Annotated in this window: 52 protein-coding genes and 1 pseudogene (2 of these 53 cut by a window edge); 26 read left to right on the top strand and 27 right to left on the bottom strand. The window is 60.4% G+C overall.

Going from position 1 to position 57,140, the window contains the following annotated elements; translation table 11 throughout:
* Both bcsA and bcsN read right to left on the bottom strand, forming a co-directional pair.
* A protein-coding gene (gene bcsA / locus NXC14_RS08080) for a UDP-forming cellulose synthase catalytic subunit (RefSeq protein ID WP_085780036.1) crosses the window boundary here: on the bottom strand, window positions 1-1,136 show its 5' portion. It extends 1,057 nt beyond the left edge of the window; only the first 1,136 of its 2,193 coding nucleotides appear in the window; its start codon is at window positions 1,134-1,136; the stop codon falls past the left edge of the window.
* 55 nt (window positions 1,137-1,191) lie between these two features.
* Window positions 1,192-2,172: a cellulose biosynthesis protein BcsN gene (gene bcsN / locus NXC14_RS08075; protein ID WP_085777725.1), complete on the bottom strand. Its 981-nt coding sequence runs from the start codon at window positions 2,170-2,172 to the stop codon at window positions 1,192-1,194.
* Between the two features lie 318 nt (window positions 2,173-2,490).
* Between bcsN and NXC14_RS08070 the strand changes: the two genes are divergently transcribed.
* Complete coding sequence (locus NXC14_RS08070) at window positions 2,491-2,805, top strand: DUF1236 domain-containing protein (protein ID WP_085777724.1); 315 nt, start codon at window positions 2,491-2,493, stop codon at window positions 2,803-2,805.
* Window positions 2,806-2,841: 36 nt separating this feature from the next.
* Here the strand turns inward: NXC14_RS08070 and NXC14_RS08065 are convergent, their stop codons facing one another.
* The gene (locus NXC14_RS08065; protein WP_085777723.1) at window positions 2,842-4,488 is read right to left on the bottom strand and encodes an ATP-binding protein; all 1,647 of its coding nucleotides are present in this window, start codon (window positions 4,486-4,488) and stop codon (window positions 2,842-2,844) included.
* 271 nt (window positions 4,489-4,759) lie between these two features.
* Here NXC14_RS08065 and NXC14_RS08060 point away from each other — a divergent pair, with 271 nt between their 5' ends.
* Window positions 4,760-5,107, top strand: coding sequence for a response regulator (locus tag NXC14_RS08060; protein ID WP_085777722.1), 348 nt, complete (start codon window positions 4,760-4,762; stop codon window positions 5,105-5,107).
* Here the strand turns inward: NXC14_RS08060 and NXC14_RS08055 are convergent, their stop codons facing one another.
* From NXC14_RS08055 to NXC14_RS08030, 6 genes are all read right to left on the bottom strand, one after another.
* Window positions 5,108-5,650: a MerR family transcriptional regulator gene (locus NXC14_RS08055; protein ID WP_011424865.1), complete on the bottom strand. Its 543-nt coding sequence runs from the start codon at window positions 5,648-5,650 to the stop codon at window positions 5,108-5,110.
* 149 nt (window positions 5,651-5,799) lie between these two features.
* The gene (locus NXC14_RS08050; RefSeq protein ID WP_085780035.1) at window positions 5,800-6,138 is read right to left on the bottom strand and encodes an integration host factor subunit alpha; all 339 of its coding nucleotides are present in this window, start codon (window positions 6,136-6,138) and stop codon (window positions 5,800-5,802) included.
* A gap of 106 nt (window positions 6,139-6,244) precedes the next feature.
* Window positions 6,245-7,216, bottom strand: a complete 972-nt coding sequence (locus NXC14_RS08045) for a beta-ketoacyl-ACP synthase III (RefSeq protein ID WP_085780034.1) — start codon at window positions 7,214-7,216, stop codon at window positions 6,245-6,247.
* A gap of 20 nt (window positions 7,217-7,236) precedes the next feature.
* Complete coding sequence (gene plsX / locus NXC14_RS08040) at window positions 7,237-8,283, bottom strand: phosphate acyltransferase PlsX (RefSeq protein WP_020920961.1); 1,047 nt, start codon at window positions 8,281-8,283, stop codon at window positions 7,237-7,239.
* 99 nt (window positions 8,284-8,382) lie between these two features.
* The gene (locus NXC14_RS08035; protein ID WP_085777721.1) at window positions 8,383-8,937 is read right to left on the bottom strand and encodes a DUF177 domain-containing protein; all 555 of its coding nucleotides are present in this window, start codon (window positions 8,935-8,937) and stop codon (window positions 8,383-8,385) included.
* A gap of 11 nt (window positions 8,938-8,948) precedes the next feature.
* Window positions 8,949-9,539: a ubiquinol-cytochrome C chaperone family protein gene (locus tag NXC14_RS08030; protein WP_085780033.1), complete on the bottom strand. Its 591-nt coding sequence runs from the start codon at window positions 9,537-9,539 to the stop codon at window positions 8,949-8,951.
* Window positions 9,540-9,726: 187 nt separating this feature from the next.
* Between NXC14_RS08030 and NXC14_RS08025 the strand changes: the two genes are divergently transcribed.
* Complete coding sequence (locus NXC14_RS08025; RefSeq protein ID WP_085777720.1) at window positions 9,727-10,260, top strand: outer membrane protein assembly factor BamE; 534 nt, start codon at window positions 9,727-9,729, stop codon at window positions 10,258-10,260.
* Between the two features lie 102 nt (window positions 10,261-10,362).
* Here NXC14_RS08025 and NXC14_RS08020 read toward each other — a convergent pair whose 3' ends face one another.
* The 3 genes from NXC14_RS08020 to NXC14_RS08010 form a co-directional block, all read right to left on the bottom strand.
* Window positions 10,363-12,501, bottom strand: a complete 2,139-nt coding sequence (locus NXC14_RS08020; protein WP_085777719.1) for a sodium-translocating pyrophosphatase — start codon at window positions 12,499-12,501, stop codon at window positions 10,363-10,365.
* Between the two features lie 196 nt (window positions 12,502-12,697).
* Window positions 12,698-13,180, bottom strand: coding sequence for a transcription antitermination factor NusB (nusB, locus tag NXC14_RS08015; RefSeq protein WP_064706868.1), 483 nt, complete (start codon window positions 13,178-13,180; stop codon window positions 12,698-12,700).
* A gap of 3 nt (window positions 13,181-13,183) precedes the next feature.
* A complete protein-coding gene (locus NXC14_RS08010; RefSeq protein ID WP_011424856.1) occupies window positions 13,184-13,639 on the bottom strand; it encodes a 6,7-dimethyl-8-ribityllumazine synthase in 456 nt (151 codons plus the stop codon).
* A 345-nt stretch (window positions 13,640-13,984) separates the two neighbouring features.
* On the opposite strand from NXC14_RS08010, the gene NXC14_RS08005 reads away from it, so the two are divergent.
* The 7 genes from NXC14_RS08005 to NXC14_RS07970 all read left to right on the top strand — a co-directional run bounded on the left by NXC14_RS08005 (window position 13,985) and on the right by NXC14_RS07970 (window position 21,825).
* Window positions 13,985-14,344, top strand: a complete 360-nt coding sequence (locus tag NXC14_RS08005; protein WP_085777718.1) for a hypothetical protein — start codon at window positions 13,985-13,987, stop codon at window positions 14,342-14,344.
* A 169-nt stretch (window positions 14,345-14,513) separates the two neighbouring features.
* Entirely contained in the window at window positions 14,514-15,017 is a 504-nt protein-coding gene (locus tag NXC14_RS08000) for a cupin domain-containing protein (RefSeq protein ID WP_085777717.1), read from the top strand.
* Between the two features lie 24 nt (window positions 15,018-15,041).
* On the top strand, window positions 15,042-15,557 hold the full coding sequence (locus NXC14_RS07995) for a GNAT family N-acetyltransferase (RefSeq protein WP_085777716.1): 516 nt from the start codon (window positions 15,042-15,044) through the stop codon (window positions 15,555-15,557).
* Window positions 15,558-15,844: 287 nt separating this feature from the next.
* Complete coding sequence (locus tag NXC14_RS07985; RefSeq protein WP_085777714.1) at window positions 15,845-16,741, top strand: glycosyltransferase; 897 nt, start codon at window positions 15,845-15,847, stop codon at window positions 16,739-16,741.
* Between the two features lie 123 nt (window positions 16,742-16,864).
* Window positions 16,865-19,225, top strand: a complete 2,361-nt coding sequence (locus NXC14_RS07980; RefSeq protein WP_245362139.1) for a glycosyltransferase — start codon at window positions 16,865-16,867, stop codon at window positions 19,223-19,225.
* Window positions 19,226-19,432: 207 nt separating this feature from the next.
* A complete protein-coding gene (locus tag NXC14_RS07975; RefSeq protein WP_085777712.1) occupies window positions 19,433-20,614 on the top strand; it encodes an ATP-grasp domain-containing protein in 1,182 nt (393 codons plus the stop codon).
* Window positions 20,611-21,825 (top strand): Gfo/Idh/MocA family oxidoreductase, encoded by a 1,215-nt coding sequence (locus tag NXC14_RS07970; protein ID WP_085777711.1) that lies wholly within the window; start codon window positions 20,611-20,613, stop codon window positions 21,823-21,825. Before NXC14_RS07975 ends, NXC14_RS07970 begins: the two co-directional genes overlap by 4 nt.
* A 219-nt stretch (window positions 21,826-22,044) precedes the next feature.
* On the opposite strand, the gene NXC14_RS07965 is transcribed toward NXC14_RS07970, so the two are convergent.
* Entirely contained in the window at window positions 22,045-23,154 is a 1,110-nt protein-coding gene (locus NXC14_RS07965; protein ID WP_085777710.1) for a DegT/DnrJ/EryC1/StrS family aminotransferase, read from the bottom strand.
* A gap of 191 nt (window positions 23,155-23,345) precedes the next feature.
* On the opposite strand from NXC14_RS07965, the gene NXC14_RS07960 reads away from it, so the two are divergent.
* From NXC14_RS07960 to rfbA, 5 genes are read left to right on the top strand one after another with little or no spacing between them, the layout of a single operon-like run.
* A complete protein-coding gene (locus NXC14_RS07960; protein ID WP_085780032.1) occupies window positions 23,346-25,340 on the top strand; it encodes a hypothetical protein in 1,995 nt (664 codons plus the stop codon).
* Complete coding sequence (gene rfbC / locus NXC14_RS07955; RefSeq protein WP_085777709.1) at window positions 25,330-25,908, top strand: dTDP-4-dehydrorhamnose 3,5-epimerase; 579 nt, start codon at window positions 25,330-25,332, stop codon at window positions 25,906-25,908. The genes NXC14_RS07960 and rfbC overlap by 11 nt, the downstream gene beginning before the upstream one ends.
* A gap of 6 nt (window positions 25,909-25,914) precedes the next feature.
* Window positions 25,915-26,970, top strand: a complete 1,056-nt coding sequence (gene rfbB / locus NXC14_RS07950) for a dTDP-glucose 4,6-dehydratase (RefSeq protein WP_085777708.1) — start codon at window positions 25,915-25,917, stop codon at window positions 26,968-26,970.
* Between the two features lie 3 nt (window positions 26,971-26,973).
* Window positions 26,974-27,861, top strand: a complete 888-nt coding sequence (rfbD, locus tag NXC14_RS07945; RefSeq protein WP_085777707.1) for a dTDP-4-dehydrorhamnose reductase — start codon at window positions 26,974-26,976, stop codon at window positions 27,859-27,861.
* Window positions 27,862-27,871: 10 nt separating this feature from the next.
* On the top strand, window positions 27,872-28,741 hold the full coding sequence (gene rfbA / locus NXC14_RS07940) for a glucose-1-phosphate thymidylyltransferase RfbA (protein WP_085777706.1): 870 nt from the start codon (window positions 27,872-27,874) through the stop codon (window positions 28,739-28,741).
* 116 nt (window positions 28,742-28,857) lie between these two features.
* Here rfbA and NXC14_RS07935 read toward each other — a convergent pair whose 3' ends face one another.
* The 7 genes from NXC14_RS07935 to NXC14_RS07905 all read right to left on the bottom strand — a co-directional run bounded on the left by NXC14_RS07935 (window position 28,858) and on the right by NXC14_RS07905 (window position 35,592).
* The gene (locus NXC14_RS07935; protein WP_085777705.1) at window positions 28,858-29,469 is read right to left on the bottom strand and encodes a riboflavin synthase; all 612 of its coding nucleotides are present in this window, start codon (window positions 29,467-29,469) and stop codon (window positions 28,858-28,860) included.
* Window positions 29,469-30,779, bottom strand: coding sequence for a bifunctional diaminohydroxyphosphoribosylaminopyrimidine deaminase/5-amino-6-(5-phosphoribosylamino)uracil reductase RibD (gene ribD / locus NXC14_RS07930; RefSeq protein WP_085777704.1), 1,311 nt, complete (start codon window positions 30,777-30,779; stop codon window positions 29,469-29,471). Before ribD ends, NXC14_RS07935 begins: the two co-directional genes overlap by 1 nt.
* Before the next feature lie 3 nt (window positions 30,780-30,782).
* Window positions 30,783-31,259, bottom strand: coding sequence for a transcriptional regulator NrdR (nrdR, locus tag NXC14_RS07925; protein WP_003547190.1), 477 nt, complete (start codon window positions 31,257-31,259; stop codon window positions 30,783-30,785).
* Window positions 31,260-31,268: 9 nt separating this feature from the next.
* Window positions 31,269-32,567, bottom strand: a complete 1,299-nt coding sequence (gene glyA, locus NXC14_RS07920) for a serine hydroxymethyltransferase (RefSeq protein ID WP_085777703.1) — start codon at window positions 32,565-32,567, stop codon at window positions 31,269-31,271.
* 206 nt (window positions 32,568-32,773) lie between these two features.
* Window positions 32,774-34,075, bottom strand: a complete 1,302-nt coding sequence (locus NXC14_RS07915; RefSeq protein WP_085777702.1) for a L,D-transpeptidase family protein — start codon at window positions 34,073-34,075, stop codon at window positions 32,774-32,776.
* A 433-nt stretch (window positions 34,076-34,508) separates the two neighbouring features.
* Window positions 34,509-35,024 carry a MarR family winged helix-turn-helix transcriptional regulator gene (locus NXC14_RS07910; protein WP_004673822.1) on the bottom strand — a complete coding sequence of 172 codons (516 nt, stop codon included), beginning with the start codon at window positions 35,022-35,024 and terminating at the stop codon, window positions 34,509-34,511.
* A gap of 130 nt (window positions 35,025-35,154) precedes the next feature.
* Window positions 35,155-35,592 (bottom strand): DUF6163 family protein, encoded by a 438-nt coding sequence (locus tag NXC14_RS07905; protein ID WP_064811669.1) that lies wholly within the window; start codon window positions 35,590-35,592, stop codon window positions 35,155-35,157.
* Window positions 35,593-35,723: 131 nt separating this feature from the next.
* Between NXC14_RS07905 and hemB the strand changes: the two genes are divergently transcribed.
* The 6 genes and pseudogenes from hemB (at window position 35,724) to NXC14_RS07875 (ending at window position 39,792) form a co-directional block, all read left to right on the top strand.
* Window positions 35,724-36,737 (top strand): porphobilinogen synthase, encoded by a 1,014-nt coding sequence (hemB, locus tag NXC14_RS07900; RefSeq protein WP_085777701.1) that lies wholly within the window; start codon window positions 35,724-35,726, stop codon window positions 36,735-36,737.
* Between the two features lie 74 nt (window positions 36,738-36,811).
* Window positions 36,812-37,270 (top strand): RDD family protein, encoded by a 459-nt coding sequence (locus tag NXC14_RS07895; protein ID WP_064801688.1) that lies wholly within the window; start codon window positions 36,812-36,814, stop codon window positions 37,268-37,270.
* Between the two features lie 195 nt (window positions 37,271-37,465).
* Complete coding sequence (locus NXC14_RS07890; protein ID WP_085777700.1) at window positions 37,466-38,242, top strand: arginyltransferase; 777 nt, start codon at window positions 37,466-37,468, stop codon at window positions 38,240-38,242.
* Entirely contained in the window at window positions 38,243-39,124 is an 882-nt protein-coding gene (locus tag NXC14_RS07885; RefSeq protein WP_085777699.1) for a DMT family transporter, read from the top strand.
* A gap of 59 nt (window positions 39,125-39,183) precedes the next feature.
* Window positions 39,184-39,405 carry an AbrB/MazE/SpoVT family DNA-binding domain-containing protein gene (locus NXC14_RS07880; protein WP_085777698.1) on the top strand — a complete coding sequence of 74 codons (222 nt, stop codon included), beginning with the start codon at window positions 39,184-39,186 and terminating at the stop codon, window positions 39,403-39,405.
* Window positions 39,405-39,792: pseudogene (locus NXC14_RS07875) on the top strand (type II toxin-antitoxin system death-on-curing family toxin). The gene NXC14_RS07880 and the pseudogene NXC14_RS07875 overlap by 1 nt, the downstream one beginning before the upstream one ends.
* On the opposite strand, the gene NXC14_RS07870 reads toward NXC14_RS07875, so the two are convergent.
* Together NXC14_RS07870 and parC are read right to left on the bottom strand one after the other, a co-directional pair.
* The gene (locus NXC14_RS07870; RefSeq protein WP_085777697.1) at window positions 39,782-40,240 is read right to left on the bottom strand and encodes an SRPBCC domain-containing protein; all 459 of its coding nucleotides are present in this window, start codon (window positions 40,238-40,240) and stop codon (window positions 39,782-39,784) included. The pseudogene NXC14_RS07875 and the gene NXC14_RS07870 sit on opposite strands and share 11 nt — an antisense overlap.
* 221 nt (window positions 40,241-40,461) lie before the next feature.
* The gene (gene parC / locus NXC14_RS07865; protein ID WP_085777696.1) at window positions 40,462-42,717 is read right to left on the bottom strand and encodes a DNA topoisomerase IV subunit A; all 2,256 of its coding nucleotides are present in this window, start codon (window positions 42,715-42,717) and stop codon (window positions 40,462-40,464) included.
* Between the two features lie 233 nt (window positions 42,718-42,950).
* Between parC and NXC14_RS07860 the strand changes: the two genes are divergently transcribed.
* On the top strand, window positions 42,951-44,138 hold the full coding sequence (locus NXC14_RS07860; RefSeq protein ID WP_085777695.1) for a hypothetical protein: 1,188 nt from the start codon (window positions 42,951-42,953) through the stop codon (window positions 44,136-44,138).
* Window positions 44,139-44,271: 133 nt separating this feature from the next.
* On the opposite strand, the gene aspS is transcribed toward NXC14_RS07860, so the two are convergent.
* On the bottom strand, window positions 44,272-46,062 hold the full coding sequence (aspS, locus tag NXC14_RS07855) for an aspartate--tRNA ligase (protein ID WP_085780031.1): 1,791 nt from the start codon (window positions 46,060-46,062) through the stop codon (window positions 44,272-44,274).
* Window positions 46,063-46,317: 255 nt separating this feature from the next.
* Here aspS and NXC14_RS07845 point away from each other — a divergent pair, with 255 nt between their 5' ends.
* The 4 genes from NXC14_RS07845 to NXC14_RS07830 all read left to right on the top strand — a co-directional run bounded on the left by NXC14_RS07845 (window position 46,318) and on the right by NXC14_RS07830 (window position 51,589).
* Window positions 46,318-47,709, top strand: a complete 1,392-nt coding sequence (locus NXC14_RS07845) for a multicopper oxidase family protein (protein WP_085777694.1) — start codon at window positions 46,318-46,320, stop codon at window positions 47,707-47,709.
* Window positions 47,710-47,840: 131 nt separating this feature from the next.
* Window positions 47,841-48,986 carry a ribonuclease D gene (gene rnd, locus NXC14_RS07840; protein WP_085777693.1) on the top strand — a complete coding sequence of 382 codons (1,146 nt, stop codon included), beginning with the start codon at window positions 47,841-47,843 and terminating at the stop codon, window positions 48,984-48,986.
* A 76-nt stretch (window positions 48,987-49,062) separates the two neighbouring features.
* Entirely contained in the window at window positions 49,063-50,124 is a 1,062-nt protein-coding gene (locus NXC14_RS07835) for an adenylate/guanylate cyclase domain-containing protein (protein WP_085777692.1), read from the top strand.
* 106 nt (window positions 50,125-50,230) lie between these two features.
* Window positions 50,231-51,589, top strand: a complete 1,359-nt coding sequence (locus tag NXC14_RS07830; RefSeq protein WP_085777691.1) for an esterase-like activity of phytase family protein — start codon at window positions 50,231-50,233, stop codon at window positions 51,587-51,589.
* Between the two features lie 92 nt (window positions 51,590-51,681).
* Here the strand turns inward: NXC14_RS07830 and ppx are convergent, their stop codons facing one another.
* The 4 genes from ppx to NXC14_RS07810 all read right to left on the bottom strand — a co-directional run.
* Window positions 51,682-53,202 carry an exopolyphosphatase gene (ppx, locus tag NXC14_RS07825; RefSeq protein WP_085777690.1) on the bottom strand — a complete coding sequence of 507 codons (1,521 nt, stop codon included), beginning with the start codon at window positions 53,200-53,202 and terminating at the stop codon, window positions 51,682-51,684.
* A gap of 11 nt (window positions 53,203-53,213) precedes the next feature.
* The gene (locus NXC14_RS07820; RefSeq protein WP_085777689.1) at window positions 53,214-55,418 is read right to left on the bottom strand and encodes an RNA degradosome polyphosphate kinase; all 2,205 of its coding nucleotides are present in this window, start codon (window positions 55,416-55,418) and stop codon (window positions 53,214-53,216) included.
* A 65-nt stretch (window positions 55,419-55,483) separates the two neighbouring features.
* Window positions 55,484-56,197, bottom strand: a complete 714-nt coding sequence (hdaA, locus tag NXC14_RS07815) for a DnaA regulatory inactivator HdaA (RefSeq protein WP_085777688.1) — start codon at window positions 56,195-56,197, stop codon at window positions 55,484-55,486.
* A protein-coding gene (locus tag NXC14_RS07810; protein ID WP_085780030.1) for an AI-2E family transporter crosses the window boundary here: on the bottom strand, window positions 56,190-57,140 show its 3' portion. Its footprint extends 174 nt past the window's final position; 951 of the gene's 1,125 nt are visible here — the last part of the coding sequence; its start codon lies off the right edge, out of view; its stop codon occupies window positions 56,190-56,192. Before NXC14_RS07810 ends, hdaA begins: the two co-directional genes overlap by 8 nt.

Here is a 57,140-nt window from a genome sequence, read left to right as displayed (position 1 = left end):
AGGATCTGCATCATACCCTGCGCCCAGCGGCTGCGCTGGCCGATGAAGCTCGCGAAGGTGGCCGGTTGCAGCCCGGCGATCAGCGGCTTGTCGACATAGATGCTGTTCCAGCCGCTGCCATGGAGAGCCAGCGCCGTCTCGCAATCCTCGGTAATGCTGATGCCCGAAAACCCGTTCTGGGATTCGAGCGCCTTGCGGCTCAAGACTGCAGCCGAGCCGCAGAAAAAGGCGGCATTCCATTTGTCGAGGCCGCGCTGGATGATGCCGTAGAACATCTCATTCTCGCTCGGCATTTTTTCGAAAGTGCGCAGATTGCGTTCGAGCGGGTCAGGATTGATGAAGAAATGCGGGGTTTGGACGAGAAAGAGCTTCGGGTCGTCTTCGAAGTAGCCGACCGTCTCGAGCAGGAAATCGCGAGCCGGCGCGTGGTCCGCGTCGAAAACGGCGATGAGTTCGCCGGTCGAATGTTTCATGCCGTTGTTGAGATTGCCGGCCTTGGCATGCTCGTTGCGGTCGCGCGTGAGATAGGTGACGTCAAGATCCTGGCAGAGCTGCTTCAGCTCGACATGGCGGGCCGCCGCCGCCTGGGCCTCGAGCAACTTGCCGGAATTGCGCTTCTGCATGGTGCCGCCGTCGTCGAGCAGCCAGACATGCAGCTTGTCGGCCGGATAGTCCATCGCCTTGGCGGCAGCCAGCGTGTTTCCGAGAAGGCCGGCATCCTCGTTATAAGAAGGCACGAACACATCGACATGGGGCAAGCGCCCGGGATTGGCGGCTCGCGATGGGCGCGACGGAAGCGGTGTGGCGACGATGAAAAGGCTGAGCGCCAGCATCGCGACGCTGTACATTTCGGCAAGGTAGAGCAGCAAGCCGGGAATGAAATTCTCAGGCTGGTTCAGCGGCGGCAGGGTGTTGGTGGTGCGCCAATAGACGTAGCGCAGCACGATCGACGTTCCGAAGGCAAGCGCCACCAAGCGCCATGTCCCCTCGCCCTTCAGAATCTTAATGAGCGCCATCACCGAGACGACCGTAATGCTGGTGATGAGCTGGGTCTGCAGATTAACCGGCAGAGTGATCAGCACGATCATGCAGAGCGAAACAACGGCCCATATGAAGACACTGCGGGCTTTGCGCATCGACGTTCCTTCGAAATTGCTCAACTGGGGCGCCACCCGGCGCTCCGGGCACTCATTATCTCCGGCAGGCGGTCGTCATGGCCGCGTCGCCTATGCAATCCGGCGAGGGCACCGTGACGCCGATCGCTCTTGCCGATTGTTCCAGTGGCGCGGCGGCCGGATCCGGCGCGGCACTCGTCTGAGGCGCCTCGCTCGGCAGCGGCACGCGCGGACCGATCGGCGTGGGCAAGGGCGCGGCGTCCTGCACCGGTTGGTGGCTTGGCGCGCTGCGAACCGGAGCTGTCCGCGGCAGGCGGACTACGGCAGGGGCCGGCTCATAGCCGAGCGGCATCGGGCTGGCGCGATATCCGCCCTCATCGGGATAGATCGGTTCACCGGTACGACCGAGCGCCGCGCTGGCGGGGGGCGGGTTACCATACGAATTCCAGGTCGGGCCGTCGAAGGTGCCGGTGATGGTATAGCCGTAGACGATGCCGAGCAGTTGGCGCTCGGTTGCGCGAGCATCGCACAGGCGCAGGCGCAGCTGGATCATGCCGAAATTGCGCGCCTGGGTATTGGCGGCCGCGCTCGAGCGGATCTGCTGCCAGGCATAGATGCAGGTATCGCCGGCGCGGCTTCGGCCGGAAGCATAGCCGAAGGGGCCATAGGCGTTCTGCAGGAAGGTCGCCGATGTCGCCATCGGCACGCCGGGAGCCGAACGGGCCACCTCGCGGGCAATGCCGCTCTCGTTGATCATCCTGAAGCTGGCATTGCCCATCCCGGGATTGGCCCCGGAAGCGCCGAAGAACTCGGCTTTCAGAAAATTCTGGCCGGGTACGGAAGACGAGGTGAACAGCGAGATCGTCTGCTCGACGCCATTGCCGCGCTTGCGCTCGACGACGTTGACAATCGACGGCCCGCCCGGCGGCGGCAGGACCAGCGCCTTTTCAGGCGCCACCGTCTCCGGCCCGGAAGGCTGTCGCACACCGCCTGTCGACGTGCAGCCGGCCATCAGACCCGCCACGGCCAACAGCGATATCGTCTTCCCCAAGCGCATGTCTCGAGCCGCCGTAATCGTCTTTCCAGATATCCATTCGCAGACCGAAACGCGACGGACCGTCGAATCAGCGGCCAGCCGGCCGTTCACCTTACATAAATCGCCGACATGGTTAACGAAGGGTAAAGAGCCCGACCCTGATGCCACCAGACGACTCGCATTGAACGTGATTCGGACAGCTCAACCCTATGGTGCATAAACCGGTTTAGCAACAAACAATCGGCGCGCCGGCCTTCCCACGACGCCAAGGCGGTAGCGGAACTATGCGGTTTGGCCGGCGTTGCCTCGATGTCCAGAGTTCAAAAAGGAGATTATCCCATGCGCAAGATCATGCTGGCTACGGCCGCCATGCTGACCATCTGCTCGGCCGCCTTCGCACAGAGCACGGTGGTTGTCACCGATCCCGCACCAACCGGTTCCGTCGTCCTGCCCGGCGAGGTGCGCACCTATGTCATGGAGCAAAACACGCCATCCGTCGTCTATGACGGCGAAATCACGGTTGGCGCGACGCTGCCGGATACTATTGAAGTCCATACCGTGCCCAATGTCGACGGCTATGCCTACACCGTTGTCAACGAGCGGCGCGTGATCGTTGAGCCGAAGACACACCGCGTGATCCAGGTTCTCGAATAAGGGATTGAGGCTGGAGACGCATAGTCCTGCACGACTTCACGTCCCCTCATCTCCCGTGCTCACCGGCACGTTCAAGAGTTCACGGATCTTATGAGCGAGTTGCTCCAGGCTGAATGGCTTGGCGAGCAGCGAGACGCCGTGGTCGAGCACGCCGTTGTGGACGATGGCATTGCGCGTGTAACCCGTGGTGTAAAGAATCCGGATCGCCGGCCATCTTTCTTGAACGGCATCAGCAAGCTGACGTCCGCTCATCTGCGGCATAACGATATCGGTGAAGATCAGATCGACGTCGGGGTTCTCCTCCAAAAGGAGAAGCGCCTCGACGCCGCTCGCCGCCTGCAACACGCTGTAACCGAGTTCATGGAGGCTTTCGGCGGTCATGGTGCGGACATGTTCATCGTCCTCCACCACCAGGATAGTATCGTTAACGCTCCCCTGAGGAATCGGCTGGGCGCCGGCGGCGGCCAGGCGGGCATCCGCCTTGCCGACATGACGCGGCAGATAGATCTTCACCGTCGTCCCCCGATCGATCTCCGAATAGATCTTGATGTGGCCGCCGCTCTGTTTGATGTAGCCGTAGACTTGGCTTAGCCCGAGACCGGTTCCCTTGCCGGGTCCTTTGGTGGTGTAAAACGGTTCGAAGGCGCGGTCGATTACATCGGCCGACATGCCGATTCCCGAGTCGGTGATGCTGATCATTACATACTGGCCCGCCTCGACCTCCGAATGCATGCGCGAATATCGCTCGTCAAGTTCGGTGTTGGCGGTCTCGATCGTCAGATGGCCGCCGCCGGGCATGGCGTCGCGCGCATTAACGGCAAGGTTCAGCATGGCGTTTTCGAGTTGGCTGAGATCGGCGAAAGTCGGCCAGAGGCCACCGGCAAGCACGGTCTCGATTCGGATATGTTCGCCGAGCGTGCGCCGCAGCAACTCCGACATGCCGCCGACCAGCTTGTTGACGTCGATCACCTCCGGGGCCAGCGGCTGCTGACGAGAGAAGGCCAGAAGACGTGCGGTCAATACCGCGGCTCGCTGGGCGCCGTCTCTGGCGTTCTGAAGGGAGTTCAGCAGACGCGGATCCTCGTGTCCGGTCATCCGCCGCTGAGCGAGATCGAGATTGCCGATGATGATCGCCAGCATATTGTTGAAATCATGGGCGACCCCGCCCGTGAGCTGACCGATCGTCTCCATCTTCTGCAACTGGCGCACCTGCGCCTGGGCGGCGGCATTCTCTTCCATCTCATGCCTGAGTTCGGCAGTGCGCTGCACCACCGTTTCCTCAAGGCGCGCATTGAAGCTGTTGAGCTCGCTGCGGAGGCGGCTCTGCCTGCCATAGGCGACAATAATCGTCTCCATCAGACCGATGATGATCACGGCATTGATGAGAAAGGTCGCAAGACCGACCCATTGGCCGGCGCTCACCGGCCAGAAGGCATCGTGAGGCTCGACGAAAAACTGCTGGACGAGGAAACCGGCGAGCATGGCCGCCACGAAGCCAGGCCCGGCGCCGCCTATGAAACTTGCGAGCAGGATCGCCGGAAGGAAGCTCAGGAAAGGAAATCCGGAGAGGTAATCACTGGCGGCAAGTCTTAGAAGAAAGGTCAGACCGACGAAGGCAACGGCCAGCGGATAGGTATAGCCCGGCCTGTGACGCAGCCAATCCGTGGCACTCAACAAATCCATTCCACACCCCTTCTCGGCCGTCGCGGAAACGGCATCCCAGCTTTTGCACATCGAATTTCGCCGGGCAATATGCTGTTTCCAAAGCGCGGCGCGATCTTTCAGATTCGCTTGCCGCACCTAGGATTTTTATGTTTACACATATCGGCGTCTCAAAACGGCTGCACTGTTTTGCGCGACAAGTTTTCCACCACTGCGCGTGGCGTCTTGACGCGCTTCGCGAGCGGTCCACATAAATCTTCGTGCCCCGGCAGGGGAATGGGGGGACGGGATCATGAAAGACATATTCATTGTCGAGGACGATGCGCTGATCGCCATGTTGCTCGAGGACATGCTGAGCGATCTCGGCTATCAGGTTCGTGCGAGCGCGCCGGATCTGGAACGGGCGCTCGCAGCCGCCAGGGACGCGGAGTTCGACGCTGCAATCCTCGACGTCTCCCTCGCCGGCCGTAGCTCGCTGCCGGTCGCAAAGCTGCTCGACGAACGCGGCAAGCCCTATCTCTACGCAACGGGATATGGCAGCGCCCCGGAAGGCAGCAGCCCTAGCGCGCTCCCGGTGCTGCGAAAGCCGTTCCAGCTCAGTGAGCTCGAACAGGCGATGAAGCAGCTTTGCGGAACCTAATCAGCGCACCTGATCGAGCAGACGCTTGCATTCCAGGAGGTCGTAGAGAGCCTCCTGAAGCAGCGCCCTATCTTCCTTGCCGACGCTCGATTTGCCGATCGAGACTTCCGGCTGCTCGTCGTCTCCGGCGACGAAATTGAAGAACCGGCGGGTGATCGGCGGCTTGGCACGGCCGACAATCTGATCCTCCTCCGCCATGCCCACACGCGGTTCCCCGGCGCCCGCCTCCTGCGCACCCGAGGCAAGCGCCTCGACACTGGCGAGATCGCCGTGGCCAACGGAGATGACGAACTTGTTGCCGTTGGTCTTCAGAAGCTTCTGCACGCCCTTGATCGTATAGCCGTGATCATAGAGCAAATGCCGGATGCCCTTGAGGAGGTCGACGTCCTCCGGCCGGTAGTAGCGACGGCCGCCGCCGCGCTTCATCGGCTTTATCTGGGGAAACCGTGTCTCCCAAAAGCGCAGCACATGCTGCGGCAGATCAAGATCGTCTGCGACTTCGCTGATGGTGCGAAAGGCATCGGGGCTCTTGTCCAACGTCATGTGCTACGCAACCTCACAGGCTCAATCCAACTGCGACTCACCATATTTCAAAGGTTTGGCGTCGACAATTCAAGTCATGTCTCGACGTTGCGCACAGGGGATCGATCAGCGCGAGAAAAAACACTGCACCAGGAAGAGGAAGTCCGATCTCAGAGAGCCGGATTCTGCGGCTTCAGCTTGATCTTGCGGGCGACATGCGCTTTGAGGATGCGCGTCTTCAGCACGTTCGAAGCCTTGAAGGTCATCACCCGGCGCGGAGAGATCGGAACCTCCTCGCCGGTTTTCGGATTGCGGCCGATCCGCTCGTTCTTATCGCGAACCTGGAAGGTGGCGAAGGAGGAAAGCTTGACGGTTTCGCCCCGCACAATGGCGTTGCAGATTTCGTCGATGACGGTTTCCACAAGTTCAGCGGATTCGGTCCGGGAAAGACCGACCTTGCGGAAAACGGATTCCGCCAGGTCTGCTCGCGTCACTGTTTTTCCGGTCATGGTTTCCCCGCCCATTACAAAATATTTTTTGAAAGCGAACGAAGAGTATTTGTCTTGCGCCTCACGGTCAAGCTCTTGTTCGCCGCCAGTTTTTTAGGATTCCTGCTTACCAGCGGAGCAGAACAGCGCCCCAGGTGAAGCCGCCGCCCATCGCTTCGAGCATCACGAGGTCGCCCTTTTTGATGCGGCCGTCGCCGGCAGCGGTCGCAAGCGCGAGCGGGATCGAGGCGGCTGAGGTATTGCCGTGCAGATCGACGGTGACGACGACCTTGTCCGCATCGATGTTCAGCTTCTTCGCCGAACCGTCGATGATGCGTCGATTGGCCTGGTGCGGCACCAGCCAGTCGAGGTCTTCGGCAGTTGTCCCAGTCGAATCGAAAGCGGCCTGAATGACATCGGTGATCATGCCGACTGCATATTTGAAGACCTCGCGGCCTTCCATGCGCAGCTTGCCGACGCTGCCCGTCGTCGACGGTCCGCCATCGACATAAAGCTTGTCCTTGTGCGAACCGTCGGAGCGCAGATGCGCGGTCAGCACACCGCGATCGGCAGACGTGCCCTCGCCTTCTGCCGCCTCGAGCACGATCGCGCCGGCGCCATCGCCGAAAAGCACGCAGGTGGTGCGATCGTTCCAGTCTAGAATGCGCGAAAAAGTCTCTGCACCGATGACCAGAACGCGCTTTGCAAGGCCGCCGCGGATATAGGCGTCCGCGGTCGTGACCGCATAGACGAAGCCGGTGCAGACGGCCTGGACGTCGAAGGCAAAACCGTGGCTCATGCCGAGACGGTTCTGGATGTTGACCGAGGTTGCCGGAAAGGTGTTGTCCGGCGTCGAGGTGGCACAGATGATAAGATCGATATCGGCGGGCGTCAGGTCGCCATTGGCAAGGGCCGCACGCGCGGCGGCTTCGCCAAGCGAGGCCGTCGTCTCGTCGTCGCCGGCTACGTAACGCTGGCGGATGCCGGTGCGCTGGACGATCCATTCGTCCGACGTATCGACGATGGCCTCCATATCACGATTGGTCATCACGCGCTTCGGAAGTGCGGCTCCGAATCCGCGAACCACTGAACGGATCATATTCGATTGAACCCCATAGCTCATGCCGCTTCCGGGCCTATGGGAGGCAGCCGCTTGGCATGATATTTCTTAAGATCGTTTTCTATTTTCTGATTGAGGCCGTTCTTAGCCATGTCGTAACCGACCTCGATGGCAGCAGCGATGCCTTCGGCGTTGGCGCCGCCATGGCTCTTGATGACGATGCCGTTCAGCCCGAGAAACACTCCGCCATTGACCTTGCTCGGATCGAGCTTCTCGCGCAGCATATCGAAGGCGCTCTTGGCGAAGAGATAGCCGATACGGGCGAGCAACGTGCGGGACATGGCGGCACGCAGATATTCGGCGATCTGCTTGGCGGTACCTTCGGCGGTCTTGAGCGCGATGTTGCCGGAGAAGCCTTCGGTGACGACAACGTCGACCGTGCCCTTGCCGAGATCGTTGCCCTCGACGAAGCCGGAATATTCGAGCGAATCGATATTCGCCTCGCGCAACAGGCGGCCGGCCTCCTTGACCTCTTCCTGGCCTTTCACCTCCTCGACACCGACGTTCAGAAGGCCGATCGTCGGGCGTTCGATCTCGAAAAGCGCGCGCGCCATGGCGCCGCCCATCAGCGCAAAATCCATCAGTTGCTGCGCATCGGCGCCGATCGTCGCACCGACATCGAGCACGATGCTCTCCCCCTTCAGCGTCGGCCAGATCGCCGCGATCGCCGGGCGCTCGATATTGGCCATCGTGCGAAGACAGAATTTCGCCATCGCCATCAGTGCGCCGGTGTTGCCGGCAGAGACAGCGACATCGGCATCGCCCGTCTTCACCGCCTCGATCGAGCGCCACATGGTCGAGACATAGCGGCCGCGGCGCAGCGCCTGGCTCGGCTTCTCTTCCATGCTGACAGCAAGCTCACAGTCGTGAAAGACCGATTTTTCCTTGAGTTTCGGGAACTTGGCGAGAAAGGGATCGCACTGTTCTTTAAGACCGTAGAAAACGAAGGAAATATCCGGATGCCGGTCCAGTGCCTTTGCGGCGCCGGGGATGACAACCTGGGGACCAAAGTCGCCACCCATGAGGTCGAGAGATATTCTGATCACGCGTCCCTGATCCTTCTTTTCGCCGAGGCGCGAAATTTCGGCCAAAATACCGGTTTTGGCGTCGCATACAACTGAATTATGTCAAATGCCAGAGGTGCTTCAGTCCTTTTTCCAGTCCTTGAGGACCGCGAAAGCGGAGGGTTTTTTGTCGTTTTCGCCGCTATCCTCGATATGGCCCTTGAACTCGACACCCTGCTTGCGGGGATAGGGATCGATCGCGAGAGCGGCGAATTCGGCAACCACCTCGCCGGCATCGATGGTGTCGCCGACAAAGGTCTCGGGCAGATCGGGACCATCGGGATCGAGCAGCATCTCGCCGGCGTCGTTGCCGGGCTGGCGTGCAAGCTTGGAACCCTCAGGCACGAAAATCTGCTCGAAACTTTCGTCGATCACGGCTTCGACCGGTTCCAGCGTCACGACGCAGGACTGGACGATCTTCGCCTGGACGCGGCCCTTGATGCGGACGCCGTCGCGTTTCCAGCGGGCGATCTGCAGATCGGCGCTGAGATCGTCGACGGAGACGACGCTCCAGGCCCCGGCAAGCGCCTTCAACTCGCTGGCATCGGCCTCGATATGAACCTCGACGGGATTGGCCGAGATGTGGCCGACCTTGACGTGATAGGAGAAGGGAACATCGTCCCGATCGTTCTTCATCGTTTCCTCCTTCAGGCGACCCGCGGCAGCGTTGCCGAACCGCTGGCGATCAGCTCTTCCGGAACGGCAGACAGATGTGATTCTGCGGCGATCATCCAGTTGGCCAGGCCGGACATATTGGCCGGCGTCTCGGTTTCCGGATAGATATTGCGCGTTAATGCAAGCGCCAGCGCTTCGGCATCGCCGGCGTCCATCGCCTTCGAATAGGTTTCGAGCCTTCCGTAGAACATGCCGGCGAGCTTCTTCATGCGTTTCGGCACGCTGTTGTCGCCGATGCCGAGCTCGCGGATCGAATAGTCGATGTCCTGAAAGAAGGCATCGACGATCTCCTGGGCAATCTCCTGGCCACTGACGGCCGAGGCGCGCGTGCGGCGAAAAAACAGAATCATTACGATCGACAGCATTTCGAAGCGGCCCATGACGGTATCCGGTACATTGAGCCGCTCGTAGAGATCGGGCATGCGCGCGGCTGCGGTCAGCGCTGCATATTGCCTGTCGACGATCATCTGATTGTTGTTTTTCTTGCGGAAGAGCCCGAGGATCATTGTTTTTTCCGGAAATGCCTCATTCTTCACGCCGGCTGGCGTCCGGCCTTGTTGCATGATTTCGAAAGCTGGTTTACCGAAGCAGGCGCGAATTGCAATGCCGTTCGTGGCCAGCTCCAGGACGACGCCTTCGAGGCGCCAGCGAAGCGAATTCGGGAAACTCGACCCGGAATGGCCACAATGGTTTTGCAGGAGGAAAGCGTGCAAGGCCCAAAATGGCTGCTATCGACACCCAAGGGAGTAGATGTCGTTGAAGAAACGGTATTTCAAGTCTGACATGAAACTCTTCAGCAGCGCGGCCATTGCCTTCATAATCGCCTCCACATCAGTTCTTTCAGGCTGCCAGACCGGCACAGTGCTCAACGGCGGCTATGTCGTCGATCAACAGTCGCTCAATCTCGTTCCGGAAGGTTCCAGCCGCGAACAGGTCCTGCTTTCGCTCGGCACGCCATCGACGACGGCGACCTTTGACGGTGAGGTCTTCTATTATATTTCGCAGCGGCGCACGCGCGCCGTCGCCTTCCAGAAGCTGAAGGTCGTCGACCAGACCGTTCTGGCCATTTATTTCGACAAGAACGGCGTCGTCACCCGCCGTGCCAATTACACACTGCAGGACGGCAAGGTCTTCGATACGATCTCGCGGGTCACGCCGACCGGCGGCAAAGAACTCACCTTCCTGCAGCAGATGCTCTCCGGCGGCAGCGCAGCAAGTGCTGCCCGCAGCCTGTTCGGCGGCGGCGCCGGTGGCACGCCACAAAATCCGAGCAGCCTGCGCTGATCGACACGCTTTCAATGAAAAACCCGCCGGAGCGATCCGGCGGGTTTTTCAATGGGTGTATTTTCAGCGCCACGGCAGCCTGCAGCGCTTTTGCAATCTGCATCAGCCCGCGAGAACGGCAAGCAACAGCAGCGCAACAATGTTGGTGATCTTGATCGCCGGGTTGACGGCGGGGCCGGCGGTATCCTTGTAGGGATCACCGACGGTATCGCCGGTAACGGAGGCCTTGTGCGCATCCGAGCCCTTCATGTGACGCACGCCATCCTTGTCGACGAACCCGTCCTCGAAGCTCTTCTTGGCATTGTCCCAGGCGCCGCCGCCCGAGGTCATCGAGATGGCGACGAAGAGGCCGTTGATGATGACGCCGAGCAGCGATGCGCCGAGGGCGGCAAAGGCCGAGGCCTTGGAGCCGGAAATCAGAAGCACGCCGAAATAGACGACGACGGGAGCGAGCACCGGCAGCAGCGAAGGCACGATCATCTCGCGGATGGCGGCCTTGGTCAGCAGGTCGACGGCCTTGCCGTAATCCGGTTTTTCCGTGCCTTGCATGATACCGGGCTTCATCTTGAACTGCCGGCGAACCTCCTCGACGATCGAACCGGCGGCGCGGCCGACGGCTGTCATCGCGATGCCGCCGAACAGATAGGGAATCAAGCCGCCGAAAAGCAGGCCGGCGACGACGTAAGGGTTCGACAGTTCGAACGAGATCGTGCCGATATTGGCGAAGTAGGGATACTGGTCGCCGTGGGCCGCAAAATACTGCAGGTCGTTGGCGTAGGCGGCAAAGAGCACCAGCGCGCCGAGACCGGCAGAACCGATCGCGTAACCCTTGGTGACCGCTTTGGTGGTGTTGCCGACGGCGTCGAGCGCGTCGGTCGACTTGCGCACCTCCGGCGGCAGATGCGACATTTCGGCGATGCCGCCGGCATTGTCGGTAACTGGGCCGAAAGCATCCAGCGCAACGATCATGCCGGCAAGGCCGAGCATGGCGGTGACGGCGATGCCGGTGCCGAAGAGGCCGCCGAGCTGATAGGTTGCGAGAATACCGCCGACGATGACGATGGCCGGCAGGGCAGTCGATTCCAGCGAGACCGCAAGACCCTGGATGACGTTGGTGCCGTGACCGGTCACCGAAGACTGGGCGATCGAAACGACGGGGCGTTTGCCGGTGCCGGTATAATATTCGGTGATAACCACGATCAAGGCGGTGACGACGAGGCCGACGAGACCGCACACGAAGAGGTTCGTACCCGTGACGTCGGCGCCGGCGACCGTGCCGAGCGAGCCCCAGCCGACGGTCAGCGAGGTGGCGGCGCCGAGACCGACAATCGACAGCAGGCCGGTGACGATGAGACCCTTGTACAGCGCGCCCATGATCGAGCCGTTCGAGCCGAGCTTGACGAAGAAGGTGCCGATGATCGAGGTGATGATGCAGGCACCGCAGATCGCCAGCGGATAGATCATCGCAGACTGGAGAATCGGCGCGCCGGCAAAGAAGATCGCTGCGAGGACCATGGTGGCGACGACGGAGACCGCATAGGTCTCGAAAAGGTCGGCGGCCATGCCGGCGCAGTCGCCGACATTGTCGCCGACGTTATCGGCGATCGTTGCCGGATTGCGCGGATCGTCTTCGGGGATACCGGCCTCCACCTTGCCGACGAGGTCGCCGCCGACATCGGCGCCCTTGGTGAAAATGCCGCCCCCGAGACGGGCGAAAATCGAGATCAGCGAGGCGCCGAAACCGAGCGCCACCAGCGCGTCGATGACTTCGCGCGAGCCGCTCTCATGTCCGAGCCCGACGGTCAATATCGTATAATAGATGGAGACGCCGAGCAGCGCGAGGCCCGCCACCAGCATGCCAGTGATCGCGCCAGACTTGAAGGCGATGTCGAGGCCGGCGGAAAGGCTGGCGGACGCTGCCTGGGCGGTGCGCACGTTGGCGCGGACGGAGACGTGCATGCCGATGAAACCGGCAGCACCTGATAGTACGGCGCCGATCAGGAAACCGATGGCGGCGGTGGCGGAGAGAAGCAGCCAGGCTGCGATGAAAACAACGACGCCGACAAGCGCGATGGTTCTATACTGACGCGTTAGGTAGGCTTGGGCGCCCTCGCGGATGTAGCCCGCGATCTCCTGCATCCGGCTGTTGCCCTGATCGGCGGCAAGCACCGACCGGGTTGCCCAGGCGGCATAGACCACCGAGAGCAGACCGCATGCGATTACGCATAAAAGAATGGTCATTTCGCTCTTTCCTCCATAGGCCGGAACTCACTCCTTTTCCGGCAGATACGCCGCCGACTCGCCTTCCTCTCCACAGAAATGCACAGCTAAGCGGTGGGGAGATTGCGTGGTCGATTACGTGGCGTCAAGTCCGCAAAGGCCGAAAACCATTGCGGTACGAAGAAAGACGTAGGTGAGATTGTTCGGCGCTAAAGAGTTACTTCTTCGCTTCGCCGCGGACCTGCTTGGCGATGCGGTCCAGTACGGCGTTGACGAGCTTCGGCTCGTCGTCATCAAAAAAGGCTCGAGCGATCTCGACATATTCAGTGACGATGACCGCCACCGGGACGTCCTTGCGATCGAGGAGCTCGAAGACGCCGGCGCGCAGGATGGCGCGAACCGTGCTGTCGAGGCGCGACAGCGCCCAATCATCCTGCAGCGCTGCAGCAATTAGCGGATCTAGACGGACCTGATCACGCACGACGCCGGAGACGATCGAGCGGAACCAGGCGGCATCGGCCTTCAGATAGGTCGCGCCGTCGAGTTCCTGGCCGAGGCGGTGCGCCTCGTATTCAGCGACGATTTCCAGAACGCCGGTGCCACCGACATCCATCTGATAAAGCGCCTGAACGGCCGCCAGGCGGGCGGCGCCCCGCTGGTTCGCAGTCTTGACCGGCCGTTCCGTCTTGTCGTCGTTCATTCGTTATGCACCCAGTTTCTGCTTCAGCGCGATCATCGTCAGAGCCGCACGAGCGGCAAACCCGCCCTTGTCCTTGTCCGAACGGCGGGCGCGGGCCCAAGCCTGTTCGTCATTTTCCACGGTCAGAATGCCGTTGCCGATGGCAAGGGATTCACTAACCGCGAGGTCCATCAGAGCGCGCGAGGATTCGTTCGATACGATATCGAAATGGTAGGTCTCGCCGCGAATGACCATGCCGAGAGCGACATAGCCGTCATAATGCGTGCCGCCATTGTCGTCGCCATCGAGCGCCATGGCAATCGCCGCCGGAATTTCCAACGCGCCGGGAACGGTGACGACCTCATAGGTGGCGCCGGCCTGCTCGAGCGCAAAGGTCGCGCCTTCGAGCAGCGCATCGGCCATGTCGTCATAGAAGCGGGCCTCGACGATCAAAATATGGGGAGCGGTCTCTCTCGACATTGTTTACCTTCGGTTGGCGGCACTTTTTCCACTCGACAGCCCGCGGTCAAAACATGCCTTCATCGGAATGGCAAGCACTTTCGGCCGGTGCCGCAACTGCGAAAGAGGAAATATCGACAAGGGGATAGCCGCACCATCCCTGCCGAGCCGGCCAAGCCTCCGAAATCCGCTTTTCCGGAAGCGCGGAAAACGGCAATTCGAAGGCCGTTTTCATGAAGAATTTTTAATGCGTTTTCAGTGGCTTAACCTATTGAATGGCGAAAACGGCAACGCCAGCTCCTTATCGTGACGCAGACGATCCCCTGCACGACAGCCGACCGTCAAAGCAGATGAAAGGATTAAATCATGAACCGCGTTGTCACAATCACCATCGCCGCAGCCCTCTCCTCACTCGCATTTGCCGGCGTCAGCCGGGCCGAGAGCTTCGGAATGAACTCCGCCCAAGGCATCGAGCAGACGCTCAGGACCTTCCGGGGTAATAACTTCAATGTCGAGCAGATCCGCAACTGGCACAATCTCGACGACGAGACGACAGGTCCGCGCTCGGCCCCGGAACGCTCCGGGCAGGCCATACGCGGCATCCAGGCCTCGATCGATGCCAACAGATCGCTTGCACACCGGCTGAACAACGAGGGGGTCGATGTCCGCAACATCGTCAATGCCGAACAGGCGGCGGACGGAAGCGTGACCTTCTACGTCCGCTGAGGTCACGACAGCAACAGAGCGTCCGGCGCATCCATCCGAAGTGCGGCGCTCGAAGCATGGGCGGCGTTCTCCTCTCCGCCCATGCCGAGGATTTTCCCGGGTCAGCGCGCGATTGCCATTGAATTTTCCGGCAAGATGATAGTTTCTCATCCTGCAACAGGAGAACATCATGGCGGCGGAATCGAAAGCGGTGATCAATATCGCTGATCTCAAGCTCGACCACTGGAAACAGGGCGAGCTCTACGAAGGCGCCGACGTCTCCTTCGGAGCGCTGCTCGGCCTGGCGGGCCTCGGCATCAGCTACAATGAGGTGCCATCCGGCAAATCGAGCTGCCCCTTCCACAATCACCATGTCGAAGACGAGCTGTTCTACGTGATCGCAGGCACCGGCGAATACCGTTTCGGCGACGAGCGCCATCCGATCAAGGCAGGCGACGTGCTCGGCGCACCGGCGGGCGGGCCGGAAACGGCGCATCAGCTTATCAATACCGGCACAACCACCCTCGTCTATCTCGGCATCTCGACGATGGCGAAGACCGAAATCGTCGAATATCCCGATTCCGGAAAGTTCCTTGCCAAGACCAACAGGGACGCGACAGAAACCGGGCGCTTCCGCCATATCGGAAGGACCGAAGGCGATCTCGACTATTGGGACGGTGAGCCCGGCGCCTGAACGCGACTTCCACAAGGATTCGTCGTGATCGACATACCCACCTTGGAAACAGAGCGGCTGACGCTTCGCCCTCACCGCCTCGACGATTTCGAGGCGCATGCGGCGCTATGGGCGGACGAAAAGGTCGTTCGCTTCATTACCGGTGCGCCGTCGACGCGCGAGCAGAGCTGGAGCCGCATGCTGCGCATCGCCGGCATGTGGCACCATATGGGTTTCGGCTTTCTGGCGATCGTGGAAAGGGAAAGCGGTAGGTTCATCGGCGAAGCTGGTTTCCTCGAAGCCCGGCGCGATATGAAACCGTCGATCGAGGGAACGATGGAGATCGGCTGGGCGCTGATGCCCGCGGCTCACGGCCACGGTTATGCCACAGAGGCGCTGACGGCTCTGATCGGCTGGGCGGAGGCGCACTTTCCGGGAAAGCCGATGAGCTGCATCATCAGTCCCGAGAACCACGCCTCGCTGCGGGCCGCAGCCAAACTCGGTTTCCGCGAGACCATCCGCACGCAATACAACGGCGAGATCATTCAGTTTTCGCGTTAGGGAATTCCGCCAAGCGGGTAACGCAGCGCAGAGCGTCCACCACACAGGCCGATGCTCGTGGAACGCAGAATTGCGAATGCCCGAGAGCGTGCCACCTTCTCCCAGCAATCATTCAGCTATCGAGCGAGATCCGAGGCGTCTTTTGCCGATTTGCCTGCCCTTCTGCGCAAGCCTCGCGTAATGCCCGAATTCTATGGTCATGGCAAGCGGTCTGCTTGGTCCTTCGGCGAAGCGATCACCGCTCTCGCCGGCTGAGGCTGGAGAGAAGCGTTTCAAGGGAGAAACATTTGCCGCGCGTGTCGATCTGTATACCGGCCTACAAGCCTGATTTCTTTGAACTCGCCCTAAAGAGCGCAATCGCGCAAAGCTATGCGGATGTCGAGATCATTGTCTCGGACGATTGCCCGACGGACGCCATCGAGGCAATCTGTTCACGGTATTCCAGCCTCGTTGCTTATAGCCGCAATCCCCATCCCGGCGAATACACCAATATCATGAGGCTGGCGGGTCTCGCTGAGGGCGAATACATCAAATTTCTGTTCGATGACGACGTGCTTAACCCTTTCTGCGTGCAGTTTCTTCTCGAAGCGCTGGAGGCGACGCGCGGCAGAGGGACGAAACTTGCCTTTTCGCCGCGGCACGTGATCGACGAGAGGAACAACTTCATCAACCTGATCAACCATTTCCAAGTCGATCGGGGTTTGAAGATCATCGAAGGCCAGGATTTCATCCGCTTGACCGCGATGCATCACCTCAACCTTATCGGCGAATATTCGACCGTGATGATGCGTAAGGCGGACTGCTTTGACGGAAATGGCGAGTTCCGCCTTTTCAGGCCCGAAAACGGCATCTTCCGTGGCCTTCTTGATCTTTCAGGCTGGACAGAACTCGCCAAGGAAGGCGCGTTCGTCGCCCATCCGCACCCGCTTTCCTATTTCCGGCAGCATTCCAATTCCAAATCAAACCACACCACGAACCCGATCTTCATCTACGCCATCGTCTTTTACGAAGACATTCTGAACTATGCGCACGCCAACGGATTCCTCAGCCCGCAGGATTTGCCGGTCTCCTATCGCAATCTGATCAATGTCTACCAGTATTGGCGCGCCGCCTTTCCGGAACTCGATGCGAGGATCGCTCGCCTGAGCGCGCTGCTTGATGATGTCGGGCGATGGAGCGCGTAGCGGTTGGGCCGCTCGATCCCGGCGAGATTCACTGTACCCGCACGTTTCGCACAATTCTCACGATTTAATTGATGGTCGACATGGCGCGATCATGCAGACAGAGGGTTTCAAATGATGCAGTTGATGGATGATACAATGGCGGGTTTCGGCGGACGCGAGCAGATCGTGCAGGCGTCTTTTTCCGTCGTCGTTCCCGCCTACAACGCATCAAACGTCATCGGGCGATGCCTGCAGAGCCTATTAAGTCAGCAGGGGCAGACGGCATTTGAAATTATTGTCGTCGACGATTGCTCGGCGGACGACACGATCGCTAAAGCCGAAGAGATAGGTCGTGGGCACAATAACTTTAGCGTCCTGCGCCTCGACAGCAACGGCGGACCCGGCATTGCCAGGAATGCAGGGGTACTCAGAGCAAAAGGCGAATGGATTTGCTTCGTGGATGCCGACGACGTCGTGGAGAACAACTTTCTGGAGGTGCTTCAGGCATCCGTCGAAGACTTCACGGATATCCTCGCGTTCAACTCCAGCCTTTATGACGCAGAAACCGGCAATAGCCTGAAAGCCAGCATCCGCGAGGATCTCACCCGAGTCGAGGGCGCCGAAAGGCTGGCGGATTATCTTCAGGATCGCGTTGATCGATCAGTCATCTTCCATCTGTTCCGCCGCCGTTTCCTCCTAGACAATAACATCATGTTCCGCGGCGGCCTTCACGAGGACGTCGATTATATGTTTCACGCGCTGATGCGCGCGCGTTCTGTCAAGAGTCTTGACAGGCAGATCTACCGCAAGCTCGATACCCAGGGCTCAATCGTAAATTCGCTCAGCACCCGTCATGTCGACGGCTTCTTCGATGCGCTCGATGCCATGCATGCGCTCGTGGCGGACACGCCGATGTGGCCCGACCTGAAAAATCCTTTCCTGACCGGCATCATTAACGTGACCGCGTCTCGCCTGCTCAGGCTGCTGCCCGGCAAGGTGGTCAAGCTCGAGGATGCCGGCAAAATTCTCTCCACGCTTCACGGCCGTGTCGTGCGCTCAATGAAGCTTGCCGAGATTGCCTATCCCCTGCCGGTTCCGCCATCCGGCTTCCGCACCAAATATCGGATCACCTTCGATGCCTTTATGAACGGCATGGAAAAAGGCGATACGACCGAAGATATGCTGAGAGTCTTCGCGGAGATCGCGCCGAAGCTCTGGAGCTGCTACGACCTTCATCATTCCGTTCTGCTCGGGCCTGGCGAGGTGCGTACCTGCTGCAAGCGCTTCACCTATGAAGGCGAACTGAAAGGCGATGTGGTTCTTTTTGGCGGCAACGGCAAGGATTTCCAGTTCACCTACAGCGATATCAAGCAGGCAAAAGATGCCCTGTTCCTCGAGATCAACCGAGACAACTCGGATGAATGCCGCGGTTGTCCCTTCTTGAAATTCGAGGATTGGGGCCGGCCGCTCGATCAAGGCGTCAAGTATCTTTCCTTCGAGCATCACTCGCTTTGCAATATGCGCTGCACCTATTGCAGCGAAACGTATTTTGGCGGCAAGAAGCCTGCCTATGACGCCGGCGCCTTTATCGACACGTTGAAGGATGCGAAGGCGCTCGAGAACATGGAATATATCGTCTGGGGCGGCGGCGAACCGACGGTCGAGCCGCGCTTCGACGAGCTTCTCAGCAAGCTGGCCGAGGGCATTTCCGATGTAAAGCAACGCGTCATCACTAACGCGACGATGTATTCGGAGACCCTTGCCGACCTTCTCCGGAAGGACCAAGCCCATATCGTTACCAGCATCGACGCCGGAAACAGCAAGAATTTCAGTGAGATCCGCAAATATAAACATTTCGAGCGGGTATTCGAAAACCTGCGCCGCTATGCTGCCTGCTCTTCGCGCAATGTCGTCATAAAATATATTCTTTTGCCGGAAAACAGCTCCTCAGACGAACTTCGGCAATATGCCGACCTGATCGTCGAGAATGGCCTAACCGATTGCAACTTCCAAATCAGCTGCGATTTCAAAACGGATCGCGTGACCGATGACCAGTTAGTGTCGATCGTAGAACTTCACCATCTGCTGAGAGTTCGCGGCGCGCGCCTCATTTTCCTTGACGATCTCGTTTGGCAGCGGATTTTGACGGTTACGCCGGATACCCTGGAATTGCTGAAATCCAAGCTGCAACCTTCGGTGCTGGAGACGGCATTCGAGCCGGCCTATCCTGAGGGCGTTGTGGTTTGGGGGATCGGCGGACAGGCTCAGATCATTCGCCGCAAGTCGCAGTTCTTTAAAACGAGCAAAATCGCTTATTTCATTGATCCGCGTCCCGAAATGATCGACCAGAGGCTCGGCGGCATTGAAGTGCGCTCTCCTCATTCGGCCCTGTCGGATGACCTGCCGATTATGATCGGCGCCGTGCAAAGCGCGCCGGAAATCTACGATCAGATTGAGGCTCTCGGCATAAGCCCCCAACGCATTCTGCAGAAAGTCATCCTGTAGCGCTGAACGCAGATCGGAGCGATGGGAAGTCCACCGCCTCGATCAGCAAGCCTCGGGAAACGCCCGCGGCCTACGATTTTGATCACCGCATCCATTTTCGAGTCTTTGAACACCGGAAGCGGATGGAACAGAGCTGTCAATCTGCTGCTCCAGCGGTTTGATGCGGAACGCCCCTAACTCGTCAGGGGATGTGGGAGGGATTTGAGAATGACCAAGAGAGCATTGCTGGTCGGCAGCAACTTCAGCGCAGTTCCCCTTCTATTCGCGCTGAAAAGGCGCGGCCTGCATATTTCCGTGTGCGGAAACCGGCCGGATGAGCCCTGCCACGCGCATGCAGATCAATCGCATTTCATCGACTACAGCGATCCGACCGTGCTGCTCTCCCTCGTCGAGAGCGGCGATTTCGATTTCATCGTGCCGACCGGCAATGACGTTGCCTATATGTCGACCACCTTCGTCGCCGAAAAGCTCGGATTCCCGCGCTTCGATTCGCTGGAAACTGCGACCATCATTCACACCAAGCAGGCGTTCCGCAGCTTCACCGAGCAGTACGATATCCCTGCCCCACGTTCGGTGCGTCTGCATGGCGACTCGCCGGTCGAGACCGGCGCACTGCGCTACCCGCTGCTTGTAAAGCCAAGCGACAGTTTCAGCGGTCGTGGCGTCACGAAGGTTTTCGACAAGACAGAACTTGCGGACGCCGTCGCCGACGCCCGGGGCAACTCGCGCGCGGCGGAGGTCGTTATAGAGGAATTCGTCGAAGGCAGCCTGCACAGCCATTCCGCCTTCATCAAGGACCAGGAAATCGTCTTCGACGTCTTCGTCGACGAATATTGCACAGTCTACCCATACCAGGTCGATTCATCTAATCATCCGTCGCGGCTCTCCGAAACTGTCCGCTCGAAGACGCGTGCCATTATGGCGCGAGTCGTCAAGCTGCTCGGACTGCAGGACGGCCTCATCCATACGCAGTTCCTGTCAAATGACGACGATGTCTGGATAGTCGAATGCATGCGACGGTGCCCGGGTGATCTTTACGGCTCACTTGTCGACCAGTCTCTCGGCATCGATTATGCCGACCTGGTCATAACGCTGCTGCTGGGCGAGGAATTTTCGGTCAATCCGCGCTTCAAACCGCCGCTGTTTTTTGGGCGCCACACCATCACCTCCGACAGGCCCTCGACGCCGTTTTCCTTCTCACATTCCATTCCATCATCCGATGTCCGCATCGCACAACTCAAGACCACGGGCAAACCGATGAATTCGGCTCCGCTCGACAAGCTCGCCATCCTCTACGCCCGTTTCGAGACGCAAGACGAGATGCTGAAGGTGGCGCCGGATTTCAAAACGTTCATTTCGCTCCAAACGATGCAAGGAGACCTCGCATGAGCCGCTCAAGCCAGGGAGTAGCGGGAAAGCTGCGCCTCGCCTTTCTGGGCGGCGCCGTCAATTCTGCTGTAGGTCGCGCTCATCGCGATGCAATCGAACTTGATCAGAAATTCGATCTCGTCGCCGGCTGCTTCAGCCGCCACAGCGAGATCAATCGCGAGACAGCGGAACAGTACCGCATTTTGCCGGAGCGCTGCCATGCCGACTTCGATAAGTTGCTATCGAAAGAAGCCGGCAACATCGATGCTCTCGTCGTGCTTACGCCGACGCAGCAACATACGAAGCAGGTTGTCGGCGCACTCGAGGCGGGTATTCCGGTGATCTCGGAAAAGGCCCTTGCCGGCTCGAGCGCCGAGACGCGCATGATCGACAATGCGCGCAGTAACGGGACCTTTTTGGCCGTAACCTACAATTACACGGGGTACCCCATGCTCCGCGAAATCCGCGGCATGGTCGAGCATGGTGTTTTCGGTGAATTGCAGCAGATCCATATTGAGATGCCGCAGGAGAGCTTCCTCCGTTTCCGCCGCGACGGGACGCCGATGACGCCACAGGATTGGCGCTTGCGTGACGGTCCCGTGCCGACCGTTTCGCTCGATCTCGGCGTTCATGTGCACTCGTTGCTTCATTTTCTTACCCAGCGGGAGCCGGAGGAAGTCTGCGCGACCAGCCAGAGTTTCGGCAACTTTCCGCAGGTACTCGACAATGTACAGGCGCTTGTGCGCTGCGCCGGCGGCCTGCATTGCAGCATGTGGTACGGCAAGACAGCGCTCGGGCAACGCAACGGGCTGCGTGTTCGGCTCTATGGCTCCAAGGCATCAATCGAATGGCTTCAGGAAAACCCCGAGATTGCCTATTTCTACGACCGCAGCGGCCGCAAGCAGGTCCTCGATCGCGCCAGCCCGGAAATTATGATCGCCAACGCTAGCCGCTATGAGCGGTTCAAGGCGGGTCATCCTTCGGGCTTCATCGAAGCTTTCGCAAATTATTATGCCGATGTGGCGGACGCCCTGCTGCAACACAAGACCGGTACCACTCGTTTGCCTCACCCCTATGTGCTCGGGTTCAATGAGGCGGAAGAAGGACTGCTGCTGCTGGAAGCTATCGAATGCTCGCGGCTTGAAAAGCGCTGGGTCGAGATTGAGCCGCGAGGCGTACGACGCCCGGCGATAGACCGGCTCGAAATCCAAGCTCCGCAACTGGCACTCTAATCTATCCTCTACAAGATAAGAAAGCGGCGTGATCGATGGTCACGCCGATTTCGTATGAGCAGCCGGCTGCATGCGCGGTTCGCAATTACTTGTTTTGGCAGGCAGGGCCCGCGTTCCCAATCTGCTGACAAGGCGGGCCGCATGGCCTATTGGCGCGCTATATCGCACCGCAGATCGTTTCTATCTGCGGTGCGATACGACATCCGGAATATCGCGTTTTTAAACTGACTCGATCAGCCCACAAACCTTGTCGACGATCTCCATCTCCATGTCCGGATAGATGGGAAGGCAGAGCACCTGTAGTGCTGCTTCGCTTGCGACCGGCAGATTCGACGGCTGGGCGGAAGGCAGGCTGCGATACATCGAGAAGCTTGAAATCAGCGGATAGAAATAGCGGCGCGTATGAATGCCGTTTTCCTTCAATAACTCATAGAGCCCATCGCGTGAAATGGGATAGCCGGGACGGACGAGGATCGGGAAATAAGAGAAGTTGGAGACGGTCTCGCCGGAACGGTCCAGGCATTCAATGCTCGCGACGCCGCGGAGCCGCTCGCGGTATGCACGGTCGATGAGCTCACGCCTTTCCAAGGCAAACTTGATGTATTTCAGCTGCAACAGGCCGAGCGCAGCGTTGAACTCGCTCATCTTGCCGTTCGTGCCTGGCGCCACCACAGTCACCTCATCCACGTAACCGAAGTTCTTCAGCTGGTCGATGCGAGTCTTCGTCTTGATGTCCGGGCAGATGATGGCGCCGCCTTCGAATGTGTTGAAAACTTTCGTCGCATGGAAGCTCAGGATGGAAAGGTCGCCGTGATTGAGAACACTTCCCCGTTCGTCCTCCACGCCGAAGGCATGGGCGGCATCATAGATGACCTTGAGATTGTAGAGATCGGCGATCTTCTGGATCGCATCGACGTCGCAAGGGTGGCCGTAGCAATGCACCGGCATGATCGCCGTCGTCTGCTGCGTGATCGCCGCCTCGATCTTCGCTGGATCGAGATTGAGCGTCACCGGGTCGATGTCGACGAAGACGGGTTTTAAGCCGTTCCAGAGAAGCGAGTGCGAAGTGGCCACGAAGGAATAAGGCGTGGTGATGACTTCGCCCGTAACGCGGAGTGCCTGAAGCGCCGTCAGCAGCGCAATGGTGGCGTTCGAAAAGAGGCTGATGTGCTTCACGCCGAGATGGTTGCAGAGCTCCTGCTCCAGTTGCCCGTGGAATGGCCCGCCATTGGTCAGGATGCGATTGTTCCAGATCGCTTCCAGCGAAGGAATGAATTCTTCAAGCGGCGGCAGGCTGGGCTTTGTTACATAGATCTTTTCGTTTTTCATGACGCCGTCCAGGGTTGGGCCCTATCACGGATTTGGGCCTGGTACGAACATCACGGCTTAACCTGTTGCGAAGCTGACCAGCGAAATTCATGCCAACAGTGTGGCGCAAGCTTCACGTCCAATAGTCGGCACCCATACGAATGCCGCATCGTGAATCACGAAGACGGCAGCCATTCGCGAAGGACAACGCCTTGACGATCAATCAGCCCATTTCTTCTTTGCCGGCCGGTCTTCCCGATCTGGCGCTTCTCACGGAGAAAGCTGCCGGGACGGGATCCGTCATCATCTATCAGCCTTATCTCGACCCTTCGCAGCGCAGCCAAATCGACGCGGCGGCCATGCCGCTCGACATCTCGTTCAATACGCAGGCCACGACCCGCGAATATGAACTCTTCCGCACCCTGCATCAGCATCACGAGGCGATCGGCCTCGGCGAGGATGTATTCTGGGGGCTGCTCTCCAGCAAATTCGAGATGAAGTCGGTGACGAGCTTCCCGTCCTTTGTCACGGAGGCGGAAAAGGCCAGGGCAGAAGGTGCGGACGCCTATCTTTACAATCCCCTGATCGGCCACGCGGCGATCTACAGCAACGTTTGGGAACATTCGCTGCTTGGCGGTCATCCCGGTATGGACCCGATTTTCCTGCACATCCAGGACCTCGGCTATCCGATTGCGCCGCCGCAGGACAAGACTTCCTTCGCGTTCTGCAATTATTTCTGCGGAAACCGGAAATTCTGGTCCGAGTATTTCGCCTTTTGCGAACGCATTCTCGAATCGCTGGAACACCAGGCGCGCGCCGGCACGCCGGCGGGCACCGCCTATGCCGGTACAGCCCACTATTCGCGCGATGCCAACGCGAAGATGCGCCCCTTCGTGATCGAGCGCCTGCTCGGGCTCTATGTCCAGCAGGCTGCCGCCTCCGGATTGAAAATCGCCGCCTTCGTACCGGCTCTTGCCGATTTCGAATGGAAGTTCGGTACCCGCCTCGGCCGGATGCTGCATGGCCTCTTTGCCGCCAAGGAAGCCTTTCTGAAGACCCGTGACGAGGCTCTGCTGACCTCGTGGCAGGAAGGCCGCCAGCCGCTCATCAAGCAACCGCATCTGATTTGGATGGCTGACGATCCGCCGGGCTGGATGCCGCGCGGCCAGTTCATCGGCGGTCGCGAACTGATGCGCGCCTATGCTCCGCAGGCCGCAGGCGCCTCCCCGATGCCGCAGCAGCCGGTGCGGACGGAAAGGCCCGCTATACCAGCTGCGCCGAAAATCGAGCAGCCGCTCCGCAACCCGCTGCAGCCTTTCGCCGGCGGATGGCAGGCACACAAGGATCGTCATTGCATCTGGATCGTGACGCCCGAAAACTACAATCACAGCCACGCCTTCGACGAAGTCGCACTCGGCATGCAAGGCGCCTTCGAGGAACTCGGCGGCTCGGCACCGATCGTCCGCGACATGAATGCATTCGCCTGCCGTGCGCCGATCATCTACGGCGGCAATCTTCTCCCCGCCGAAATCGTCGGCCATCTGCCGAAGGACAGCGTCATCATCAACCTCGAGCAGGTGTCCGAGGAAAGCAGCTGGATCAATTCGCGCTATACGTCGATCCTGAGGGCGATGCCGGTGCTCGACTACAGCCCGCGCAACCGCGAAAACCTTGCCGCCAAGGGCATCGATCATGCCGGTGTGCTCGAAATCGGTTACAGCGGTTGCCTGAGCCAGATCCAGCACAACCCCGTCAAGGATATCGACGTCCTCTTCTATGGCTCGATGAACGAACGCCGCCACCATATCCTGAAGACGTTGAACGACAGCGGGCTCAAGGTCGCGCACCTCTTCAACATCTATGGTCCGGAACGCGATGCGGCGATTGCCCGCGCCAAGATCGTCATAAACATCCATCATTATGCGAGCGGCGTTTTCGAGATCGTGCGCATTTCCTATCTGCTCGCCAATCGCGTTTGCGTGCTGACGGAAGGCGACATCCGCGATCCAGACCTCCAGCCCTTCATCGGCGGGTTGGCAATTGAGCGCTATGACGACATGATCGAGCGCTGCTACAAGCTGATCGCAGATGCAGACGAGCGCGATGTCATTGCCGCGACGGGCTTTGCGGCCATGCGGAGCCGCTCGCAGGCGGAGATGCTGATGAACGTCATGAAGGCCGCAGAAATGGTAAGTCATGCGCATTGAGACCGCGGCCATCGAGGGCATTGTTGCAATCACGCCGCCACGCTTCGGCGATCACCGCGGCTACTTTTCGGAGGTATTCAAAGATGCCTGGTTCCGGGAAAATGTGGCCGACGTCGCGTTCATCCAGGACAATGAATCGCTTTCGGCGCAGGCTGGAACCGTCCGAGGGCTGCATTTCCAGATCCCGCCCTTTGCACAGGGCAAGCTGGTGCGCTGCCTTGCCGGTCGGATCATGGATGTCGTCGTCGATATCCGCGAGGGATCGCCGAGCTTTGGCAGATGGCTCTCTCAGGAACTCTCGCCGGAAACCGGCAAGCAGCTCTGGATACCGGCTGGTTTCGCACACGGATTCGTTACGATCGAGCCGAACAGCGTCGTCAGCTACAAGGTAACCGCACCCTACAGCCCGCAGCATGATCGGGGCATCGCGTGGAACGATCCGATGATCGGCATTCGCTGGCCGTTCGATGAGAGAGAGATGGTGTCGTCCGACAAGGACAAGACGCTGCCGCGGCTCGCCGATCTGCCAAGCCATTTTTCCTATTCAGCACAACAACCCAAGGATTGATCCTCGATGCGCATACTGGTCACGGGCGGAGCGGGCTTCATCGGATCGGCATTGGTGCGCCATCTTGTCAGCGAGATCGGCGCGGAGGTGCTGAATGTCGACGCGCTGACCTATGCCGGCAATCTGGCATCGCTGAAATCCGTCGAATCGGCGCCGAACTATCAATTCCTGCGCGCCGACATCTGCGACCATGCCAGAATGCAGGAAGCATTCGCATCCTTCCGCCCTGATATCCTCATGCATCTGGCAGCAGAGAGCCATGTCGATCGCTCTATCTCGGGCGCGGCCGATTTCATTCAGACCAACATCGTCGGTACATTCAGCCTGCTGGACGCCGCACGGCACTATTGGGACGGGCTTGACGCGCGCGGCAAGAGCGCCTTCCGCTTTCTGCATGTCTCGACGGACGAGGTGTACGGCTCGCTCGGCGACCAGGGCCTCTTCGAGGAGACGACGCCTTACGATCCGTCATCGCCCTACTCCGCATCCAAGGCCGCGAGCGACCATCTGGCGATCGCCTGGCACCGCACCTACGGCCTGCCCGTCGTCGTCTCCAATTGCTCCAACAATTACGGCCCGTTCCATTTCCCGGAAAAGCTCATTCCGCTGATGATCCTGAACGCATTAGAGGGCAAGCCTCTTCCGGTTTACGGCAACGGCGCGAATGTTCGCGACTGGCTCTATGTCGAAGACCACGCCCGCGCGCTCTTTGCGATCGCATCCAGAGGACGCCCCGGCGAAAAATACAATGTCGGCGGCCGCAATGAGCGCAGGAACATCGATGTCGTTCATCGCATCTGCGCGATCCTCGACGGCGTCTACACTGACAAGGCACCGCATGCGCGTCTGATCACCAACGTCACGGACAGGCCCGGACACGACGCACGCTATGCGATCGATGCCTCGAAGCTCGAAAGCGAACTCGGCTGGAAGGCGCAAGAGACCTTCGAAACCGGTATCGAGAAGACCGTGCACTGGTACTTGGAAAACGAATGGTGGTGGAGGCCGCTACGCGAAAACGTCTACTCCGGCGAACGCCTCGGCGTTTTCAAGGGACGATAAGCGATGCGCGTTGCCGTCACCGGCAAACAGGGCCAGATCGTTCAGTCGCTGCTCAGACGCGGCGCCGAAACGGGCGTCGAAATCAGTGCGGTCGGCCGCCCGGAAATGGATCTCGCAAATCCCGCAAGCATCGCCGCCGCTTTCTCGGCTCTGCGCCCGGATGTGATCGTCTCGGCGGCGGCCTATACGGCGGTCGACAAGGCCGAGAGCGAAGCCGAGCTTGCTTTTTCTGTCAACGCGGCGGGCGCCGGGGGGGTTGCCGAGGCTGCCGCGCGGATCGGGGCTCCGGTCATCCACATTTCGACCGACTACGTCTTCAGCGGCGACAAGTCCTCCGCCTATTCCGAAGAGGATGCGACGGCGCCGATCTCGGTCTATGGGCGTTCGAAGCTTGCGGGCGAGAAGGCCGTCGCGGCGGTGAACCCGAACCACGTCATCTTGCGCACTGCCTGGGTGTATTCGCCCTTTGGCACCAATTTCCTGAAAACGATGCTGCGGCTTTCCGAGACGCGCGATCATCTTCGCGTTGTCGCCGATCAGACAGGATGCCCGACCTCGGCACTCGACATCGCCGACGCGGTTCTTGCGATCGCAGCCCGTATCGTAGCGGACCCTGCGCCATCGCTGCGCGGCACCTTTCACCTGACCGGCAGCGGCCAAGCAAGCTGGGCGGACTTCGCCGAAGAGATATTCGCGGAGCTTCTTAAATCCGGCGGCAAAAAGGTCGAGGTCGAACGCATCCCGACGGCGGACTATCCGACACCGGCGAGGCGTCCCGCCAATTCACGTCTTAACGGTGACAAGCTCGCCAAAACATTTGGAATCCGGCTCCCGGAGTGGAAGCAGTCCATGATGGTGGTCATGCAAGACCTTTTGAATAAAGGTCTTTAAGGAGATGGGCATGAAGGGAATTATTCTCGCCGGCGGCACAGGCACACGTCTGCATCCGATCACAGAGGCTGTCTCGAAACAGTTGATGCCGGTCTACGACAAGCCGATGATCTACTATCCGCTGACGACGCTTATGCTCGCCGGCATCAGAGAGTTGCTGATCATCACTACGCCTCACGACATCGAAGCTTTCAAGCGCCTTCTCGGCGATGGCTCGCAATGGGGAATTTCGCTGACCTATGCCGTACAGCCGAGCCCGGACGGCCTCGCCCAGGCGTTCATCATCGGCGCCGACTTCGTGCACGGCGACAGCTCGGCACTCGTTCTCGGCGACAACATCTTCTACGGGCACGGCCTACCGGAAATCATGAAATCCGGCACGAGTCGTCGCGAAGGCGCGACGGTCTTCGCCTATCACGTCACCGATCCGGAACGCTATGGCGTCGTCGGCTTCGACGAAAAGATGAATGCGCTGTCGATCGAGGAGAAGCCGAAGGAGCCAAAATCGAACTGGGCGGTGACCGGCCTCTATTTCTACGACCAGCAGGTGGTCGATATCGCCGCCAACCTGAAGCCGTCACCGCGCGGCGAATTGGAAATCACCGATGTCAACCGTACTTATCTCGAGCGCGGCCAGCTTTTCGTGGAGTTGATGGGCCGGGGCTATGCCTGGCTCGACACCGGCACGCCGGACAGCCTGCACGATGCCGCGGGTTTCGTCAGCACGCTGGAGAAACGCCAGGGCTTCAAGATCGCTTGTCCCGAGGAAGTCGCCTGGCGCATGGGTTACATCTCGCCGGCCGAACTCGCCACGCTCGCGGAGAAGCTCGGCAAGAGTGCCTACGGCCAGTATCTGAGGAAGCTGTCCCCGGATTGGTGAACCATCTGGCTGGCGCCGCCTCACAGACGGTAGTTGGACGTCTCAGGCGCGCAGATGATGTTCCTCGCGCCCGGCATGCCAGTCGTGGCGCACCGGAAAGCAGTACAGGTTGTAATTTAGGCGCTCGGGAATTCCGCCAGCCTGGCAGCGTAACGCGCCATTGTATCGACTTCGAAATTGACGAAATCGCCGGCTTTGCGCTCACCCCACGTGGTGACGTCGAGCGTGTGGCGGATGAGCAGGACGTCGAAATCGGTGCCGTCGACCGCATTGACGGTCAGCGAAGTGCCATCGAGTGCGATTGACCCCTTGGGGGCGACGAATTTCGCCAGATGCTCAGGTGCGCGCAAGCGGTAACGGGTAGCATCGCCCTCCGATGTCACCGAGAGGATTTCCGCCTTGCCGTCGACATGGCCGGAAACGATGTGACCGCCGAGTTCATCGCCGATCTTCAGCGACCGTTCGAGGTTGATGCGGCTGCCTTCACGCCAGGTGCCGATCGTCGTCAGCCGCAGCGCCTCTTCCCAGGCTTCCACTTCGAACCAGCGGCCATTGCTGCCTTCATCAGGCAGGCCTGTCACGGTGAGGCAGATGCCGGAATGGGAGATGGACGCGCCCATATCGATGGTCGCAGGATCGTAACTTGTTGCGACGCGGAGTTTAATGCCTTCTTTCAACGACGAAACGGATTCGATCGTACCGATATCGGTGACTATTCCGGTGAACATCAAAGCCCTCTTTCGTATTCGTCCAGGCGATCGTCGCCAAACATTCGCGTGCTCATATGCATGAAACCGGATGGTATGTCGGTTGCCTGCACCGGGGATTCAATACCGCCCTCACCGATGACGCCGGGCGCCTGGTAAAGCTGGATTCGATCGACGAGGCCGGCCTCAAGGAAAAGCCGCGCTGTCTTTGCGCCCCCCTCGACCAGAAGCGAGGAAATGCCCCGCGTCGCGAGCGCCGGCAGCAGGACCTCGGGGTGATAGGGATTGCAGTAGACGACTTCGACGCCGGCGGTTTCGAGCGCAGTGCGGCGGGAGTCTATGTCGGCGGGGTCAGTGGCCGGAGCGCGCCCCTCTGTCCTGCCGGACATCTCCCCCACAGGGGGGGAGATTGGCTGGGGGGCAGCTCCCCGCCCTACATCTTCTGTTGCTGGTGATGATGAATCTGCTTGGGACGTCGGATCGCGCTCCTTGCCGATCTCCCCCCCTGTGGGGGAGATGTCCGGCAGGACAGAGGGGGGTAATCCTTCAGCATCCGCCGCCAACGGCGAAACTTTCTCGCTCGCCACCACGATGACCGGCACCTCCCACGCCGTCTGAACCAGCTTACTCGTCAGCGGCAACGCAAGAGACGGATCAAGGACGATGCGGATCGGCGACTGGGCTTCGAGGCCTGGCGTGCGCACCGTCAGAAGCGGGTCATCCGCTATCGCGGTGCCGATGCCGACGAGGATGGCGTCGGATTCGGCGCGCAGCGCCTGAACCTCGGCGCGGGCCTCCGGACCTGTGATCGCCACTTGGCCCTCCCCCTCCCGGCCGATCATGCCATCGGCGGAAACGGCAAGTTTGAGAGTCACACAGGGGCGGTTCTTCGTCTGGCGGGTGAGATAGCCGGCCAGCGAACGCCGGCCCTCCGTCTCCAGTACGCCGGCATCCACCTCGATGCCGGCTTGGCGCAGCATGGCGATGCCGCGGCCGGAGACGCGCGGATCGGGATCGGTGACGCTGATGACGACGCGAGCGACGCCATAGGCAATCAGCGCCTCGGCGCAGGGCGGGGTCTTGCCGTGATGCGAGCAGGGTTCGAGCGTCACATAAGCAGTGGCGCCGCGGGCACGTTCGCCGGCTTCGGCGAGCGCCTGCGGCTCGGCATGCGGGCGGCCGCCGAGCGCCGTGACCGCACTGCCGACGACGACGCCGTCACGAACGATGAGGCAGCCGACGGAAGGGTTGGTGGCGGTGCGGCCGAGATGCCGGCGCGCCAGGCGGATCGCCGATGCCATGAAACCTTCGTCATCCGCCGTGACGCTCATGGCTCATCTGTCCAGCGGGTCGCGGGCGATCTTGGCGTTGATTTCGGAAATGACCTTCTCGAAATCCTCGGCAAGCGAGAAATCCCGATAGACCGAGGCGTAGCGCACGAAGCCGACATCATCGAGGCTCTTCATGGCTTCCAGCACCTGCAGGCCGATCTGCTCGGAGGAGATTTCCGTCTCGCCGGAACTTTCGAGCCGGCGGACGATGCCGGAGACGGCACGCTCAATGCGATCCCGCTCGACAGGGCGCTTGCGCAACGCGACTTCGAAGGAGCGCACCAGCTTGTCACGATCGAACGGTACCTTGCGGCCGGTCTTCTTGATGACCATCAGCTCGCGCAGCTGCACACGCTCGAAGGTGGTGAAACGCCCCCCACAATCCGGACAGATACGCCGCCGGCGGATGGACGTATTGTCCTCCGCCGGACGCGAATCCTTGACCTGGGTATCTTCCGAACCGCAATAAGGGCAGCGCATCGCTACTCCTTACCCCATGTAGCCATACATGGGGAAGCGGTCTGTCAGGTTGACCACCTTGCCGCGCACGGCGGCTTCGACGGCGGCGTTGCCGTCATCGGAATTGGCGACCTTCAGGCCGTCGAGAACCTCGACGATCAGATTGCCGATCTCGCGGAATTCGGCTTCCTTGAAGCCACGCGTCGTGCCGGCCGGTGCGCCCAAACGCACGCCTGATGTGACGAAGGGCTTTTCTGGGTCGAAGGGGATGCCGTTCTTGTTGCAGGTGATATAGGCGCGGCCAAGCGCTGCCTCGGCGCGCTTGCCGGTGGCGTTCTTCTTGCGTAGGTCGACCAGCATCAGGTGGTTGTCGGTGCCGCCGGAGACGACGTCGAGGCCGCCTGCAATCAGCGTTTCGGCCAGCGCCCGGGCGTTCTTGACGATCTGAGCGGCGTATTCCTTGAATTCCGGCTGCAGCGCCTCGCCGAAGGCGACCGCCTTGGCAGCGATGATGTGCATCAGCGGACCGCCCTGCAGGCCCGGGAAGACGGCCGAATTGAACTTCTTGGCGAGATCCTCTTCATTCGTGAGGATGACGCCGCCGCGCGGGCCGCGCAGCGACTTGTGCGTTGTCGTCGTCGCGACATGGCAATGCGGGAACGGCGACGGATGCTGGCCGCCGGCAACGAGGCCGGCGATATGGGCCATGTCGACCATCAGATAGGCGCCGACGCTGTCGGCGATCTCGCGGAAGCGCTTCCAGTCCCAGATGCGGGAATAGGCGGTGCCGCCGGCGATAATGAGCTTCGGCTTGTGCTCTTCGGCCTTGCGGGCGACTTCATCCATGTCGAGAAGGTTGTCGCCTTCTCGCACGCCGTAGGATACGACGTTGAACCACTTGCCGGACATGTTGACCGGCGAACCATGCGTGAGGTGGCCGCCCGAATTCAGGTCAAGACCCATGAAGGTGTCACCAGGCTGCAGCAGCGCCAGGAACACGGCCTGGTTCATCTGCGAGCCGGAATTAGGCTGGACGTTTGCGAAATTGACGCCGAATAGCTTCTTGGCGCGCTCGATCGCCAACTCCTCGGCGATGTCGACGAACTGGCAGCCGCCGTAATAGCGCTTGCCGGGGTAACCCTCGGCATATTTGTTGGTCATGATGGAGCCCTGGGCTTCCAGCACGGCGCGGGAGACGATGTTCTCGGAAGCGATCAGTTCGATCTCGTGCCGTTGGCGACCGAGTTCCTTTCCGATCGCGCCGAAGATTTCCGGATCGACGTCCGCAAGCGAGCGATTGAAGAAGGATTCGGTGGAAGCATTGGTCATGGGCGGGCTCCTCAACTGGAATGCGCTGAGGTATTAGCCTTCCGCCGGGGCAAGGGCAATACGAAGAACGACATTTGCTGGGCAAAGCGCGCGCTGCAGCTCTTTTGTGAGCACCCCTCGGCAGGACGCGTCAAACAGCGCCCTCCCCGGCATAAAAAACCGCGCCCGAAGCGCGGTTCTCAAAATCACGACGCAGAGGGCGCCGCTTATTGAACCGGCTGCTCCATGCCGGCCGTGGTGTCGAGCGCGAGCTCGGCATTGCCGTCCATCTGATAGATGTCGTCGCGGAACTGGACGATGCCGTCGGGCATGCCCCAGGCGGAGATGTAGACGAAATAGACCGGTACTTCGGTGGCGAGCTTGATCGGCGTGTTGACGCCGCTTGCGATCACCTGCTCCATCTGCTGGCGGCTCCAGCCCGGCGTCTCGCGCAACAGCCAGGTCGACAGGTCGCGCACGTTCTGAACGCGGACGCAGCCTGACGATTCAAAACGCATGAGCTTGTTGAACAGGCCCTGCTGCGGCGTGTCGTGCATGTACTCGCCGTTCTTGTTGTAGAAGTTGATCTTCGTCGATGCCATGGCGTTGATCTTACCCGGGTCCTGGCGGAACATCAGGTTCGGCGCCTCGCCGTTCCAATCGACAGTCTCCGGAGAAACCTCATTGCCCTTGCCGTCGATCAGACGGATCGCGTTCTTTTCGAGATAGGTCGGATCCTTGCGCATGAGCGGCATGATGTCCTTTTCGACGATCGAGCGCGGCGCGGTCCAGTAAGGGTTGAGGATGACTTCGTAGATCTTCGAATTGACGAGATGCGTCGGGCGGCTCAGACGGCCGACGACCGCGGTGTGGCGCGTCGCGACGCTGCCGTCTTCGACGGCCTCGACATAGGCGGCCGGAATATTGACCATCAGATGGCGCCGGCCGAGATCTTCCGGGAAGGTCTGCAGGCGGACCAGGTTGGTGTTCAACTGCTGCAGGCGGACATCGGCCGGAATATTCATCGCCTTCAGCGTGAACTCGCCGAGAACGCCGTCGGACGGCAGGCCGTGACGCGCCTGGAAGCGTTTGACGGCGCCGTCGACATAGGAATCGAAGGCGTTCGACATGCCTGCCTCGCGCGGCAGGTCGCCGGTGATCGCAAGGCGCTGGCGCAGCGCCTGGACGGCGGGAGAGGAAACGCCGAGCTGCAGGCGCTGATCACCGGGATTGACTTCGGGCCAGCCGCCGGCTGCCGCAATCTGCTGATACTGCATGATCGCCTGCTGGGCACTCGCGACCGATTGGGGACCGAGGATCGGCGTGTTAGAAACGACGGCCGTCGCCGTGCGCGAAGCCGCCTTGGCATCGAACTGGTCATCCCAGTTGCCGCGGCGCGGTGCGTTGATCAGTGTATCGAGCGCCGACTGCGCGAAGGCCGGCGCGGCGATCGCACCGGCGCCGATCGTTGCCGCGGACGCAAGGAAAGCGCGGCGAGAGAGAGCTTCATTTCCGTTTTTCTTCGACATAGTCCCAACCACTGAATGCCGCTGTAAAGGAAGCGCGGCCCTTTGCGATATCACTGCGCCTTAACGCAGATCCCACCATTCGTTCTTCCGGCACATCGGAAAATTCCGCCCGCCGCATCACAAGATTGCGATGCGGAAGTCTGAACGTTCCTGATCCATTGAAAGCGCCGGTTGTTAACATTCCGCTGCCACACCAATATGGCCAATTCGTGTTGTCAGGCCGAGGGCAACTGCCGAAGGCCGAGTTCATCACGCAACGAACCATATGACGGGTAAATCGTGCCGGTTAATAACGGCTAAAAAACGGCTTGGAAACCGGCCTTTGCGCTTGCCTGGCCTGCGTTGCAAAGATGCCACGCGGGCGCGAACGGCAAAACCGGACGCGCAGGGAACGCATCCGGTTTTCTTCAACCCTGAAAGGAGGTCGAGGGTCTTAGAGGCGGTACATGATCGAGTCGTTCCAGAAACGATCCAGACGCTGGAGCAGCTTGTTCATCTGGGTGAACTCGTCGGTGCCGATGCCGCCGACCTTGTCGATCGAGGCGATGTGGCGTTCGTAGAGCTTGGCGACCGTTTCGGCGATGTCCTGGCCGGTTTCGGTCAGGCTGATGCGGACTGAGCGGCGGTCGATGCGGGAGCGCTGGTGGTTGATGAAACCGAGGTCGACCAGCTTCTTGACGTTGTAGGATACGTTGGAGCCGAGATAGTAACCTCGCGAGCGCAGCTCGCCGGCGGTCAGCTCGGAATTGCCGATGTTGAAAAGGAGCAGCGCCTGGATGGCGTTGACGTCACTGCGACCCTGACGGTCGAACTCGTCCTTGATGACGTCGAGAAGACGGCGATGAAGACGTTCGACAAGATGAAGGGATTCCATGTAAAGATCACGGATGCCCTGATCCTGCTGGTCACGGAAGTTGGATACCGCCTGCGGCTTGATTTTCGTGTTCATATTGACTGCCTCACTGTTTTGTTTGGCGGTGTCGTTTTCTTCCCGCCTTGAGTGAGACCCTATCGAATACATATAAAATTCGACTTAAACCGCAGGCTTAATGGAGCCTTACCGGAAACCCCACGTTGTCTCAGGGTAAATCAACACTTACCTGGCGGCGGTGGCGGCGCTTTTCCAGCCAGAGCAACAGGCGGAAAATGCAGTAGACCGCGGCGACCATGAGATGCAGCAGGATGATCAGCTTATTGGGCCCGAAAATATCAGGCAGCAGACCATACATCAGAATCTGGCCGCCCGCTGCCAGCACCCAGATAACCGGCCCCCAGGAGACGGTGAGCCAGAGGCCGAGGGAGGCGACGGGGAAAAGCACGGCAAGGCTGGTGCTGGCCACCTTCCACGGCAGGCTCAAAAGATCGAATCGGCCGGCCCCGACCAGCGAATAACCGACGAGCATCGCCCAATATTGCAGCCCGAACCAGAAGCAGGATACGGCCACCAGCCTCAGGAACAGAATGAAGAGAAGATCCGCCAGCGTGCGTTTCGGTATTGTCGGGGAATCGGTTTCCATAGCGCAAACATCGGTTCGGGATCGGATCGTTACAAGCGGTTTTTCCGCCGCGGCCAATCGTCCGGTTTGGATTTTCCGGGCGCCATGATAATGAGCGCTCCGATAAATGGAATGGGCCAGGGACAGATATCATGCAGGATAAGACGCATCTCGTCGACGACATCACCGGCCATCGCCGCATGCGGCGCAATCGCAAGGCAGACTGGACTCGCCGGCTGGTGCAGGAAAACCGGCTGACGGTAGACGACCTGATCTGGCCGATCTTCGTCGTGCCGGGCTCCGGTATCATCGATCCGATCCCGGCCATGCCCGGCGTCAACCGTATGAGCATCGACAAAGCAGTCGAGGCCGCGCGCGAAGCGGCCGGCCTCGGCATTCCGGCGCTGGCGACCTTTCCCAACATCGAGATGGAGCTGCGCGACGAGACGGGTTCGAACAGCCTCGAGGCCAACAATCTGATCAATCAGGCCACGGCGGCGATCAAGAAGGCGGTGCCCAATATCGGCGTCATCACCGATGTCGCGCTCGACCCCTTCACCAGCCACGGCCATGACGGCATTCTGAGAGACGGCGAGATCGTCAACGACGAGACGGTCGATCAGGTGGCGCGTGCCGCGGTGATGCAGGCCGATGCCGGAGCCGACATCATCGCGCCCTCGGAGATGATGGACGGGCGCGTCGGCGCGATCCGCAGGGCGCTCGATGCCGCCGGCCATCAAGAGGTCGGCATCATGAGCTATGCGACGAAATTCGCCTCCGCCTTTTATGGCCCCTATCGCGAAGCGATCTCGACCGGCGGGCTGCTGAAGGGCGACAAGAAGACCTATTATATCGACCCGGCCAACGGCACCGAGGCGATCCGCGACGCCGCCCTCGACGTCGAGGAAGGCGCCGACATGCTGATGGTCAAGCCCGGCCTGCCCTATCTCGACATCTGCTGGCGGATGAAGGAGGCCTTCGGCCTGCCGACCTTCGCCTACCAGGTTTCCGGTGAATATACGCAGATCAAGGCCGCAGCGATGAACGGCTGGATCGACGGCGAGCGGGCGATGCTCGAAACGCTGCTGTCGTTCAAGCGGGCGGGATGCGACGGCATCCTCACCTATTTCGCGGTCGAGGTGGCGAAAATTCTGAGCAAACGGTGATTTCGGGGCGAATGATTGTATTTCGCCCCGCCGACACCATATCAGCGGCGTCGCTTTTGCGAGAGGAGATTGAGATGAGCTACAACCCCAATCCGCTTTACGCCGCACCGGAGGACTGGCGCGCCTATAGCGGCGTGTTGAGCCGCCGTGTCTTTGCCTTCATCCTCGATTACCTCATCGTGGCGCTGCTGTGCATTCCCGCGGCGATCGTTTTGTTCTTCCTTTCGATCGTCACGCTCGGCCTCGGCTTCTTCCTCTACCCTGCCCTCTTCGTCATCGTCGCCGGCCTTTACTTCGGCCTGACCGTCGGCGGGCCGAGCCAGGCTTCGCTCGGCATGCGGGCAATGGGAATTGCGATCGTGCGCGTCGACGGCCGGCCGATGGATTTTCTGACGGCGATCGTGCATCTGGCGCTGTTCTGGATCCTCAACTCGGTGCTGACGCCGCTCATCCTGCTTGCCGGCCTATTTATCGAGCGCAGCCGTCTCATCCACGACCTCCTGGTCGGCACGGTGACGGTGCGCACTGCCTGAGACCTGCCGTCTGAGACCTGGCGGCGGAGACGAAAAAACTCTCCGCCTTGCCTGTACCCGGCATCACGACGCTCCATATCCAAAGATTAGAAGACTGAAATGAAGGGCGGAGACCGCCGCGCTGTTGACGTTTTCTATTCTTAGGTCATGCTGTCAGAAAACGGCACTGTCTCGACAAGGAAACTTCCGCGACAAATGAATACGCAGACGACGCCATCCCCGCAGTTTTATCTGACGGCTCCGGCTGCGTGTCCGTATCTGCCGCATGAGATGGAGCGCAAGGTCTTCACCCATCTGGTCGGCCCGCGGGCCGCCGAGATGAACGACATCCTCACCCAGGGCGGGTTCCGCCGCTCGCAGAACATCGCTTACCGACCGGCCTGCGAATCCTGTCGCGCCTGCGTTTCCGTGCGGATTCTCGCCCAGGAATTCGAACCGACGAAATCGATGAAACGGGTGCTTGCCGCCAATTCCGATGTCATCGCCACCGAATTCGCAGCCCAGCCTTCCAGCGAGCAATATTCACTCTTCCGGCGCTATCTCGATTTCCGCCACCAGCAAGGCGGCATGTCCGATATGACCGTGCTCGATTATGCGATCATGGTGGAGGACACGCATGTGAACACGCGAATCATCGAATACCGCCGGCGCGAGGAAGGCTCCGGGCTGGAGGAGCGGCCGAAGGGCGAACTGCTTGCCGCCGCACTGACCGACACGATGAGCGACGGGCTGTCGATGGTCTATTCCTATTTCAATCCGGCGCTCGAGCGGCGTTCGCTCGGCACGTTCATGATTCTCGACCATGTCAGGCGCACGAAAGCGCTCGGTCTGCCGCATGTCTACCTCGGCTATTGGGTTCAGGGGTCACGAAAAATGGACTATAAGACCCGTTTCCAGCCGCAGGAGCATCTGACCCCGCGCGGCTGGGAACGTTTCGACCCCTCCTCCATGCCCGAAAGCACGCGCGACTGAATGTTCCCCACCGCTCTTTCCGATCATCGGAAAGGCCTGCTGCTGACGGCGATCGGCGGGCTGGCACTTTCCATGGATATCCCGCTCGTCCGCCTTGGCGACGGTGACATCTGGTGGGTTCTCGGAATGCGGAGCGCAGCAACGGTTGTCGCCACGCTCGTGATATTAGGAGCAATGCGCCTTGTTTCGGGCAAGTGGCCGGTCCTCGTTCCGGGGCGACCTGGTCTTATCGCCGGTCTGCTCTACGGTCTCTCTTCCCTAACTTTCGTGCTGGCCGTCTTCAATACGGCCACGGCCAATGTCGTCTTCATCGTCGCCTTCAATCCGATGTTCGGGGCGCTGCTTTCCTGGATTTTCCTCAAGGAGAAGCCCCCGGCCGCGACGCTGATCGCCATGCTGTTCATGATATCGGGCGTCGGACTGATTGTAAGCGAAGGACTTGCCAGCGGCCATATCTTTGGCGACGCCATGGCGCTTCTCAGCGCGCTCATTCTTGCCGCAGCCATTACACTCGGGCGTGCCTCGCGCCGGCAAATGGGCTTCGTGCCGCTGCTTGCCGCCATCCTGCCGGCCGCGCTCGGCCTCGCGCAAGCTCTGCCCTCAGCGTTTGCAATCGCCCATCCCGGCTGGATCCTCCTCAACGGCGCCGTCATGATGCCGGTCGCCTTCTGGTGTCTTGCAACCGGGCTGCGCTACCTCTCCGCACCTGAAGTCGGCATGTTCTATCTACTGGAAACGGTGCTTGCCCCGATCTGGGTCTGGCTGATCTTTGCCGAAACGCCCGTAACGACGACGCTCGTCGGCGGCGGCGTCCTGATGGCGACAATCGCCGCGCATTCCCTCTGGATGGCGCGGCGGAAGAGCGTCAGGCAAGTCTCGTGATGTGACGTTGTCGCCCGCTCGGCACCGTGTATAACGGCGTTAAAACAGAGGACAGAGCGATGAACGTCACGATCCGTGAGATCGGAAATTCCGAGGGTGTCATCATTCCCAAAGAGATCCTCGATCGCCTCGGTTTAAAAACAGGCGACTCGCTGGAACTCCAAATGGAAAATGGCGGCATCAATTTGAGGCCGGCTGAGGAAGATTTGTCTCGTCAGCTCGAGGTGGGACGACATTTCATGAACAAGTATAAGGTTGCTTTGAAGAAGCTGGCCGAATAATGGCCTTCAAATTCCTGACAAGGCCATTGGTGGAGACTCTGCAGACAATGCAGATCGAGCGCTTCGGCGGGCTTGCCGGGTTGCGTGACGAAGGCGCTTTGGAATCCGCCCTCGGCCGACCGATGCATAAGGCCAATTACGGTTGCGACGATGTCATCGAACTCGCCACAGCGTATCTTTTCGGCCTTGCCCGCAACTATGCATTCGTCGACGGCAACAAACGCATCGCGATCGTCCGCCGGTGTATTCCTTCTCGAAAACGGCTACGAGATCGAGACCACCGACGCCAATCTCTACGCTTTCGTCCTTGCCATTGCCGCCGGCGAGATTGACGAGGAAGGCGCGACACGCTTCCTTCGGGACTTCAGCGTGCCGCTCAACCGGTAGCCTTCAACTGTTGCTGTTCCAGTTCCCTGCCGAGCGCTTCGACGACATGCGCCCAGCCCTGCCGTGTTTTCTCCTCGTGCGCGGCCCATTCGGCGCACATTTCGTGGGTCAATGTCAGGCGGCTTCCGCCACCAAGAGGCTCGATGTCGATTTCGACGCGATCGCAATTGTGGTCATGCTCCTCGACGGAAAAACTGAAGACCATGCGTTGCGGGCGCTTCAATTCCAGGAAGACGCCCTGATGAAAAGCGTCGCCGGTCGGGCGGCGGTCGACGACGAAGAAACGGCCGCCGACGCGCGGGTCGATGTCGGCACGGATGACGTGACCATCATCAGTCGCAAACAGGAAGCGGCGGGCAATTTCGGGGTTCAGCCAGGCGTCGTAGACGACAGCGGGCGGGGCCCTGTAGGTGTGGCTGACATGCAATTTGATGGTGCTGGCGGGCATCGATTTTCCTCCGGTAGGGGCACGCGCGCCTTCTCGAAGCGCAACGAACCACAGCCGTTCCGTCCGCCCACGCAACCGGCCTTCTCCTCTTTTTGATAACAGCAATGAAATAGAGAAGTTCCCGCGCCCGCCAAGAGCCAAGAGCGGAATTTAGTTCGGCAAAAAATCAAGGCCTACGGCGTCCTTTGCGCGCATGAACAGGCGCGCGGCGCTGTAAAGCCTCAGCCAGCGAATTTGCCGCTGCGCGGGAAGCCCTTCGGTACGGTCCGTCCGGCGCTGGCGCGATCGCCCAGCCATTCGGCGAGTTCGTCCTTGTTCTTCGTGAAGGTGCGGCCGGCGCTGTCTTCCCAGACGAGGCCGTCTGATATCGCGAAGCATCGGACGTCGGAAATGCCGCCGTCCTTGTAGCGCTGCAGGCGCACGCCCTTGCCACGCGACATTTCCGGCACCTGCGCGAGCGGGAAAACCAGCAGCTTGCGGTTCTCGCCGACGACGGCGACGTGATCGCCGCTGACGGGCACCAGCAGCTGCGTTTCCTCCGGCAGCGCGACATTCATGATCTGCTTGCCTTTGCGCGTATTGGCGACCAGCTCCGCCTCTGGCACGACGAAGCCGTTCCCAGCCGTCGAGACGATCAGCTGCTTGCGCGAGGGATCGTGGACGAAGGCGGTCAGCACAGCCTGGTCGTTATCCATGTCGACCATGATACGCAAAGGTTCGCCGTGGCCGCGACCGCCCGGCAGCTTGTCGCCACCGAGCGTGAAGGCCTTGCCGCCTGTCGTGACGATCAGGATCTTGTCCGTCGTCTGCGCCGGGAAGGCCACTTTCAAGCCGTCGCCCTCCTTGAATGTCAGCGTCGCCGTGTCGGCGATGTGGCCCTTCAGGGCGCGGATCCAGCCCTTTTCGGAAATGACGACGGTGATCGGTTCCTTCTCGATCATCGCCTGCTGGATCGCTTCCTCGTCGGCTTCGGGCGCATCGGCGAACTGGGTGCGTCGACGGCCGACCTCGGTCGCCTTGGCGAATTTCTTCTTCACTTCGCCGATTTCCCAGGCGACCGTCTGCCACTGCTTGTCGTCGGAGGCAAGCAATGCCTCAATCTCGCTCTTTTCCTTGGTGAGTTCGTCGAACTCCTTGCGGATCTCGAATTCTTCCAGCTTGCGCAGGGCGCGCAACCGCATGTTGAGGATCGCTTCGACCTGATTGTCCGTCAGGTCCCATCGCGCCATCATGACCGGCTTCGGCTCGTCTTCCTCGCGGATGATCCGGATCACCTCGTCGATATTGAGGTAGGCGATCAGAAGGCCGCCGAGGATTTCGAGACGCTTGTCGATCGCGGCCAGACGGAAGCGCGACCGGCGCTGCAGGACCTCGCGACGGTGGTCCAGCCACTCCTTCAGCACTTCGTTCAGCGCCATGACCTTGGGGATGCGCCCCATGGACAGGACGTTCATGTTGAGCGGGAAGCGGCTTTCGAGCTCCGTCAGCTTGAACATCGACTCCATCAGGATCGTCGGATCGACGCTCCGGGACTTCGGCACCAGGACGATGCGGATGTCCTCGGCCGATTCATCGCGGATGTCTTCCAGCAGCGGCAGCTTGCGGGCAATCAGCAACTCGGCGATCTTCTCGATCAGCCGCGATTTCTGCACCTGAAAGGGAATTTCGGTGACGACGATCTGATAGCCGCCGCGCCCCAGATCCTCCGTCTGCCATTTCGCCCGCACGCGGAAACCGCCGCGGCCGGTGCGGTAGCTCTCGATGATGCTGTCGCGGCTGTCGATGATGATGCCGCCGGTGGGGAAATCCGGGCCGGGAATGAACTCGACGAGCTTTTCAACCGTCGCATCGGGATACTTGATCAGATGCAGGGCGGCATCGCATAGCTCATGGGCATTGTGAGATGGGATCGAGGTCGCCATGCCGACGGCGATGCCGGAGGAGCCATTGGCGAGCAGGTTCGGGAAGGCGCCGGGAAGCACGACCGGCTCGGAATTCGATTCGTCGTAGGTGTCGCGGAAATCGACCGCATCCTGATCGATCCCTTCGAGCAGCAGTTCGGAGACCGCCGTCATCTTCGATTCGGTGTAACGCATGGCGGCGGGGCTGTCGCCGTCGATATTGCCGAAATTGCCCTGGCCGTTCACCAGCGTATAACGCTGCGAGAAATCCTGCGCGAGACGAGCCAGCGCGTCGTAGATCGACTGGTCGCCGTGCGGATGGTAGTTACCCATCACCTCGCCGACGATCTTGGCGCATTTTCTGAAGGCTGAAGTCGGCCTCAGCCCCATCTCGTTCATCGCGTAGACGATGCGGCGATGGACAGGCTTCAGCCCGTCGCGCACGTCAGGCAGGGCGCGGTGCATGATGGTCGATAACGCATAGGCGAGATAGCGCTGCTCAAGCGCCGCCTTCAGGTCGACCGGTTGGATGTTGTCGTCGTCTCCGCCGGAAGGCGGCAAAATCTCTTGTCCCATAGGTCCTGACTAGCCCAGAAGAGGCTGGCGGGCAAGGAATCCAGGCCATTGCAGCTGTGGATGAAGTCTTCCGGCTGATATCAAAGGATGAGACAAGCTCATCGCTGCAATTTGGATTTCGTTTGCCCTTCCCTTCAACAAAAAATTAGTGGGCCGCAATATAAAGCAGGCCCAATCCGTAGTAGCGTAACTGCAGATTTCCAACCGTCACACGCCACCAGAGGAATCACCCTATGAACTTTTACCGGACAACGCGGCTGATGCTGTCGGGCGCAGCCTTTTTCTCGCTCGCAGGCTCGGCTTTCGCTCTCGACGGCGCCGATCTGCTGAAGAAGCTCAATGCCGCCTATGCCGCGCAGGGCGGAACGATTTCGGCTGACGGCATCGATATCGACGGCACGACGGTGACCTTGAAGAACGTCAGCCTCAAACCGACCGGCGGCGAAAGCCTGCCTATCGGCGAAGTCACTCTTTCCGGTGTCGAGGAAGACGAGGACGGTGGTTACTATATCGAAGAAGCGACCTTCCCCGACATCAACAAGACCGAAGATGGCGTCACTGTGACGGCGCAGCAGCTGACGCTTGGCGGCATTTCGATCCCGTCAACGCCCGGAGGCGACTCGCTCGATACGATGATGCTCTACGAAACAGCCCATACCGGCCCGCTGAAGGTGATCAAGGACGGCGCGGAAGTCTTCTCCGTGCTCGAAAGCAACATGAACCTGACATTGCGCGAAGACGAATCCGGCTTCGATTTCGACGGCGCTTTTAAGAGCATGAAGGCCGATCTCAGCAAGGCCGAGGATGCACAGAGCAAGGACGCGATCGAGAAGCTCGCCCTGCAGCACGTCCAGGGCGACATCACCATGAAGGGCGCCTGGGAACTTGCGCCCGGCACGATCGACATTTCGGAATTCGCCTTCGACTTCACCAACATCGGCAAACTGAACCTTGGCTTCAAGATCTCGGGCTATACGATGGCCTTCATGAAGTCGATGCAGGATGCGATGAAGCAATCCGAAGCCAATCCGAACAAGGAACAGTCGCAGCAGGCGCTCGGCCTCGCCATGCTCGGCCTGATGCAGCAATTGTCCTTCGAGGGCGCAAAGGTGCGCTTCGAAGATGCCTCGATCACCAAGCGGGCGCTCGATTATGCCGGTTCGCAGCAGAACATGTCCGGCAAGCAGATGGCGGATTCGCTGAAGGCGATGACGCCGATCATGCTGGCGCAGCTCAATATCCCGGAACTGCAGAACGCCGTTACGGCCGCCGTCAACACCTTCCTCGACGACCCGAAGAGCCTGACCGTCAAGGCCGCTCCCGAAAAGCCGGTGCCGTTCCCGACGATCGTCGGCGCAGCCATGGGCGCTCCGAACACGCTGCCGCAGGTGCTCGGCGTCAAGGTTTCGGCCAACGACTGATCGCTCAAATCTCAAGAAAGGGCCCGGCAGTTCCGCTGCCGGGCCCTTTCTTGTTTCAAATCAGACGATCCGCGCAAAAAAAAGGCCCGGCGACTGCGGCCGCCGGGCTTTTCCATTCGACAATAAGCCGAACTCAGTCCTTCTTGACCGGCGGGATCGGCCGGATCGCGAGTTCTCGCAGCTGCGTAGGCGTCGCCGGGCTTGGGGCGCCCATCAGCAGGTCCTGAGCCTGCTGATTCATCGGGAAGAGCGAGATTTCGCGCAGGTTCTTCGCGCCGACGAGCAGCATGATGATGCGGTCGATGCCGAAGGCGGCGCCGCCATGCGGAGGTGCGCCATACTGGAAGGCGCGGTAGAGGCCGCCGAAACGGTCCTCGACGTCCTGCTGGCTGAGGCCGACCTTCTCGAAGGCGGCAACCATGGTTTCCGGCGACTGGTTGCGGATCGAACCCGAGGCGATCTCGAAACCGTTGCAGACGGCGTCATATTGGAAGGCCTTGATCGTCAAAGGATCCTGGTTCTGCAGCGCGTCGAGGCCACCCTGCGGCATCGAGAACGGGTTATGAGCGAAATCGACCTTCTTTTCTTCCTCGCTCCATTCGAAGAAGGGGAAGTCGACGATCCAGCAGAGCTCGAACCGGTCGCGGTCGACGAGGTTGAGTTCTTCGCCGGCCTTGGTGCGGGCCTCGCCCGCAAACTTATAGAATTTTTCCGGCTCTCCGGCGACGAAGAAACAGGCGTCGCCGTCATCGAGGCCGAGCTGAGTGCGGATCGCATCGGTGCGCTCCTCGCCGATGTTCTTGGCAAGCGGTCCGGCGCCTTCGAGCTTATCGCCTTCCTTGCGCCAGAAGATGTAGCCGAGGCCCGGCTGGCCCTGGCTCTGCGCCCAGGCGTTCATGCGGTCGCAGAAAGCACGCGAGCCGCCTGTTTTGGCAGGGATCGCCCAGATCTGGACCTTCGGGTTGGAGGCGATCATGCCGGCGAAGACCTTGAAGCCGGAGCCGGCGAAATGCTCGGTCACCGCTTCCATGACGATCGGGTTGCGCAGATCAGGCTTGTCGGAACCGTATTTGCGGATCGCCTCGTCATAGGGGATGCGCGGCCATTCCTTGGTGACCGGCTTGCCTTCGGCAAACTCCTCGAACACCTTGGTCATCAGCGGACCCATCGTGTTCCAGACGTCTTCCTGGGTGACGAAGCTCATTTCGAGGTCGAGCTGGTAGAATTCGCCCGGCAGGCGATCGGCGCGCGGATCTTCGTCGCGGAAGCACGGCGCGATTTGGAAGTAGCGGTCGAAGCCTGCGACCATCAGCAGCTGCTTGTACTGCTGCGGCGCCTGCGGCAGAGCGTAGAAGGTGCCGGGATGAATACGGCTCGGCACGAGGAAGTCGCGCGCACCTTCCGGCGAGGAGGCAGTCAGGATCGGCGTGGTATATTCGGTGAAGCCAGCGCTGCCCATTTCACGGCGCATGGCCGAAATCACCTGGGTGCGCTTGACGATGTTCTTGTGCAGGGTTTCGCGGCGAAGATCGAGGAAGCGATACTTGAGGCGAACGTCTTCCGGATAATCAGGTTCGCCGAAGACTGGTAGCGGCAACTCCTTGGCGGCGGAGAGCACTTCGATCTCCTGGGCGTAGAGCTCGATCTCGCCGGTCGCCATGTTCTTGTTGACGGTGTCTTCGGTACGAGCCTTGACGAGGCCGTCGATGCGGATGACCCATTCGCCACGCACCGTTTCCGCTGTCTTGAAGGCCGGGCTATCCGGGTCGGCGACCACTTGGGTGATGCCGTAATGGTCGCGAAGGTCGATGAAGAGAACGCCGCCATGGTCGCGAACGCGATGGACCCAGCCGGCGATGCGGACGGTCGAGCCGACATCCGTCTTGCGGAGGGCGGCACATGTGTGGCTGCGGTAGCGATGCATAATCTCAAATCCTGGCATGTGGCTGAAGACGGCAGCAGGGGTTCGAAGACCCTCCCGCGCCGACAAGAAAATCGGGCGGAAAAGCGCATGGACGCTCCGATTTGTCAAGGCTTGGCGCGCCCCGCCCCTGGGTTTGGCATGCGTTTATGGCGAGGCTGCGACCCACAGGCTGCGGCAGTTTGGCCGTGTTTCCCGTATTGATGAAGATGCGGCTCAACTTTAAAAGGATCGGCATCCCGATCCTGGAGCCGCCGCATGCCTCTGCTGACCCGCCGCAACCTTCTGAAGGCATCCGCCGTCGCGGGCGCCTATGGCGCCGGCGTCGCCGTTGCGGGCAAATTCGGGCTTGCCGAGGCGGCGCTGGAACCGCAGCTGCTGATGGCTGTAAAAACCGAGGCCATGCTGACCGAGGCGGGTCCGACCAGGGACATCATGAGCTGGGGCCATGACGGCATGCCGCCGGTTCTGCGGATGACCAAGGGGCGGCCCTACGCGGCAAGGCTGAAAAACGGGCTCGACGAGCCGACGACGATCCATTGGCACGGGCTTCGCATCGACAACCGCATGGATGGCGTGCCCTTCGTGACGCAGCCCTATATCTATACCGGCGATAGCTTCGATTATGCCTTCACGCCGCCGGATGCCGGTACCTACTGGTATCATCCGCATTGCAACACGCTGACGCAGATGGGACACGGCATGACCGGCATGCTCGTCGTCGAGGATCCGGCCGATCCGGAATTCGATGCAGAAGTGCTGCTCAATCTGCGCGACTGGCGTCTCGGAGGCGACGGGCAGTTCATCGCGCCCTTCCGGCCGCGCGACGCTGCCAAGAGCGGCACCTACGGCACGGTGCGCACGGCCAACTGGCGCCAGGAGCCGCAATATGATGCGCCGGCCGGCGGGTTGGTGCGGCTGCGCATTGCCATCACCGACGTGACCCGCATCTTCTCGCTGAAGATGGCGAGCGCAGATGCGACCGTCATCGCAATCGACGGCAATCCGGTGCCGAAACGCTTCCCCCTGGACCTCCTGCAGATCGGGCCGGGCCAGCGGCTCGATCTCGCCGTCCGCATGCCGGATGGCGAAGGCGCCGTCGCGACACTGGAAGACATTCGCGGCACGGCACCGAAGACGATCGCCAGCCTGCGTGCCGTCGGAGCATCGCTGAAGCGCGACATCGGCGATCTCGGGCCTCTTGTCCGAAATCCTGTCCCGAAGGCCGATCTTTCCGCTGCCGAACAGATCCCGCTGGTGTTGAGCGCCACTGCGGAAAATGCCGCCGTGGAGAGCATCTGCGGCACGCTCGGCTACAGCTTCTGGGCGATCAACAAGGTGCCCTGGCCCGGGGACACGCCCGATCCGACGGCGCCGCTGGCGGAACTGAAGCTCGGCAGGAGCTATGTCTTCAACCTTGAGAACACCACGCCGCACGCGCATCCGATCCACCTGCACGGAATGAGTTTCACGGTGATCTCCTCCTCGACGCGGGAGGTGATGCCACTGGTGTCCGACACCTACCTCGTCCAGCCTGATGAGAAGGTGCAATTGGCCCTCGTCGCCGACAATCCCGGCGACTGGGTGCTGCATTGCCATATCATCGAACATCAGAAGACCGGAATGACCAGCTATATCAGAGTGAGCTGAAGCATTCGCCTTGCCTCAGTTTGGACGTGATTCTTCTTCAGCAATGCTCGAAGCTTATGCTGTTGTATTGACATATCGAAGCGAAAGGAGAAGGAAGGTTCAACCGACCTTTTCCTTGCGAATGAAATGATATGATCGAAACCACCGCCGAATTGGCGGCCGCCTGCAAAGAGCTGGCCAAGTCCGACTTCATCACCATCGATACCGAATTCCTGCGTGAGACGACCTTTTGGCCGGAGCTTTGCCTGATCCAGATGGCAAGCCCGACATTGGAGGTTCTCGTCGATCCGCTGGCGAAGGGCATTGATCTCGCCCCCTTCTTCGAGCTGATGGCGGACACGAAAGTGTTGAAGGTCTTTCACGCGGCGCGCCAGGACATCGAAATCATCTTCAACCGCGGCAACCTCATTCCGCATCCGATCTTCGACACGCAGGTCGCGGCCATGGTCTGCGGTTTCGGCGACAGCGTCTCCTACGACCAGCTGGTCAGCCGCATCAAGAACGTCCATATCGACAAGTCGTCGCGTTTCACCGACTGGAGCCGCCGGCCGCTCTCCGAAAAGCAGCTGGAATATGCGCTGGCCGACGTCACCCATTTGCGCGACGTCTACCTGTCGCTGAGCGCAGAACTCGACCGCGAAGGCCGCACGTCGTGGCTGCGCGAGGAAATGGACATTCTCGAAGCGCGCGAAACTTACGACATGCATCCCGATGACGCCTGGCAGCGTCTGAAGATGCGCCTGCGCAAGCCGCAGGAGTTGGCGGTCCTGAAATACGTCGCCGCCTGGCGTGAGCGCGAGGCACGGGCCCGCAATGTACCGCGTTCGCGCGTCTTGAAGGACGATGCGATCTATGAGGTCGCCCAGCAGCAGCCTAAGGATGCCGAAGCGCTCGGCCGCTTGCGCACAATTCCGAAGGGCTGGGAGCGTTCGGCCGCCGGGACGGCGGTCGTCGAAGCGGTCAATGCGGCGCTCGCCCTACCGAAAGCCGAGATGCCGCATGTGCCTCGTCAGGCACAGGCGCCGGAGGGCGCAGCTGCCGCCGTCGAACTCTTGAAGGTGCTGCTGAAGCTGATCTCCGAAAAACATGGCGTGGCGCCAAAGGTGATCGCCAACAGCGAGGATCTCGACAAGATTGCCGCCGATGGCGAGAACGCCGATGTCGCTGCCCTGCATGGCTGGCGGCGCGATCTTTTCGGCGAGCCCGCACTGCAGCTGATCCAGGGGCAGATCGGATTGCGTTTCGCCGGAAGGAAGGTTGAAACCGTCAGCCTCTGAAACCAAGCTGAATTCGCTTGACGCTTTTTTCCCAACTGAAACAATGGCTGGAGGAAACCTCAGGCGAAGAGGCGGCATGCGGGAAATATCTCCAACGCAGAACTGGATCTTGATCGCGATCGTGCTGGCTGCGAGCGGCGTCATCTACGATCTGATGTTCTACTCCAATCAGACCCCGGTCATCGGGGCGATCTTCGCGCTCTTTATCGGCATGCCGATTCTCGCCTTCGAGCGCAAGGTGCTGTTTCGCACCCTCTACCGACGGATCCAGAGGCTGCCGACCTTCGTGTTCATCATCACGGAGCTGGTGATCTACGAGATCCTGATGAGCATGGGCTTCGCCTGCGCCGGCCTCCTGCTCTGGTCGCTCGGCATGCTGAAGCCGTCGTCGTTCATCGATCTCGTCGTCATGCCGTTCGAGGTCTTCCTCTATGCGCTTGCCGTCTGCTCGGCACTGATCTTCATCCTGCGCGTGCGGGAATTGCTCGGCCGCGAAGTATTCGTCAGCATGCTCATCAGCCGCTATCGCAATCCGGTCAAGGAAGAGCGTGTCTTCCTCTTCATCGATCTCGTCGATTCGACAGCTTTCGCGGAAAAGCACGGCGACCTCAGGGCACAGCAGCTGCTGAGCTCGCTGTTTGCGACCTTCGCGGAGCCGGTCCGGCGCCACAAGGGCATGATCAACGACTATGTCGGTGATGCGGCGATCATTACCTGGCCGCTTGCCCGCGGCGTCAAGGATGCGCGCTGCGTTCGCTGCATCTTCGATATCCTCGCCGATATCGAAGCCAATGCCGCCGGCTGGCGGAAAAATTACGGCCAGGTGCCGAAGCTTCGCGTAGCCCTTCATGGCGGCGAGATCATTACGGCGGAAGTCGGCGTCGACCACCACAAAATCAGCTATTTTGGCGATACAGTGAATACGACCGCCCGGCTGGAGACGCTCTGCCGCAGCCTTAACCGGCAGGTGCTGATCTCCGCGGAGCTGGCCCGGCGCATGACTTTTCCCGACGACATTTCCTGCGAAGATCTCGGGATCCATGCCGTCAAGGGACGCGGCCAGGCACTCGGCGTCATGGCGCTGTCCTCGCGTGCGGTGACCGTCCTGAACACGCCCGCAGTCGTTCTGCACGGCTGAGCAAGTCCATTTATCACCCGTCACCAAAGCTTCACCCAACCGTCAATTCGCTGACACGGAAGCCCTGTTAAGCGGAAGCCATTCGCATCCGTTCCATGGGGATATTATGAAGAACGTCCTTTTTGCTTCCGTATCGCTTTTCATCCTGACTGCCGGCCCCGTTTCGGCCGACCAGCAGCAGTTCCCGGCCAATCTCGCCGGCCAGGCGATCCTGCCAGCCAATACCATGGTTCCTGCTCCGGCCGACGCCCCCGAATTCCTCAAGCATTCCGGCAAGTTCACGACGCCGGACCGCAAGCGCACCGAAGCACTCGGCAGCGTTCCCGGCAAGGACGGCGCGCGCGTGACCGACCTCAAGCTTCCGTTCGACGGCCAGCCGATCCAGGGTTTCTCGGGCATCAAGACGATGGCCGACGGGACCTTCTGGACGCTCTCGGACAACGGCTCCGGTTCCAAAGCCAACTCTTCCGACTCCATGCTGTTCCTGCATCAGATGAAGTTCGACTGGACTGCCAACAAAGCTGAGGTCGTCAAGAACCTCTTCCTCTCCGATCCAAACAAGATCGCTCCGTTCCCGATCGTGCTCGAAGGCACAGAAAAGCGTTACCTCACCGGTGCCGACTTCGACATCGAATCGATCCAGCCGGTTGCCGACGGCTTCTGGCTGGGCGACGAGTTCGGTCCCTATATCCTCAAGGTCGATACCGAAGGTCGCCTGACGGACGTGATCCCGACGACGGTCGACGGCAAGGCGGTGCTTTCGCCCGACAACCCGCTGATCCAGCTGCCGGGCAATCCGGCCGCCAAGATGCCGGTCTTCAACCTGAAGCGCTCCGGCGGCTTCGAAGGCCTTGCCATGTCGAAGGACGGATCCAAGCTCTACGGCCTGCTCGAAGGCGCCATCTACAAGGATGACGGCACAATGGAAACGGCTGACGGCCATACGGCCATCCGCGTCATCGAATTCGACGCTGCCTCCAAGAAGTGGACCGGCCGCAGCTGGCTTTATCCGTTCGAAGACAAGGGTGTATCGATCGGTGATTTCAACATGCTTGACGACTCCACCGCTCTCGTCATCGAGCGCGACAGCGGCGCCGGCACCAGCGATAAGGCCTGCGCCGACCCGAAGCAGCCCAAGCCGGATTGCTTCGAAGCTCCGGCGGTGCTGAAGCGCGTCTACAAGATCGAGTTCAACGACGCCAATGTCGGCAAGGCCGTCCGCAAGATCGGCTATATCGACCTCCTGAACATCCAGGACCCCGACAACAAGAAGAAGGCCGGCAACAAGGACGGCGTCTACGACATGCCGTTCGTCACGATCGAAAACGTCGACCGCGTCGACGCCACGCACATCATCATCGGTAACGACAACAACCTGCCCTTCTCGGCCGGCCGCGCCGTCGACAAGGCCGACAATAATGAGTTCAGCCTGCTTGAGGTTGGTGAGTTTTTGAACGCGAAGTAATTTGGGCTCTAATGTGAGATTGAGAGGGCGGCGCGTCAGTGCCGCCTTTGTTGTTGCGGGCGTGCCGTGCGGCACAACCACCGCAAATCAACCTACTCGAACCGGAACGCCAGCCTCTTGTTCGTCAGCCTCGACAGCTGCTGCAGGCGACCGTCCAGGCGTTCGCCGGCGAAATCGCGGTATTCCGGCGGCACCACGAATTCGAGGTCGAAGTCCGGGTTCGACGATTTGCGGAAGGTCAGGTTCTTGACGACGCCGGGCATGGAGGCCGAGAAGAGGTAGACGACGCGCAGCATGCCGCCGAGCAGCTTGGCGCGCTCGATGAACTGCGGGGTGGCGATCTGCGCCAGCGGGCCGGTGGCGCCGTCGTCATGCAGCCCCTCGAAACGGTAATAATTGGTGAGCGCGATGAAGGCGCGACCGGGATGGCTGATGCCGACGAAGGACGAGTGGGCAATGACGTTCAGCGCCTGCAGGCCACGGTAATCAGGATGGGCGCGCCAGCTGATATCGGCGAGCAGACAGGCGGCCTGGCGATAGCGGCTTTCCTCTTCGGTTTCCTGAACGTCGAAGAAAGGCATCATACGGCCGGTCCATTCCGCCAGTTCGCGGGCGTGCTCCGGCGAACGGGCACGCAGGATTGCCAGTTCGCCCGCAGCGGCCAACAGCGGATCGGCGCGGCGCTCGGCCTCAGACAGCAGCGAATAAAGATATCCCTCGCGCACGCCCTGCGCCGAGAAGGAAATCACAGACGGCTTCATCACGCTCAGCACCTCCTTCATGGCGACGGCGCCGAAGGGCAGCAGCGAGCGGCGGTGCTTGGAAACGGCCTGCAGCGCCGGCTCGCGCGAATCGCGCGCGGTCATCACCTGTTCGAGGAACAGCATCATCGCTTCAAGCGATACCTCATAGCCCTGCATCATATGCAGCGGATAATTGGTGATCTCCATGTGCAGCTTGGCGATGTTTCGCCAGGTGCCGCCGACGGCGTAGAAGGTGCGCCCCTCGCCGTTCGTCAAAAGCTTTGCCGTCTTCAGCTGCTTGCGGGCGAAGTCACGCGCTTTGGAAAGAGAACCGCCGGCATATTCCGACAGGCGCAAACCGCCGAGGGGCAGCGTAATGCCCTTGCCGACCTCCTTGCCCTTGATGTCGATCAATTCAAGAGAGCCGCCGCCGAGGTCACCGGCAATGCCGTCAGGATTGAAGAAACCGCTGATGATGCCGAGCGAGGCGAAACGAGCCTCCTCCTCGCCCGAGAGCACCCGGACGTGGCGCTGCAGGATCGTCTCGGCTTGATGGATGAAATCGGGGCCGTTGCTCGCCTCACGGGCGGCGGCCGTCGCCAGCACATACATGGTGGCGGCCCGCGCCTGATCGGATAGGGCCTTGAAACGGTGGAGCGCCGCCAGAGCCCGAGCGACGCCCTCTTCATCCATCTTGCCGGTGACGGCTATGCCTTTGCCGAGGCCGCAGAGGACCTTTTCGTTGAAGAGGATCGTAGGCGAACGGGACAGGCCTTCGTAGACGACAAGACGAATGGAATTCGATCCGATGTCGACGACGGAGACCGGGGCGATCCCTGGAAGGCGCCCCTGGGCTTCAGATTCAACCATATGGTCCAGTTTTACTTGTTGTTGCGGCCTTCGAGCAGGCCGGCGATCAGTTTCGGCGCGCTTGATTTCAGAGCTTCACCACGGCCTGACAGGCTCGGATTGGTCATGAAATACTGTTGCGCATTGAACGGCTCCTCGCCCCTGCGCACTTCCATGCGCCGCGACGTACCGTCGGGCAATATCTCGTAGCTTTGTTGATTGTCAATCACGTTGCCGAGCATAATCTGTGACAAGACCTGCTCATGAACAGTCGGATTTGTCAGCGGAACCATGGTCTCGACGCGGCGGTCGAGATTTCTCGGCATCATGTCGGCCGAGCCGATGTAGACCAGCGCCTTGTCGGAAGGCAGGCCATGGCCGTTGCCGAAGCAGAAGATGCGGCTATGCTCGAGGAAGCGGCCGATGATCGACTTGACGCGGATCTTCTCCGAGAGACCGGGCACTTGGGGACGCAGGCAGCAGATGCCGCGCACGACGAGATCGGTCTCGACGCCCGCGTGGCTGGCGCGATAGAGCGCATCGATAATGTCGGGGTCGACGAGCGCGTTCATCTTCATCCAGATCGCCGCCGGCCTGCCGTTCCTGGCGTGTTGAATCTCTTCATCGATGTGACGCAGGATGCGCGGGCGCAAGGCATTGGGAGAGACGGCGATCTGCATTCCTTCTTCAGGTTCGCCGTAGCCGGTGATGAAGTTGAAGATGTTCGCCATGTCGTGGGCGATGACGGAATTGCAGGTGAAATAGGAGAGATCCGTATAGATCTTGGCGGTGATCGGGTGGTAGTTACCGGTTCCCAAGTGACAGTAGGTTCTGAGCTTGCCTTCCTCGCGGCGGACGATCATAGACATCTTGGCGTGGGTCTTGAGCTCGATGAAACCGAAAACGACCTGCACGCCGGCGCGTTCGAGATCGCGTGCCCAGCGGATATTCGCCTCTTCGTCGAAGCGGGCCTTGAGCTCCACCAGCGCTGTCACCGACTTGCCGGCTTCAGCGGCATCGACCAGAGCGCGGACGATCGGGCTGTCGTTCGAGGTGCGGTAAAGCGTCTGCTTTATCGCCAGAACGTCAGGATCGCGCGCAGCCTGGAGAAGGAACTGGACCACTACATCGAAGGATTCATAGGGGTGATGGACGACCATGTCCTTCTCGCGGATGGCGGCGAAGCAGTCGCCGGCATGTTCGCGGACGCGCTCGGGAAATCGCGCATTGTAGGGCTGAAACCTGAGATCGTCGCGCGGCGCCTTGGTGATCTCCGACAGAGTGTTCAGCGCCAGGAGCCCCGGCAGAACGGCGACGCGATTGTCAGGGATGCTGAGCGCCTGCACGACGAACTGGCGCAGCGAGGCCGGCATTTCCGAATCGGTCTCGATGCGGATGACCTTGCCGCGACGGCGTCGCTTCAGTGCGGTTTCGAAAAAGCGCACGAGATCCTCGGCCTCTTCCTCGACTTCGATATCACTGTCGCGGATGACGCGGAACGTACCGGAACCCTGCACCTCGTAACCGGGGTAGAGCCTGTGGATGAAGACGTTGGCGACATCTTCCAGCGTGATGTAGCGGATCGTGTTCCCATCATCGGGCAGCCGGACGAAGCGGTCGAGCGCCACCGGCAGGCGCAGCAGCGCCGTCATCGGCTCGCGGCCATTCTTGCTGACGAGCTGCAGCCCGATCGAAAAACCGAGATTGGGAATGAAGGGGAACGGATGGGCCGGATCGATGGACAGCGGCGTCAGCACCGGGAAGATCGCCTGTTCGAATTCGGCGGCAAGCCACTGGCGGTCTGCATCACTCAGGGCGCCCGGGCGCACGATCAGAATGTCTTCCTTGGCGAGATACTGCTGCAGCACGGCGAGCGAAGCCTGCTGCTCCATTTGCAGATGGTCGATCTCCTGCAGAATCGAATCCAGCTGTTCGGCCGGTGTCTTGCCGTCGGGGCTGCGGATGGCGATGTTCTGGCGTACCTGGCCCTCGAGGCCGGCGACACGCACCATGAAGAACTCGTCGAGGTTGGCTGCCGAAATCGACAGGAAGCGGACGCGCTCGAGCAGCGGATGCTCGGTATTCAGCGTCTCTTCCAGGACGCGCCGGTTGAACTGCAGCCAGGAGAATTCGCGATTGATGAAGCGCTCGGGGCTCGCCAGCAGTTCTTCCAGCGGGGGGACATTGTCGTTGGTTTCCGGAGTGAGTTCCTGATGTTCTGCGACTGCGCTGTCCATGGTCCGCTTACCCCGTTTTCAATCGCGACGGCAATTATATCAGTTTCACGACGGATCTGTGACAGTCAATCGGCCAGTTCCGAATTTCCCAATTCATTCAATACCTCGGCAGCAAGAGACCGGGTGATTTTCGTGCCCCGCGACAGGGCCAGCCGGTCGAGCCTTTCGACGATCATCTGGGCCGCGTTCAGCGACCGCTCCATCCGGTTGACGATATAGAGCACGAGTTTGTCATCTATATAAAGCTGCCGGTCGGCGAAGAGCTTGACGATCACCTGCGACAACAGGGCTTCATCCGGCTCACCGATCTCGACGACAGTGGCGGCCTTGAGGCGAGAGCGCAGATCCGGCAGCAGGACCGGCCACGACATCGGCCAGAGACGGCTTGTCATCAGGAGGCTGGTGCCGTTTTCGCGCACGCTGTTGATGACGTGGAAGAGCGTGTTGTCGTCGAAGCCGAGACGATCGGCATCCTCGAACAAGACAGGGCCGTTCGCCGCCGTGACCGCGGCATTGGAGCCGGCCTTGGGGTGAATGATCTCCGCTCCGCTGTGTTCTTTCCAGATCCCGGCCAGGTGCGATTTTCCGGATCCTACCGGACCGGCGAGGACAACGACCGGTGACGGCCAGTTCGGCCATGCATCGACGATCGAAACGGCGGCGGCGAGACGCTCCGAGATCAAGAGATCGTCGCGGCCGGTTGCAACATCATGTGAAAAGGCCAAGGGAAGCTGCTCTCCGGCCTTGCGCTTCGGATCAGCGTTCTTCACGTCATTCATTAGGTACTGATTTCGTCTTCCGGGCGCGGCCGCCTGATGACCCGCCAAAATAAAGATCGCTCTGAAGGTAGCGCGAAAGCGCGAAGCGGACAAGGACACCGACGGCCGCGGCGGCCGGCACGGCGACCAGAAGCCCGACGAATCCGAAGAGCGCGCCGAAGGCAAACAGCGCAAACATCAACCAGACCGGATGCAGGCCGACGCTGGAGCCGACGAGCTTCGGCTGCAGGATGTTGCCTTCGAGGAACTGGCCGCTGAAGAAGACGGCGAGCACCAGCCCGATCCAAGGATAATCCGGCCAGAACTGCACGAGTGCCACGCCCACAGCGAGAATGAGGCCGACTAGCGAGCCGACATAGGGAATGAAGCTGATCATGCCGGCGAAGAGGCCGATCAGCAGGCCGAAATTCAGCCCGACCAGGGAGAGGCCGGCGGCATAATAGACGCCAAGAATGAGGCAGAGCGAACCCTGGCCGCGAATGAAGCCGGCGATCGCCTGATCGACTTCCTTGGCAATCTGGCGGACATCGCCGACATAATCGCGCGGGATCCACTGGTCGACCTTGGCAACCATGCGGTCCCAATCGAGCAGGATATAGAAGGCGACGACGGGGGTGACGACGAGCAGCGATATGACGTCGACGATCGCTTTGCCGGAATTCCAGAGCTGCGCGAAAAGCCCTGTAAGGAAGCCCATGCCTTCGGAGAGGATGCCGGAGAGATTGTCCTTGATCGTGCCGGCCTGGCTCTTGACCCAGTCCGGCAGCAGCGAATTCTGCGTCTGGGTGACGAACTGCTGCAATTGGCTGATATAACCCGGCAACCGCTCGGCGAAATCATTGAACTGGCTAATGAGCACGGGAATGAGGATCATCAGCGCCAAAGCGAAGACGACAACAAAGGCAATGAGGATGACGATGGTCGCCATCATACGGCTCAGGCC

It is taken from the genome of Rhizobium sp. NXC14 (assembly GCF_002117485.1).
Classification (GTDB): Bacteria; Pseudomonadota; Alphaproteobacteria; order Rhizobiales; family Rhizobiaceae; genus Rhizobium.
The sequence above is the reverse complement of the archived record's forward strand: the minus strand, read 5'-3'. Positions and strand labels throughout refer to the sequence as shown.

Bases quoted from the DNA above. Each gene is read 5' to 3' on its own strand.
- NXC14_RS08050 (WP_085780035.1), bottom strand. From the start codon at position 6,138: ATGACCGGAAAAACAGTGACGCGAGCAGACCTGGCGGAATCCGTTTTC.
- hdaA (WP_085777688.1), bottom strand. From the start codon at position 56,197: ATGAATGACGTGAAGAACGCTGATCCGAAGCGCAAGGCCGGAGAGCAG.
- NXC14_RS07835 (WP_085777692.1), top strand. From the start codon at position 49,063: ATGCGGGAAATATCTCCAACGCAGAACTGGATCTTGATCGCGATCGTG.
- parC (WP_085777696.1), bottom strand. From the start codon at position 42,717: ATGGGACAAGAGATTTTGCCGCCTTCCGGCGGAGACGACGACAACATC.
- glyA (WP_085777703.1), bottom strand. From the start codon at position 32,567: ATGACCAATGCTTCCACCGAATCCTTCTTCAATCGCTCGCTTGCGGAC.
- NXC14_RS07970 (WP_085777711.1), top strand. From the start codon at position 20,611: ATGAGCCGCTCAAGCCAGGGAGTAGCGGGAAAGCTGCGCCTCGCCTTT.
- NXC14_RS08030 (WP_085780033.1), bottom strand. From the start codon at position 9,539: ATGCAACAAGGCCGGACGCCAGCCGGCGTGAAGAATGAGGCATTTCCG.
- NXC14_RS08025 (WP_085777720.1), top strand. From the start codon at position 9,727: ATGTCGTTGAAGAAACGGTATTTCAAGTCTGACATGAAACTCTTCAGC.
- NXC14_RS07880 (WP_085777698.1), top strand. From the start codon at position 39,184: ATGAACGTCACGATCCGTGAGATCGGAAATTCCGAGGGTGTCATCATT.
- NXC14_RS07935 (WP_085777705.1), bottom strand. From the start codon at position 29,469: ATGTTCACCGGAATAGTCACCGATATCGGTACGATCGAATCCGTTTCG.
- NXC14_RS08060 (WP_085777722.1), top strand. From the start codon at position 4,760: ATGAAAGACATATTCATTGTCGAGGACGATGCGCTGATCGCCATGTTG.
- NXC14_RS07820 (WP_085777689.1), bottom strand. From the start codon at position 55,418: ATGGACAGCGCAGTCGCAGAACATCAGGAACTCACTCCGGAAACCAAC.
- rfbA (WP_085777706.1), top strand. From the start codon at position 27,872: ATGAAGGGAATTATTCTCGCCGGCGGCACAGGCACACGTCTGCATCCG.
- NXC14_RS07905 (WP_064811669.1), bottom strand. From the start codon at position 35,592: ATGGAAACCGATTCCCCGACAATACCGAAACGCACGCTGGCGGATCTT.
- NXC14_RS07870 (WP_085777697.1), bottom strand. From the start codon at position 40,240: ATGCCCGCCAGCACCATCAAATTGCATGTCAGCCACACCTACAGGGCC.
- nrdR (WP_003547190.1), bottom strand. From the start codon at position 31,259: ATGCGCTGCCCTTATTGCGGTTCGGAAGATACCCAGGTCAAGGATTCG.
- NXC14_RS07890 (WP_085777700.1), top strand. From the start codon at position 37,466: ATGAATACGCAGACGACGCCATCCCCGCAGTTTTATCTGACGGCTCCG.
- NXC14_RS07885 (WP_085777699.1), top strand. From the start codon at position 38,243: ATGTTCCCCACCGCTCTTTCCGATCATCGGAAAGGCCTGCTGCTGACG.
- aspS (WP_085780031.1), bottom strand. From the start codon at position 46,062: ATGCATCGCTACCGCAGCCACACATGTGCCGCCCTCCGCAAGACGGAT.
- NXC14_RS08020 (WP_085777719.1), bottom strand. From the start codon at position 12,501: ATGACCATTCTTTTATGCGTAATCGCATGCGGTCTGCTCTCGGTGGTC.
- NXC14_RS07845 (WP_085777694.1), top strand. From the start codon at position 46,318: ATGCCTCTGCTGACCCGCCGCAACCTTCTGAAGGCATCCGCCGTCGCG.
- rnd (WP_085777693.1), top strand. From the start codon at position 47,841: ATGATCGAAACCACCGCCGAATTGGCGGCCGCCTGCAAAGAGCTGGCC.
- NXC14_RS08055 (WP_011424865.1), bottom strand. From the start codon at position 5,650: ATGACGTTGGACAAGAGCCCCGATGCCTTTCGCACCATCAGCGAAGTC.
- NXC14_RS07910 (WP_004673822.1), bottom strand. From the start codon at position 35,024: ATGAACACGAAAATCAAGCCGCAGGCGGTATCCAACTTCCGTGACCAG.
- bcsN (WP_085777725.1), bottom strand. From the start codon at position 2,172: ATGCGCTTGGGGAAGACGATATCGCTGTTGGCCGTGGCGGGTCTGATG.
- NXC14_RS08010 (WP_011424856.1), bottom strand. From the start codon at position 13,639: ATGTCGAGAGAGACCGCTCCCCATATTTTGATCGTCGAGGCCCGCTTC.
- NXC14_RS07915 (WP_085777702.1), bottom strand. From the start codon at position 34,075: ATGTCGAAGAAAAACGGAAATGAAGCTCTCTCTCGCCGCGCTTTCCTT.
- NXC14_RS08045 (WP_085780034.1), bottom strand. From the start codon at position 7,216: ATGATCCGTTCAGTGGTTCGCGGATTCGGAGCCGCACTTCCGAAGCGC.
- NXC14_RS08070 (WP_085777724.1), top strand. From the start codon at position 2,491: ATGCGCAAGATCATGCTGGCTACGGCCGCCATGCTGACCATCTGCTCG.
- NXC14_RS07975 (WP_085777712.1), top strand. From the start codon at position 19,433: ATGACCAAGAGAGCATTGCTGGTCGGCAGCAACTTCAGCGCAGTTCCC.
- ribD (WP_085777704.1), bottom strand. From the start codon at position 30,779: ATGAGCGTCACGGCGGATGACGAAGGTTTCATGGCATCGGCGATCCGC.
- rfbD (WP_085777707.1), top strand. From the start codon at position 26,974: ATGCGCGTTGCCGTCACCGGCAAACAGGGCCAGATCGTTCAGTCGCTG.
- ppx (WP_085777690.1), bottom strand. From the start codon at position 53,202: ATGGTTGAATCTGAAGCCCAGGGGCGCCTTCCAGGGATCGCCCCGGTC.
- NXC14_RS07980 (WP_245362139.1), top strand. From the start codon at position 16,865: ATGGATGATACAATGGCGGGTTTCGGCGGACGCGAGCAGATCGTGCAG.
- NXC14_RS07830 (WP_085777691.1), top strand. From the start codon at position 50,231: ATGAAGAACGTCCTTTTTGCTTCCGTATCGCTTTTCATCCTGACTGCC.
- hemB (WP_085777701.1), top strand. From the start codon at position 35,724: ATGCAGGATAAGACGCATCTCGTCGACGACATCACCGGCCATCGCCGC.
- NXC14_RS07895 (WP_064801688.1), top strand. From the start codon at position 36,812: ATGAGCTACAACCCCAATCCGCTTTACGCCGCACCGGAGGACTGGCGC.
- NXC14_RS08005 (WP_085777718.1), top strand. From the start codon at position 13,985: ATGAACCGCGTTGTCACAATCACCATCGCCGCAGCCCTCTCCTCACTC.
- NXC14_RS08065 (WP_085777723.1), bottom strand. From the start codon at position 4,488: ATGGATTTGTTGAGTGCCACGGATTGGCTGCGTCACAGGCCGGGCTAT.
- nusB (WP_064706868.1), bottom strand. From the start codon at position 13,180: ATGAACGACGACAAGACGGAACGGCCGGTCAAGACTGCGAACCAGCGG.
- NXC14_RS08035 (WP_085777721.1), bottom strand. From the start codon at position 8,937: ATGAAGAACGATCGGGACGATGTTCCCTTCTCCTATCACGTCAAGGTC.
- NXC14_RS07965 (WP_085777710.1), bottom strand. From the start codon at position 23,154: ATGAAAAACGAAAAGATCTATGTAACAAAGCCCAGCCTGCCGCCGCTT.
- NXC14_RS07860 (WP_085777695.1), top strand. From the start codon at position 42,951: ATGAACTTTTACCGGACAACGCGGCTGATGCTGTCGGGCGCAGCCTTT.
- rfbB (WP_085777708.1), top strand. From the start codon at position 25,915: ATGCGCATACTGGTCACGGGCGGAGCGGGCTTCATCGGATCGGCATTG.
- NXC14_RS08000 (WP_085777717.1), top strand. From the start codon at position 14,514: ATGGCGGCGGAATCGAAAGCGGTGATCAATATCGCTGATCTCAAGCTC.
- rfbC (WP_085777709.1), top strand. From the start codon at position 25,330: ATGCGCATTGAGACCGCGGCCATCGAGGGCATTGTTGCAATCACGCCG.